This is a genomic window from Streptomyces sp. NBC_00620 (genome assembly GCF_026341825.1).
Classification (GTDB): Bacteria; Actinomycetota; Actinomycetes; order Streptomycetales; family Streptomycetaceae; genus Streptomyces.
In genome coordinates, this window is record NZ_JAPENY010000003.1 from 400433 (window position 1) to 455565 (window position 55133).

At 70.2% G+C, this 55133-nt stretch carries 55 protein-coding genes (1 of these 55 cut by a window edge); 29 read left to right on the forward strand and 26 right to left on the reverse strand.

Going from position 1 to position 55133, the window contains the following annotated elements; genetic code table 11:
- The 7 genes from OG246_RS33085 to OG246_RS33115 form a co-directional block, all read left to right on the forward strand.
- On the forward strand, window positions 1-602 hold the final stretch of the coding sequence (locus tag OG246_RS33085; protein ID WP_266471845.1) for a SpoIIE family protein phosphatase. It extends 1789 nt beyond the left edge of the window; the window shows 602 of its 2391 coding nt (coding positions 1790-2391); the start codon falls outside the window, past its left edge; the stop codon is at window positions 600-602.
- A gap of 80 nt (window positions 603-682) precedes the next feature.
- Window positions 683-1981 (forward strand): arsenic transporter, encoded by a 1299-nt coding sequence (locus OG246_RS33090; protein WP_266471848.1) that lies wholly within the window; start codon window positions 683-685, stop codon window positions 1979-1981.
- Window positions 1982-1986: 5 nt separating this feature from the next.
- On the forward strand, window positions 1987-2469 hold the full coding sequence (locus tag OG246_RS33095; protein ID WP_266471850.1) for a universal stress protein: 483 nt from the start codon (window positions 1987-1989) through the stop codon (window positions 2467-2469).
- Window positions 2470-2547: 78 nt separating this feature from the next.
- Window positions 2548-3354: a phytanoyl-CoA dioxygenase family protein gene (locus tag OG246_RS33100; protein ID WP_266471852.1), complete on the forward strand. Its 807-nt coding sequence runs from the start codon at window positions 2548-2550 to the stop codon at window positions 3352-3354.
- A gap of 199 nt (window positions 3355-3553) precedes the next feature.
- Window positions 3554-4474 carry an endo alpha-1,4 polygalactosaminidase gene (locus tag OG246_RS33105; protein ID WP_266471854.1) on the forward strand — a complete coding sequence of 307 codons (921 nt, stop codon included), beginning with the start codon at window positions 3554-3556 and terminating at the stop codon, window positions 4472-4474.
- Window positions 4475-4789: 315 nt separating this feature from the next.
- On the forward strand, window positions 4790-6337 hold the full coding sequence (locus OG246_RS33110; protein WP_266474913.1) for a glycosyltransferase family 39 protein: 1548 nt from the start codon (window positions 4790-4792) through the stop codon (window positions 6335-6337).
- 96 nt (window positions 6338-6433) lie between these two features.
- Window positions 6434-7381 carry a hypothetical protein gene (locus tag OG246_RS33115; protein ID WP_266471858.1) on the forward strand — a complete coding sequence of 316 codons (948 nt, stop codon included), beginning with the start codon at window positions 6434-6436 and terminating at the stop codon, window positions 7379-7381.
- Here the strand turns inward: OG246_RS33115 and OG246_RS33120 are convergent.
- Entirely contained in the window at window positions 7365-7898 is a 534-nt protein-coding gene (locus OG246_RS33120) for a flavoprotein (protein WP_266471861.1), read from the reverse strand. The two genes, OG246_RS33115 and OG246_RS33120, sit on opposite strands and share 17 nt — an antisense overlap.
- 10 nt (window positions 7899-7908) lie before the next feature.
- Window positions 7909-8367 (reverse strand): nuclear transport factor 2 family protein, encoded by a 459-nt coding sequence (locus tag OG246_RS33125; protein ID WP_266471864.1) that lies wholly within the window; start codon window positions 8365-8367, stop codon window positions 7909-7911.
- A gap of 92 nt (window positions 8368-8459) precedes the next feature.
- On the opposite strand from OG246_RS33125, the gene OG246_RS33130 reads away from it, so the two are divergent.
- Window positions 8460-9071: a TetR/AcrR family transcriptional regulator gene (locus OG246_RS33130; RefSeq protein ID WP_266471866.1), complete on the forward strand. Its 612-nt coding sequence runs from the start codon at window positions 8460-8462 to the stop codon at window positions 9069-9071.
- Between the two features lie 9 nt (window positions 9072-9080).
- Here OG246_RS33130 and OG246_RS33135 read toward each other — a convergent pair whose 3' ends face one another.
- The gene (locus OG246_RS33135) at window positions 9081-9281 is read right to left on the reverse strand and encodes a ferredoxin (RefSeq protein ID WP_266471869.1); all 201 of its coding nucleotides are present in this window, start codon (window positions 9279-9281) and stop codon (window positions 9081-9083) included.
- 29 nt (window positions 9282-9310) lie between these two features.
- Between OG246_RS33135 and OG246_RS33140 the strand changes: the two genes are divergently transcribed.
- Together OG246_RS33140 and OG246_RS33145 are read left to right on the forward strand one after the other, a co-directional pair.
- Window positions 9311-9625, forward strand: a complete 315-nt coding sequence (locus OG246_RS33140; protein WP_323178356.1) for a hypothetical protein — start codon at window positions 9311-9313, stop codon at window positions 9623-9625.
- Window positions 9626-9749: 124 nt separating this feature from the next.
- A complete protein-coding gene (locus tag OG246_RS33145; protein ID WP_266471872.1) occupies window positions 9750-10193 on the forward strand; it encodes a nitroreductase family deazaflavin-dependent oxidoreductase in 444 nt (147 codons plus the stop codon).
- Between the two features lie 165 nt (window positions 10194-10358).
- Here OG246_RS33145 and OG246_RS33150 read toward each other — a convergent pair whose 3' ends face one another.
- From OG246_RS33150 to OG246_RS33160, 3 genes are all read right to left on the reverse strand, one after another.
- On the reverse strand, window positions 10359-10751 hold the full coding sequence (locus tag OG246_RS33150; RefSeq protein WP_266471875.1) for a VOC family protein: 393 nt from the start codon (window positions 10749-10751) through the stop codon (window positions 10359-10361).
- Between the two features lie 83 nt (window positions 10752-10834).
- The gene (locus tag OG246_RS33155; protein ID WP_266471878.1) at window positions 10835-11299 is read right to left on the reverse strand and encodes a pyridoxamine 5'-phosphate oxidase family protein; all 465 of its coding nucleotides are present in this window, start codon (window positions 11297-11299) and stop codon (window positions 10835-10837) included.
- 49 nt (window positions 11300-11348) lie between these two features.
- Window positions 11349-12080 carry a TetR/AcrR family transcriptional regulator gene (locus tag OG246_RS33160; RefSeq protein ID WP_266471880.1) on the reverse strand — a complete coding sequence of 244 codons (732 nt, stop codon included), beginning with the start codon at window positions 12078-12080 and terminating at the stop codon, window positions 11349-11351.
- A 127-nt stretch (window positions 12081-12207) separates the two neighbouring features.
- On the opposite strand from OG246_RS33160, the gene OG246_RS33165 reads away from it, so the two are divergent.
- The 3 genes from OG246_RS33165 to OG246_RS33175 all read left to right on the forward strand — a co-directional run bounded on the left by OG246_RS33165 (window position 12208) and on the right by OG246_RS33175 (window position 16636).
- Complete coding sequence (locus OG246_RS33165; protein WP_266471888.1) at window positions 12208-13704, forward strand: APC family permease; 1497 nt, start codon at window positions 12208-12210, stop codon at window positions 13702-13704.
- Between the two features lie 39 nt (window positions 13705-13743).
- Window positions 13744-15375: an amidohydrolase gene (locus OG246_RS33170; protein ID WP_266471892.1), complete on the forward strand. Its 1632-nt coding sequence runs from the start codon at window positions 13744-13746 to the stop codon at window positions 15373-15375.
- Window positions 15376-15604: 229 nt separating this feature from the next.
- Window positions 15605-16636: a 7-epi-alpha-eudesmol synthase gene (locus OG246_RS33175; RefSeq protein ID WP_266471895.1), complete on the forward strand. Its 1032-nt coding sequence runs from the start codon at window positions 15605-15607 to the stop codon at window positions 16634-16636.
- Window positions 16637-16708: 72 nt separating this feature from the next.
- On the opposite strand, the gene OG246_RS33180 is transcribed toward OG246_RS33175, so the two are convergent.
- The 6 genes from OG246_RS33180 to OG246_RS33205 form a co-directional block, all read right to left on the reverse strand.
- Window positions 16709-18001 carry a cytochrome P450 gene (locus OG246_RS33180; protein WP_266471897.1) on the reverse strand — a complete coding sequence of 431 codons (1293 nt, stop codon included), beginning with the start codon at window positions 17999-18001 and terminating at the stop codon, window positions 16709-16711.
- Entirely contained in the window at window positions 17998-18603 is a 606-nt protein-coding gene (locus OG246_RS33185) for an ATP/GTP-binding protein (protein ID WP_266471900.1), read from the reverse strand. The genes OG246_RS33180 and OG246_RS33185 overlap by 4 nt, the downstream gene beginning before the upstream one ends.
- Window positions 18584-18955, reverse strand: a complete 372-nt coding sequence (locus OG246_RS33190; protein WP_266471902.1) for a DUF742 domain-containing protein — start codon at window positions 18953-18955, stop codon at window positions 18584-18586. The genes OG246_RS33185 and OG246_RS33190 overlap by 20 nt, the downstream gene beginning before the upstream one ends.
- The gene (locus OG246_RS33195) at window positions 18952-19362 is read right to left on the reverse strand and encodes a roadblock/LC7 domain-containing protein (protein ID WP_266471905.1); all 411 of its coding nucleotides are present in this window, start codon (window positions 19360-19362) and stop codon (window positions 18952-18954) included. The genes OG246_RS33190 and OG246_RS33195 overlap by 4 nt, the downstream gene beginning before the upstream one ends.
- Window positions 19363-19367: 5 nt before the next feature.
- Window positions 19368-21206 (reverse strand): ATP-binding protein, encoded by a 1839-nt coding sequence (locus OG246_RS33200; protein ID WP_266471914.1) that lies wholly within the window; start codon window positions 21204-21206, stop codon window positions 19368-19370.
- A 245-nt stretch (window positions 21207-21451) separates the two neighbouring features.
- Window positions 21452-23044 (reverse strand): oxidoreductase, encoded by a 1593-nt coding sequence (locus tag OG246_RS33205; RefSeq protein WP_266471916.1) that lies wholly within the window; start codon window positions 23042-23044, stop codon window positions 21452-21454.
- A gap of 177 nt (window positions 23045-23221) precedes the next feature.
- On the opposite strand from OG246_RS33205, the gene OG246_RS33210 reads away from it, so the two are divergent.
- The 3 genes from OG246_RS33210 (at window position 23222) to OG246_RS33220 (ending at window position 25560) form a co-directional block, all read left to right on the forward strand.
- Window positions 23222-24571, forward strand: a complete 1350-nt coding sequence (locus OG246_RS33210) for a cytochrome P450 (RefSeq protein WP_266471919.1) — start codon at window positions 23222-23224, stop codon at window positions 24569-24571.
- Window positions 24572-24646: 75 nt separating this feature from the next.
- Complete coding sequence (locus OG246_RS33215) at window positions 24647-25009, forward strand: DUF1304 domain-containing protein (RefSeq protein WP_266471921.1); 363 nt, start codon at window positions 24647-24649, stop codon at window positions 25007-25009.
- The gene (locus OG246_RS33220; RefSeq protein ID WP_266471923.1) at window positions 25006-25560 is read left to right on the forward strand and encodes a TetR/AcrR family transcriptional regulator; all 555 of its coding nucleotides are present in this window, start codon (window positions 25006-25008) and stop codon (window positions 25558-25560) included. Before OG246_RS33215 ends, OG246_RS33220 begins: the two co-directional genes overlap by 4 nt.
- Before the next feature lie 7 nt (window positions 25561-25567).
- Here the strand turns inward: OG246_RS33220 and OG246_RS33225 are convergent, their stop codons facing one another.
- Window positions 25568-26425 (reverse strand): hypothetical protein, encoded by an 858-nt coding sequence (locus OG246_RS33225; RefSeq protein WP_266471925.1) that lies wholly within the window; start codon window positions 26423-26425, stop codon window positions 25568-25570.
- Between the two features lie 76 nt (window positions 26426-26501).
- On the reverse strand, window positions 26502-27449 hold the full coding sequence (locus tag OG246_RS33230; RefSeq protein WP_266471927.1) for a GlxA family transcriptional regulator: 948 nt from the start codon (window positions 27447-27449) through the stop codon (window positions 26502-26504).
- A 70-nt stretch (window positions 27450-27519) separates the two neighbouring features.
- Between OG246_RS33230 and OG246_RS33235 the strand changes: the two genes are divergently transcribed.
- A complete protein-coding gene (locus OG246_RS33235) occupies window positions 27520-28470 on the forward strand; it encodes an NADP-dependent oxidoreductase (RefSeq protein WP_266471929.1) in 951 nt (316 codons plus the stop codon).
- 117 nt (window positions 28471-28587) lie between these two features.
- Here OG246_RS33235 and OG246_RS33240 read toward each other — a convergent pair whose 3' ends face one another.
- Both OG246_RS33240 and OG246_RS33245 read right to left on the reverse strand, forming a co-directional pair.
- Window positions 28588-29694, reverse strand: a complete 1107-nt coding sequence (locus tag OG246_RS33240; protein ID WP_266471931.1) for an NAD(P)-dependent alcohol dehydrogenase — start codon at window positions 29692-29694, stop codon at window positions 28588-28590.
- Between the two features lie 69 nt (window positions 29695-29763).
- On the reverse strand, window positions 29764-31221 hold the full coding sequence (locus OG246_RS33245; protein WP_266471934.1) for an aldehyde dehydrogenase: 1458 nt from the start codon (window positions 31219-31221) through the stop codon (window positions 29764-29766).
- A gap of 147 nt (window positions 31222-31368) precedes the next feature.
- On the opposite strand from OG246_RS33245, the gene OG246_RS33250 reads away from it, so the two are divergent.
- Both OG246_RS33250 and OG246_RS33255 read left to right on the forward strand, forming a co-directional pair.
- Window positions 31369-31806, forward strand: coding sequence for a MarR family winged helix-turn-helix transcriptional regulator (locus OG246_RS33250; RefSeq protein WP_266471936.1), 438 nt, complete (start codon window positions 31369-31371; stop codon window positions 31804-31806).
- 253 nt (window positions 31807-32059) lie between these two features.
- Window positions 32060-32440, forward strand: a complete 381-nt coding sequence (locus OG246_RS33255) for an anti-sigma factor antagonist (protein WP_266471938.1) — start codon at window positions 32060-32062, stop codon at window positions 32438-32440.
- Here the strand turns inward: OG246_RS33255 and tuf are convergent.
- Both tuf and OG246_RS33265 read right to left on the reverse strand, forming a co-directional pair.
- Window positions 32421-33614 (reverse strand): elongation factor Tu, encoded by a 1194-nt coding sequence (gene tuf, locus OG246_RS33260; protein WP_266471941.1) that lies wholly within the window; start codon window positions 33612-33614, stop codon window positions 32421-32423. The genes OG246_RS33255 and tuf overlap by 20 nt on opposite strands.
- Before the next feature lie 93 nt (window positions 33615-33707).
- Window positions 33708-34661, reverse strand: coding sequence for a ribose-phosphate pyrophosphokinase (locus OG246_RS33265; RefSeq protein ID WP_266471943.1), 954 nt, complete (start codon window positions 34659-34661; stop codon window positions 33708-33710).
- 260 nt (window positions 34662-34921) lie between these two features.
- Here OG246_RS33265 and otr(A) point away from each other — a divergent pair, with 260 nt between their 5' ends.
- From otr(A) to OG246_RS33285, 4 genes are all read left to right on the forward strand, one after another.
- Window positions 34922-36781 (forward strand): tetracycline resistance ribosomal protection protein Otr(A), encoded by a 1860-nt coding sequence (gene otr(A) / locus OG246_RS33270; protein ID WP_266471944.1) that lies wholly within the window; start codon window positions 34922-34924, stop codon window positions 36779-36781.
- A 315-nt stretch (window positions 36782-37096) separates the two neighbouring features.
- Complete coding sequence (locus OG246_RS33275) at window positions 37097-37747, forward strand: DUF4230 domain-containing protein (RefSeq protein WP_266471945.1); 651 nt, start codon at window positions 37097-37099, stop codon at window positions 37745-37747.
- Between the two features lie 108 nt (window positions 37748-37855).
- Window positions 37856-38428, forward strand: a complete 573-nt coding sequence (locus OG246_RS33280) for a VanZ family protein (protein ID WP_266471947.1) — start codon at window positions 37856-37858, stop codon at window positions 38426-38428.
- A gap of 139 nt (window positions 38429-38567) precedes the next feature.
- Complete coding sequence (locus OG246_RS33285; RefSeq protein WP_266471950.1) at window positions 38568-39818, forward strand: family 16 glycosylhydrolase; 1251 nt, start codon at window positions 38568-38570, stop codon at window positions 39816-39818.
- A 75-nt stretch (window positions 39819-39893) separates the two neighbouring features.
- Here the strand turns inward: OG246_RS33285 and OG246_RS33290 are convergent, their stop codons facing one another.
- From OG246_RS33290 to OG246_RS33305, 4 genes are all read right to left on the reverse strand, one after another.
- Window positions 39894-40271 carry a peptidase inhibitor family I36 protein gene (locus OG246_RS33290; RefSeq protein WP_266471951.1) on the reverse strand — a complete coding sequence of 126 codons (378 nt, stop codon included), beginning with the start codon at window positions 40269-40271 and terminating at the stop codon, window positions 39894-39896.
- Complete coding sequence (locus OG246_RS33295) at window positions 40268-40999, reverse strand: hypothetical protein (RefSeq protein WP_266471953.1); 732 nt, start codon at window positions 40997-40999, stop codon at window positions 40268-40270. The genes OG246_RS33290 and OG246_RS33295 overlap by 4 nt, the downstream gene beginning before the upstream one ends.
- Window positions 41000-41002: 3 nt before the next feature.
- Window positions 41003-41416, reverse strand: coding sequence for a hypothetical protein (locus tag OG246_RS33300; protein WP_266471954.1), 414 nt, complete (start codon window positions 41414-41416; stop codon window positions 41003-41005).
- A 201-nt stretch (window positions 41417-41617) separates the two neighbouring features.
- Complete coding sequence (locus tag OG246_RS33305; protein ID WP_266471956.1) at window positions 41618-41854, reverse strand: hypothetical protein; 237 nt, start codon at window positions 41852-41854, stop codon at window positions 41618-41620.
- 113 nt (window positions 41855-41967) lie between these two features.
- On the opposite strand from OG246_RS33305, the gene OG246_RS33310 reads away from it, so the two are divergent.
- Both OG246_RS33310 and OG246_RS33315 read left to right on the forward strand, forming a co-directional pair.
- Window positions 41968-43005, forward strand: coding sequence for a PHP domain-containing protein (locus OG246_RS33310; RefSeq protein WP_266471957.1), 1038 nt, complete (start codon window positions 41968-41970; stop codon window positions 43003-43005).
- A 342-nt stretch (window positions 43006-43347) separates the two neighbouring features.
- Window positions 43348-44307, forward strand: coding sequence for an SDR family NAD(P)-dependent oxidoreductase (locus OG246_RS33315; protein ID WP_266471959.1), 960 nt, complete (start codon window positions 43348-43350; stop codon window positions 44305-44307).
- Between the two features lie 37 nt (window positions 44308-44344).
- Here the strand turns inward: OG246_RS33315 and OG246_RS33320 are convergent, their stop codons facing one another.
- From OG246_RS33320 to OG246_RS33330, 3 genes are all read right to left on the reverse strand, one after another.
- Window positions 44345-45181, reverse strand: a complete 837-nt coding sequence (locus OG246_RS33320; RefSeq protein WP_266471961.1) for an alpha/beta fold hydrolase — start codon at window positions 45179-45181, stop codon at window positions 44345-44347.
- A gap of 123 nt (window positions 45182-45304) precedes the next feature.
- Entirely contained in the window at window positions 45305-45547 is a 243-nt protein-coding gene (locus OG246_RS33325; protein ID WP_266471963.1) for a hypothetical protein, read from the reverse strand.
- Window positions 45548-45692: 145 nt separating this feature from the next.
- Window positions 45693-47000, reverse strand: coding sequence for an ROK family transcriptional regulator (locus tag OG246_RS33330; protein ID WP_266471965.1), 1308 nt, complete (start codon window positions 46998-47000; stop codon window positions 45693-45695).
- Window positions 47001-47202: 202 nt separating this feature from the next.
- Between OG246_RS33330 and OG246_RS33335 the strand changes: the two genes are divergently transcribed.
- The 4 genes from OG246_RS33335 to OG246_RS33350 are packed head-to-tail and all read left to right on the forward strand — an operon-like array spanning window position 47203 to window position 51785.
- Window positions 47203-48519: a sugar ABC transporter substrate-binding protein gene (locus OG246_RS33335; protein ID WP_266471966.1), complete on the forward strand. Its 1317-nt coding sequence runs from the start codon at window positions 47203-47205 to the stop codon at window positions 48517-48519.
- Window positions 48520-48533: 14 nt separating this feature from the next.
- Window positions 48534-49532, forward strand: a complete 999-nt coding sequence (locus tag OG246_RS33340) for a carbohydrate ABC transporter permease (protein ID WP_266471968.1) — start codon at window positions 48534-48536, stop codon at window positions 49530-49532.
- Complete coding sequence (locus OG246_RS33345) at window positions 49525-50397, forward strand: carbohydrate ABC transporter permease (protein ID WP_266471969.1); 873 nt, start codon at window positions 49525-49527, stop codon at window positions 50395-50397. Before OG246_RS33340 ends, OG246_RS33345 begins: the two co-directional genes overlap by 8 nt.
- A gap of 29 nt (window positions 50398-50426) precedes the next feature.
- A complete protein-coding gene (locus tag OG246_RS33350) occupies window positions 50427-51785 on the forward strand; it encodes a GH1 family beta-glucosidase (protein ID WP_266471970.1) in 1359 nt (452 codons plus the stop codon).
- A 94-nt stretch (window positions 51786-51879) separates the two neighbouring features.
- Here the strand turns inward: OG246_RS33350 and OG246_RS33355 are convergent, their stop codons facing one another.
- A complete protein-coding gene (locus OG246_RS33355) occupies window positions 51880-55128 on the reverse strand; it encodes a bifunctional cytochrome P450/NADPH--P450 reductase (protein WP_266471972.1) in 3249 nt (1082 codons plus the stop codon).
- Window positions 55129-55133: the final 5 nt, after the last annotated feature.

Consider the following 55133-nt stretch of genomic DNA (forward strand, 5'->3'; position numbering starts at 1 on the left):
TCGCGCTCCCCGAGGGCACGGTGCTCGCGCTGTTCACCGACGGCCTGATCGAGAGCCGCGACCGGGACATCGGCGCCGGCCATCGGCTGCTGTGCGAAGCGCTGGAAGCCTCCTCGGACTCCCTGGAGGGGGCGTGCCACGCCATCCTCCGGTCGCTGCTCCCGGTGGGCGGCGCCCCGGACGACGTGGCCCTGCTGCTCGCCCGTACCCACGGGCTTCCCGCCTCTCAGGTGGCGACCTGGGACATTCCCGCCGACCCCGCCCTCGTCGCGGCGATCCGCAAGCAGGTGGTCGCTCAGCTGGACGACTGGAGCCTGAGCGAGGCGACGTTCACGACCGAGCTCGTGGTGAGCGAACTGGTCACCAACGCCATCCGGTACGGCGAACCACCCATCCGGCTGCGCCTCATCCACGACGCCACCACCCTGATCTGCGAGGTCTCCGACAGCAGCCACACCGCACCGCATCTGCGCCGGGCCAAGATCTTCGACGAGGGCGGGCGAGGACTGCTGCTCGTCGCCCAGTTGACGCAACGCTGGGGCAGCCGCCACACGGCCGACGGGAAGACCATCTGGGCGGAGCTGACGCTGGTCGAGGACTGACGAAGTCGGGGAATGTCCGCTGGCGGCCTCGTGCCTCGGAGGAAGTCCCCGGTCGTACGGTCGTCCACGGGCCTGATTTGATGAACGGGCACCACGACCGTGTCCCGGAGGACCGAACCCTGAACGCCCCGCTCGCCGAAACCCTCTCCGTCGCCCTGCTCGTCGTGGTGCTCGGCTGCGCCGTGATCCGGCCCTTCGGCTGGCCCGAGGCGGTCGTGGCGGTTCCCGCGGCCGCCCTGGTCATCGTCACCGGCGCGATCTCCTGGGACCACGTGGTCGCGGAGGCCTCGCATCTGGGACCGGTGATCGGCTTCCTGGCGGCAGTGCTGGTGCTGGCCCGGTTCTGCGACGACGAAGGGCTCTTCCGGGCCTGTGGAGCGTGGATGGCGCACTGGGCGGCGGACCGCCCCGGCCGTCTGCTGACCGCGGTCTTCGGGCTCGCCTCGGCGATCACCGCGGTGCTCAGCCTGGACGCCACCATCGTGCTGCTCACGCCCGTCGTGTTCGCCACCGCGGCACGGATGGGCGCCCGCCCCAAGCCCCACGTGTACGCCTGCACCCACCTCTCCAACACCGCCTCGCTGCTCCTGCCGGTCTCCAACCTCACCAATCTGCTGGCGTTCAGCGCCAGCGGTCTGAGCTTCACCCGCTTCGCCGCGCTGATGGTCCTCCCCTGGCTGGTCGCGATCGGCGCCGAGTACGTGGTCTTCCGGCGCTTCTTCGCCCGCGACCTGGGCGCGGCGGCCCTGCCGACGCCGGACGTCGACGAGCCGCCCGCCATGCCGCTCTTCGCGCTGGTCACCGTGGGCTGCACGCTTGCGGGGTTCGTCGTCGCCTCCGCGTTCGGCATCGATCCGGCGTGGTCGGCCGCGGCCGGGGCGCTCGTACTCGCCGCCCGCGCCCTCGTCCGCCGGCGGGCCACCCCGCTCACCGTGGTGCGCGCCGCCGCGCCGGCCTTCCTGGCGTTCGTGCTCGCGCTGGGCATCGTCGTACGGGCGGTGGTCGACAACGGTCTCGCCGACGCCCTCGGGCGGCTGCTCCCGGACGGCAGCGGCCTGCTCGCGCTGCTCGGCATCGCGGCGCTCGCGGCCGTGCTGGCCAACCTGATCAACAACCTGCCCGCGGTCCTCGTACTGATCCCGCTGGCAGCCGGATCCGGCTCCGGCGCGGTCCTTGCCGTCCTGCTCGGGGTCAACATCGGCCCCAATCTGACCTACGCGGGCTCCCTGGCGACCCTGCTGTGGCGGCGTATCGTGCACCAACACGAACACGGGGTCGACCTCAAGGAGTTCACCCGGCTGGGCCTGATCGCCGTGCCGGCCGCACTGATCCCGGCCGTACTGGCCCTGTGGCTCTCACTCCAAGTCATCGGAGGCTGAAACACATGCGGGTGATCGTCTGGCTCGTCGAGGGGACCTGGCCCGCGTGCGTGGACGCCGTACACCGTCACGCACCCCACGCGACGGATGTGGTCCTGCTGTACGTCGACGAGCCCGGCGTCCCCGGCCTTGCACACGGCGCCTTCGCCGGACTGCTCGGCCGCGCCCACTCCGAGCACGACCCCGGCGACCGTCTCGAGGACCTCGGCGCCTCCTCGGCGGAGCGGCTCCTCGACGCGGCGGCCGAGCGGCTGGCCCGCCCCTGCACACGGCTCGAGCGCACCGGGCGCGCCGAGCGGGAGGTGGTCGCCGCCGCCGAGGGTGCCGACCTGCTCGTGCTGGCCCGGGACGGCGACCGCTCCCGCCTCGGCCCGCACAGCCTGGGACCGGCGGGCCGTTTCGTCGTCGACCACGTCCCCTGCCCTGTGCTGCTGGTCTGGCCGGAAACGGCACCGGACGTCACGACCCTGCCTGGCGTCGCGCCCTAAGGCTTCCGGCAGACCTCGTCGCAAGGCAGGGCGACCCGGCGTAGGGCATCTTTGACACAGGCGAGAAGGGACGGCCGGATGACAGTCACGGGCATGAGCGCGCTGCACGACCGGTTCGAGAGCGACGGCTTCGCGGTGGTGCCCGGGTTGTTCACCGGCGCCGAAATCGAGGCGCTGTGCGCGGAATTCACGGCGCTGCACGCCGCAGGCCCGGTGCCGGGACACTTCGAACCCCGTGCCACCGAGGCCGACGGTCCGGCCGATCCGCTGCACGCCTATCCCCGGGTCCTGCACCCGCACCGCATCAACGCGCTCTCCCTGCGCCGCCTGCTCGACCCGCGCCTGCGGGACATCATGGAAACGCTGCTGGGCGAGGAAGTCCTCGCCGCGCAGAGCATGTTCTACTTCAAGCCGCCCGGTTCCCGCGGTCAGGCGCTGCACCAGGACAACTTCTATCTGCGGGTCGAGCCGGGCACCTGTGTGGCCGCCTGGATCGCCTGCGATGTGATCGACCGCGAGAACGGCGGCCTGGAGGTCGTACCGGGCACGCACCGCATGGACCTGTTCTGCCCGGAGGAGGCGGACGCGGAGCTTTCCTTCGTACGCGACTACGTGCCCCCGCCGCCCGGTCTTGCCTCCGTCCCCGTCGACATGGCGCCGGGCGACGTGCTGTTCTTCAACGGCAGCCTGGTGCACGGCTCCGGGCCCAACCGCAGCACCGACCGCTTCCGCCGTTCCTTCATCGGCCACTATGTCGGCCGCTCCACCGAGCGGATCGGCGGTTTCTACCGGACGCTGACGATGAGCGGGGCACCCGTCGCCCTGCCCGAGAGCGAGGGCGCGGGACCCTGCGGTACGGAGTTCGCGGCGCCGGCTCCGCACTGACGCGACCGGCGCCCCCGCTCGACAGCGGTCCACCTTGACGTGGGCGGTGCCTGCACGCTTGGATCTTTTCGTGCCGTGCTGAGACCCGGCACGCAGAGGTACGCCCAGCCGGTAGCGGACATGGTTCAAGTCCGGCCCAAGTCGCCAGGATCGCGGGAGCGTCCGAGGCGGGGCCGTACTCGCGATTGCTGGAGCGGACATGTCCGTCAAGCGTGTTGCCCGCGTCGGTGGTCTGGGGACGGTCGCTGTCCTGGCGGCCCTGTCGATGCTCGTGGGCTGCGGTTCCGACGAGGACGAAGGCGAGGGCGCGGATGCCGCGCCGCGACCGTCGGGGACGACTTCGACCCCGAGGCCGACAACTCCCACCCCGACCCCGACCGTCTCCTCGACCGGGTCGGCCACCTCGACAGCCATCGAACTCCCGCCGCTGCACGCGGGGTTCGACTACCAGATCGGCGGCGCCTATCCCCCGCCGTCCGGTGTGCGGATCGTCAGCCGCGACCGCTCCGAGTCCCCGGCGCCCGGCCTCTACAACATCTGCTACGTCAACGCTTTCCAGGTCCAGCCGGGCGAGGAGAAGCAGTGGCCCGCCGACCTGCTGCTGCGCGACGCGCAGGGCGAGCTCGTCGTCGACGGCGACTGGGACGAGGTGCTGCTCGACATCCGCACACCGGCCAAGCGCAAGCGCGTTGCCGCGCGGGTCGACCAGTGGATCGACGGCTGCGCCGACAAGGGCTTCGACGCGGTCGAGCCGGACAACTACGACAGCTACACCCGCTCCCAAGACCTGCTGACCGCCGACGACGCCACCGCGTTCATCACCCTGCTCTCGGCCCACGCGCATACGCGCGATCTCGCCATCGCACAGAAGAACACCGTGGAGTTGGCGGGACTCAGGGCCAGGACCGGGCTCGACTTCGCGGTGGCGGAAGAGTGTGGCGAGTACGACGAGTGCGGGGCGTACGCGAAAGCCTTCGACGACCGGGTGGTCGTGATCGAGTACACCGACAGCGGTCTGCGCAAGGCCCGTTCGGGGTTCGGTGACCGGCTGAGCATCGTGCGCCGGGATGTGATGGTGTCGACGCCCGGAGACGAGGAGTACGTCCGCAAGACCCGCTGACGCCTGGTACCGCCTCGCTCCGCTCCAACGGCACGCCATGCGCGACCCCGAATGTCATGTGACGGTGCATACTCGGCTTCCCGGTCGTGGTTCCTGCTGGATGACGACGACCAGCCGGCGGGCCGACTGACGCGCAAAGAAAGCCGCCCTCGATGAGTGGGCGCGTACGGAGCGGACGTACCAACAGGCATGCTGACATTCCCCATGGGCAGGCAGGAGGAACACCTGTCGGAGAACAGCGGGAGGCCGCCGAGACGTTTCCACGTGCCCCGGCGGTGGCTGTTCGTGCTCGCTGCGGTCGCACTGCTGGCCCAGATGGCGTTCGCGATGGTCACGACGGCCGTGCGGCAGACGCCGACCATCGACGAACCCGTGTACGTGGGCACGGCGGTGGTCTACGTCCAGCAGCACAACCTGCGTTACAACCCGGAACATCCGCCGCTGGGCAAACTGATCATCGGTAGCGGGCTGGTGTTCGCCCACCCGCACCTGGACGCCGACTTCAAGGGTGATCAGACGGCCCTGGGAAAGCGTCTGCTGTACGAGTCGGGCAACGACCCCTGGCGGCTGATGCTGTGGGCACGGTTGCCGGTGATCGTGCTGACGCTGCTGTTCGGTCTGGTCGTCCTGTCGTTCGCCCGTGAACTCGTGGGCCGTGCGGGCGGGTTGGTGGCACTCGCCCTGTACGCCCTCTCGCCCGACATCATCACGCACGGTTCGCTCGCCACCCTCGACGTGCCGGCCTGCGGATTTCTCCTGACGTCGGTGTGGCTGCTGTGGCGGGCGCGTCGGCGTCCACTGCTGTATCTCCCGCTCGCCGGGGCGGCGCTCGGCGCGGCGATCGCCACGAAGATGAGCGTGCTGGCCGCCGTTCCGTTGCTGCTGATCCTGGCTGTCGTGTCCGTCTGGCGGGTGCCTGGCCTCGGCACGGCCGCGAAGGTGCGTCGAGGCGTGGCTGCGGCGTCCGGTGTGGCGCTTGTGGCCCTGGCCGTGGTGTGGGCCACGTACCTCGTCGTCGATCCGCAGCTGCGCTGGACGGCTCCCGGGGACCTGCCGGTCATCCGTGGAACGCGCGGGCTCCTCGTCGACTGGCTGCCCTTCCCGCAGCCGTTCCGGGACGGCATGCGCATCCAGTTCAACTACGAGTACCAGGAGTGGGGCGGCTTCCTGTTCGGCCGTCACTATCACGGTGCGCTCTGGTACTACTTGCCGACCGCGCTGCTGGTGAAGACACCGCTCGGCATGCTGGCGCTCTGGTCGGCCGGTGCGGTGGCGATGCTCGCCGTTCGCCGGCTGCGGCCCGCGGCCCCGTACGTGCTGATCCCGCCGGCGCTGCTGCTGGCCGTGGCGATGGGCGGCTCCCGCGACCTCGGCGTCCGCTACGCCCTCTTCGTTCCGATGTTCCTCGCGGTGGCGGTGGCGGCGGTCGTCGCGGTCCGGCAGCGATGGGCGTACGTCGTCACGGCGGCCCTGGTGCTTTTCGTGGCCGTCAGCTCGCTGCGCACCTACCCGTACTACCTGCCTTACTCGAACGAGGCGTTCGGCGGACCGTCGAAGACCCATCTGCGGCTGCACGACTCGAACGTGGACTGGGGCCAGGATCTGGGCCGCCTGGCCGACCGTCTGGACGAGCGTTACCCGCACGAGCGGGTCTGGCTCGTCTACAAGGGCGCGGGGGTGCCCTCGTACTACGGCATCGAGGCGGCCGACCCGCGCGAGGTGCCGCCGGACGACGTGCACGGTCTGCTCGTCGTGTCGGACTCCTCGATCGCCACGGCCGAGGGACGGCTGGCCGCGCTGATCGAGGGCAGCACACCGGTCGACGAGGTCGGTCACTCCATCACGATCTTCCGCAGGCCGTAGGCCAGGGACCGAAGCCCCGAGAGGTTCGTGCCCTCAGGTGACGGTCCGGCGTGGGAGCCTCACGGCGGTCGGCCCGTCGCGCATCGTCAACAGCGCATGACCGGCACCGGGCCGGTCGCGGCCGTGCAGGAGGAACCGGTGCTCACACGCTCCATGCCTCGTAGGACGTCCAGGACACTCGGCGTGGTGGCGGTGCTGGCCGCCGCCTTCGGGTGGGCCGCCTGGGGGCCGCCGCCCGCGGAAGCCGTGCTCAGGTCCGAGGCTCCCTCGGCGACCGCCCCGGCACCTGTCCCGGCGCCCACTCCGGCAACGCTCTGCGCGCACGCGGGGACCCTCAAGGGCGAGGGCGGGCAGCGCGCGTCGGTCAGTCTGTGCGTGGGCACCGGCGGTCCGAACATGTCCGTGTCGGCTCCGGCCCATTGCGGGCGGCGCGGGTCCGTGCGGTACGCCTGCCTCACCTCGGGCACCTGGACCGTACGGCGGGACGGGCAGACCGTGGGGACGGGCCCGCTCCCCAGCGGCAAGGAGTACCCCGGCCCCGGCACCTACGAGGTCAGCGGCAGCGTGCACGTGACCTCGTCGCCCGCCGGTGTCGATCTGCGCGGAGAGGTCCACGCCACGCTGATCCTGACCGACCCGAAGGCACCGCCCACGCACCGCATCGAGGTCGACCGGAGCGTGGTGCGCCCGAACACCGTGACCACCCTGACGTACACGGTCGCGCGCGACAGCGACCGCGGGGACGGCAGCGCACGACTCGGAATCATCGGCGAGGAATCGTCCGGCGTGGAGCTGACCACGTCCGACGCCCGTTGCGTGAATCCGCTGACCGGCAGCTACCCGTCGACGACGAGAAGCGGCCACGCGCTGGACTGCGCGCTCACCGATCTCCAGCCGGGCCGGCCCTCCACCGTCGTCGTCCGCGTGTCGGTGAAGGACACCTGCTCCACCGTCGTCTCCAAAGCGGGTTACTGGATGCCGCAGGGCCAGGCCGTGTTCACCGGGGGCATGCTCGTCGGCCCCACCGTCACCTGCCAGGAGTGAGCAGGTCAAGGACCCGCTCCCAGCGGAACTCCGGCCGCCCGCCGTCCTGTTGAGGTTCTCCGGAGTACGGCTCCCCGAACCGGACCCCCATCCCGCCCAGCCGGTCGACACTCGCCCGGTAGGCGGGGTGGGCCGCCAATGCCTCGCTCACACAGGGCAGTACGGCGATCGGGACACCAAGTCCGTACGCTTCGCAGAGAGTTCCGAGTGCGAGGGTGTCGGAGATTCCGGCAGCCCACTTGTTGACGGTGTTGAAGGTGGCGGGTGCCACGGCCACCGCGTCGGGGGCCGGGAAGGGGCGCGGGTCGCCGGGAGACCGCCAGGCGGACCGGATCGGGCGGCCGGTCTGCTCTTCGAGGGCCGTCGCGTCGATGAAGCCGAGGCCCTGCGGGGTCGCGATGACGCCGACCTCCCAGTCCCGCTCCTGTGCCGCGGTGATCAGTAGGGGGACCTCCACCGCGATGCCCGCCGCGCAGACGACGACGTAGAGGAAGGGTTTTCCGGCGTGTTCGCTCACCCGGAAGACCCTAGTGAACCGGGAAGGTGTCCCCACGTTCGGCCTCGGGGCGCGGGCCTAGGATCCGGCGTTCCTTCTCCTCGATCCGTACGTCGTTGATGCTCGCCTCGCGCCGGGTCATCAGGCCGTGCTCGTCGAACTCCCACAGCTCATTGCCGTAGCTGCGCCACCACTGGCCTTCGGCGTCGCGGCACTCGTACTGGAACCGGACGGCGATGCGGTTGCCGTCGAAGGCCCAGAGGTCCTTGCGCAGGGCGTACTCCAGCTCGCCCGCCCACTTGGCCGTCAGGAGTTCGACGATCTCGGCGCGGCCTGTCACGAAGGTGTCGCGGTTGCGCCAGACGGAGTCCTCGGAGTAGGCGAGCGAGACCTTGTGCGGATCGCGGGTGTTCCAGGCGTCCTCGGCGGCCTGGACCTTCTGGGCGGCGGTCTCACGGGTGAACGGCGGGAGGGGCGGGCGGTCGGCCATGGAGTCTCCTCGGACAGCGGGAGAACCATCGTTCTCCTCGATGGCTGCTAACGTAGAGAACGATCGTTCTCCCGTCAAGGAATGGCCCGTACATGGACAGCACAGCCGCCCGCGGCCAGGCACCGGATCCCGCCCGTGAACAGGCGCTGAACCTCGCCCGCGAGCAGGCGCTGGACGCCGCGGAGGAGTTGTTCTACGGCCGCGGCATCCAGACCGTCGGCATGGATGACATCCGCGGCGCTTCGGGGGTCTCCCTCAAGCGCCTCTACCAACTGTTCCCCGCCAAGGAGCAGCTGGTGGAGGCGTACTTGGAGCGGCGTGACATCCGCTGGCGGCAGCGGCTGGCAGAGCACGTCGACCGGCAGCGGGAGCCCGAGCGGCGCGTCCTCGCGGTGTTCGACTGGCTGGGGGTGTGGTTCGTGGAGCCCGGCTTCCGCGGGTGCGCCTGGATCAACTCCTACGGTGAACTCGGTGCCACCTCGCCGCGCGTCACCGCCCAAGTCCACGCCCACAAACAGGCGTTCAAGAGCTACCTGGGCGGTCTGGTGACCGACGCGGGACTCCCCGCCGCACTCACCGACCAGCTGTACCTGCTCGCCGAGGGCGCCATGGTCACCGCGGGCATCACGGGGAGCACGGACCCGGCCGGGCAGGCGGGTGCGGCGGCGCGGCTGCTGGTGGAGGCGCAGCACCGGGAGAACTAGGGCCCGTGGTCAGGCGCCGGAAACCGTGATGGCGCCGACCGGGCAGGCCCGGGCCGCCTCTCGCAGCATCGGGTCGCCCGCGCCGGCCTCGCGGCCCGGCAGGAGCTCACTGAAACCGTCGTCGTCCTGCGTGAAGACGCTCGGGGCGGCGAGTGCGCACTGCCCGGCGCCGATGCAGGCGTCCTTGTCGATGGAGATGTCATTGCTCATGACCGCAGCTTCTTACCAGGTGGCGGGGTGTGCCAGCCGGGAGAGCCGGTGGGCGGGGCGGCCGGAAGGCGGGCCTGAGCGATGAGCGCCTGTGGGCGGTGGCCGCCTGGCGTGAGGCGCCGTACTACTCGGACGCGGAGCGGGCGGCGCCGGCGCTCGCCGAGGAGATGACCCGGCTCGGCGACCGTTCGGGCGATGCGGTGTCCGACGAGCTGTGGGACGAGGTCGCCGACCACTACGACGCGCAGCAGCTCGCCGCGCTCATCCTGTGGATCGCGACGACGAACCTCTTCAACCGGCCCAACGCGACGATCAAGGAGCCGGCGGGTGCCACCTGGGGATGACCGGCCCGGCGTCGGCCCCGGGCGGCGATTACCCGCCATGCAGCGGTGGGGATGACTTGCGCCGGTGCGGTTGTTGAACTGTGCTGAGACAGAACCCGCACGACGCGACGATGGGACGGAAGTCATGCCTCTTGAGGGCGAGTACGAACCCAGCCCGACGAAATGGGTACGCGACCAGGTGGAGCTGTACGAGAGTTCCGGTGGCACCAAGGGGACGACACTGATGGAAACGGGGCTGCCCGTCATCATTCTCACCACCCTCGGCGCCAAGAGCGGCAAGATCCGCAAGACCCCGCTGATGCGCGTCGAGCACGAGGGACGCTACGCGGCGGTCGCCTCGCTGGGCGGTGCTCCCAAGCACCCGGTCTGGTACCACAACGTCAAGTCCGATCCCCGCCTGGAGCTGCAGGACGGCGCCGAGCGCCGGGAGTTCACGGCCCGTGAGGTCACCGGCGAGGAGAAGGCCCTGTGGTGGGAGCGCGCGGTCGCGGCGTATCCCCCGTACGCCGACTACCAGAAGAAGACCGAGCGGGAGATCCCGGTCTTCGTGCTGGAGCCGACCGACTGACCGTAGGGGTCGGGCGATAATTCGCGGGATTCAGTACGCATGACCCCGCGTCCACCGGGCACCCGACGCTCAGGCCCCGCCGCGTCCCCCCGTCGCGGCGGGGTTTTCCCTGCCAGGGCCCCCGCGCTCCGGCGCCGCGGGGGGGGGCGCCCCTGACCCTTGCTGTCAGTCCTGCTTCGGCGCGGTCGCCGCCGCGTAGCGCAACGTGAAGGAGTGGCCGGCCGGGTCCGAGTAACCCCGTTCCTCGAAAGGCCCGGACGGGTCCTTCGTTTCGAGGGCGCGTCCGCCGAGGCCGATGATCCTGCGCTCCGCCTCGTCGAGGTCCTCCACGTGGAAGTCCAGGTGCACCTGGAAGGAGTTCTCGGGGCGCGGCCAGCTCGGCGGCGTCGCCGACACGTCCCGGCGGAACGCCATCCGGATGCCGTCGGTGCCCCTGATCTCCACACGGTTCGCGTTCGTGTCGGTCTCCTCGGCTTCCAGCAGCTCCTTGTAGAAGGCGGCGAGCTTCTCGGGCTCGGCGCAGTCCAGCACCACAACGCCTGCCGTGACCAGTGTCATGCTTCCTCCGTACGGATTACCGGGCGCCGACGGCTCCTCGGCCACCTGCTGCCACGCCTCCCCGGGTACCCCGTCCCGCGAATTCAGTCGGCCACGAGCCATTCGCCGTCCCGCATGAGATCGCGTCCGGCGATCTCGTTGGCCTCGCGCCAGGCCTGTACGCGCTGCGGCGTGACGCTGAAGTAGAGGTAGGCGGTGGTGAGTTGGCGAGGGTCGAACCCGGTCTTGAAGGCGAAGGCGTCGCCGACCCCGTCCGGCAGCTCGACGGGTTCCAGCGTCCGCACCGTGCCCTCGATCATGACCACGTCGCGGGTCGGGCCGATGCCCAGACGCGCCTTGCCGGTCGCCCGCAGGTTGCGTCCCGTCGGACTGGCGGCGGGCGTGGCAAGCAGCAGGGTCTCGCCGTCCCAGAGGAAGGACAGGGGGACCAAGTACGGCGTTCCCCCGTCGCCGTCGGCCGTGGCCACCCAGGTGTCCTCGTCGTGCTCCAGCCGGTTGAGCGTGTCCTGCTTGCGTTGCTTCGGGGTGCGGGCGGGCGGGTTCGTCATCGAGCAGCCTCCTGGTGGACGTCGTACATGATTGACGGCTGAGCGGCCCTCATTGTGACGGGCGGGCGTTCCCCGCCGCGGTGATCTCTCCCAGTCGGGCCGCCGCCGCGGTCAGCAGCATGTCGAGCGCCACCGGGTAGGCGCTGCGCCGCATGTCGGCGACCAGATGGCGGGCCGTGGCGGCGATGTGCGGGTGTGTGTCGGCGGGCAGCCGTGCGTACGTCGCCCGCCACACGCCGGCCTCCGCCTCGCGCGCGGCCCGCGGGAGGGCCACGCTCGCCGCGTCGAGGGCCGCGAAGGCCAGGGCCTGGTCGACGAATGCGTGGTAGATCCGGACGGCCTCGGGGTCGGGGAAGCCCGCGCCGCGCAGGACGCCGATGATCGTCTCGACGGCCTGGATCTCGTGGATCCGGCCCGTGACGCGGTAGGAGCTCAGCACGGCGGCCTGGGGATGCGCCAGGGACCCCGAGTGCACCCGCATGCCGAGGTCGCGCAGGTCGGCGCGCCAGTCGCCGGTGGGGTGCCAGCTGCGCAGCGTACGGCCGATGAGCTCGTCGGCGATGGCGAGAAGCAGGTCGTCGGTGTCGTGGAAGTACCGGTACAGGGCGCTGGGGTCGGCGCCCAGGGCGAGGCCGAGCCGGCGGACCGTGAGGGCGTCGGCGCCATGCTCCTTGAGCAGCCGCAGCGCCGTCTCGACGATCAGCTCCTCGGAGAGCACGACACCCGTCTTGGTGGGGCGCCGGCGCCTCCGGGCGGCGGACGGGACGACTCGGTCGTTCATGGTCTCTCCCTGGGTGCTTGCGGGGCACCTTATGTCAACAGCGTTGACCTGTTAAGGCCCCGGGCAGTTTCATTTCCGGTCACCGGGCCGGTATCGGGCCCGCCTCCTGGTGCGATCGGAGCAGGTCATGACGGAGAAGCCGTACGGTGTGGACCCCCCGACCCTGCGCAAGTCCCTCGGCGTCGTGGACGGCGTCGCCATCGCCGCGTCCAGCACGGCGGCGACCACCAGCATCGGCATCGGTCTCGGGGTGACCGCCGGGGTCGTCGGGCTGCATCTGCCCGCCATCATGCTGCTGGCGTTCCTGCCGATCCTCGGGATCGCGGGCGCATACACCCGGCTGAACCGGGTCGAGCCGAACGCGGGCAACGGCTATGTGTGGGTGGGCCGTTCACTCAATCCCTGGCTCGGTTTCCTGGTCGGGTGGGTGAGCATCGTGGCCACGGTGGCGTTCCTCGCGTACACCACGGCCGTGACCGGCTCGGCGATGCTCCAACTGGCCGGGCAGGCAGGCGTGCACGAGGTGGCGGGGCTCGCGCTCGACCCGGGCTCCACGGCCCAGACCACCGCGGTGGGCATCGGGGTCCTCGTCGCGGTCACGTTCACCGCGGTCACCGGGATCAGGACCGCCGCGCGGCTGCAGAGCGGGCTGCTCGTCTTCGAGTACGTCGTCCTCCTCGGCTTCTGCGGATACGGCATCGTCACCGGCCCGCACCCCTTTAGCCTGAGCTGGTTCGACCCGTTCGCGATCCCCTCGGCGACGGCCCTCGCGCAGGGACTGCTGCTGTCGGTGTTCTGTTACTGGGGCTTCGAGGCGGCGTTCACGGTGAACGAGGAGGTCCGCGATCCCCGGGACGCGTCACGCGCCGGGATCATCACGCTGGTGACCATGCTGGGGCTGTTCATGCTCGGCTCGCTCGCCTTCCAACGCGTGCTGTCGGAAGAGGAGTTGGCGGGGCACGGCGCCGAGGGGCTGGCGTTCTTCGGCGAGCGGCTCGCCTCGCAGCCGCTGGCCGCGCTGCCGCTGGTGGCCCTGATGTTCTCAGCCGTCGCCTCGCTCCAGGCCGGGGTGATCCCCACGGCCCGCGGGATGTTCGCGATGAGCCGGGACCGTACGCTCGGGCCCGTGTGGTCCAAGGTGAGCTCCCGGTACGGGACTCCGGCGGCCGGGACGCTGCTGATCGGTGCGCTGGCGACGGGCGTGGCCGCGCTCGCGCTGGTGATACCCCGGCTCGCCGACATGATCATGGCGACGGTCAACGCGGTCGGGATCGTCGTCGCCCTCTCGTACGCGCTCACCGCTCTCGCGGCCGCCGTGCGCTTCCGCGGGCTGCTGCGCGAGGACTGGCGGCAAGGGATCCGGGCGGTGGTGCTGCCCTCTCTGAGTGCCGCGGCGCTGCTCGGGCTCGGCGGCTACCTCGCCCACTCCTTCTACACCTCCACCGACCACTTCGAAGTCAGCGCGGACAACGGCTGGTTCCTGCTGCTCACCCCGACACTGATGATCGCCTCCGGTTTCGTGGCCGCCGCGTGGGCGAAGTGGGTGCGCAAGTCCCCGTACTTCCGCACCGGCCGAGGCACCGACGCCGACGCACCCCAACTGCTGGCGACCACCTCACGCTGACCAGGACACACCGCACCCGCTCACCCAAGGAAACGGAACATGCACGCTGACCTCCTCTTCACCGGTGGCCCCGTCCTCACCCCCGACGGGCCGGCCACGACCTCCGTCGCCGTCACCGGCGACCGGATCACCGCCGTCGGACACGCCGAGGCGCACGAGCTGATCGGCCCGAGGACCGAAGTGGTCGACCTCGCCGGACGGTTGCTCCTGCCCGGGTTCCAGGACGCGCACATCCACCCGGTCCCGGCGGGTCTGGAGCTCTCCCAGTGCGACCTGACCGGGGCGAAGACGGCCGCGGACACCCTCGCCGCCGTCCGCGCGTACGCCGACGCGCATCCCGGCCGGGAGTGGATCACGGGCGGCGGCTGGTCCATGGAGGCCTTCGAGGGCGGTACGCCGACGAAGGAGCTGCTGGACACGGTCGTACCGGACCGGCCGGTGTATCTGCCCAACCGCGACCACCACGGCGCCTGGGTGAACAGCCGCGCGCTGGAACTCGCCGATGTCACCCGGGACACGCCCGATCCGGCCGACGGCCGGTTCGAGCGGGACGCGTCGGGCGAGCCCACCGGGATGCTTCAGGAAGGGGCCATGCAGTACGTCGGCCGGCTCACGCCCCCGGCCACCGCGGCGGACCGGCTGGCCGCCCTGCTGTACGCCCAGCGGCATCTGCACGCGCTCGGCATCACGGCCTGGCAGGACGCGCTGGTCGGCGACTTCCTCGGGATGGACGATCCGTCCGAGGCCTATCTGACGGCGGCCCGCGAGGGTTCGCTGACCGCGCGGGTCGTCGGCGCGCTGTGGTGGGACCGTGAGCGCGGGGCGGAGCAGATCCCCGAACTCGTCGAGAAACGAGCGGCGTTGAGCCACGGGCGGTTCCGCGCCACCAGCGTGAAACTCATGCTGGATGGGGTCGCCGAGACCGGCACGGCCGCGCTGCTCGACCCCTATCTCGACAAGTGCGGCTGCGCCACGGCCAATCGGGGCACCAGCTTCATCGACCGGGGACAACTTCCCGCGTACGTGAGCGAGTTGGACGCGCTCGGCTTCCAGTGCCATTTCCACGCGCTGGGCGACCGGGCCGTACGCGACGCCCTGGACGCCGTGGAGGCGGCGCGGAAGGCGAACGGGTCGAGCGACACGCGTCCGCACCTGGCCCATCTCCAGGTCGTGCACCCCGACGACGTACCCCGTTTCGCCCGACTCGGCGCCACGGCCAACATCCAGCCGCTGTGGGCCGCGCACGAGCCGCAGATGGACGAGCTGACCATCCCCTTCCTCGGGCCCGAACGAGCAGCCTGGCAGTACCCGTTCGGGGCGCTCCTGCGGTCCGGGGCGAGGCTCGCGGCGGGCAGCGACTGGCCGGTCAGCAGCCCCGACCCGCTCCAGGGCATCCATGTCGCCGTGAACCGCGTAGCCCCGGAGGAGCGGGGCCCGGTGTTCCTGCCCGCCGAGCGCATCGGTCTCACGGCCGCGCTGACGGCGTACACCGCGGGATCGGCGTACGCGAACCACCTCGACGATTCCGGGAGCGTACGGGTGGGAGCGCTGGCGGATCTGGCCGTCCTCGACCGCGATCCGTTCGCCGGGCCGCCGGAGGCGATCGCGGAGACGAAGGTCGCGCTGACCTACGTGGGAGGCGAGCGCGTGTACGCGGCACCCGACGCGTGACACCCGACTCCACCGACTCCACCTGTGAGGGGGCGAGTTGATCGCAACCACACCTGCATCACGCGTTACAGAGGTCACACCATAGATCGTTTAGGCTCTGGGCAGTCTCGAAGCGGACTTGAGTCGTCAACTTTCGGCTCATAGAAGGCAGTTCGAGTCAGCGGGCCGACAACTCCGATCGCCCGCACGCAGGGGCGGGGGCCTGTGAATGTCTCAAGAGAGGACGCGAATGTCGCAGGACGTCAGGTTTGACCTCCCGTTCAAGACCCCCGTCAGTGAGCATCTTGAATACGCCCGGGAGCGCCACCTGCGCTGGGTGTGGGACATGGGCCTGGTGCGCAGCCAGGCCGGTTTCGAGGAGTATCAGTCCTGGGACCTCCCCCAAGCGGCCGCGCGCACCTACCCCCACGCCTCGGCCGACGACATGGTCGTCCTGATGAACTGGTTCTCCCTGGCCTTCCTTTTCGACGACCAGTTCGACACCGGCAAACCCGACCGCGCGGACCGGATAGCCGAGGTCGCACGGGAGTTGATAACCACTCCGCTCCGTCCCGCCGGGACCCCGCCTCGGGTGGAGTGCCCGATCACCGTCGCCTGGGCGGAGGTCTGGGCCCACCTCTCGGACGGCATGTCACTGACCTGGCGCACGCGGTTCGCGGCCTCCTGGGGGAGGTTCCTGGTGGCGCACACCGAGGAGGTCGACCTGGCGGCCCGGGGCCTGGCGGGCACGCTCGGCATCGAGGAGTACGCCGAGTTCCGGCGCCGCACGGTGGGCATCCACCACAGCATCGACGCGGGTGAACGCAGTCGGGGCTTCGAGGTGCCGGCACAGGTGCAGGCGCATCCCCTCATGGTCCGGATGCGGGATCTGGCCGCCGACACCATCGGGTTCATGAACGACATCCACTCCTTCGAGCGGGAGAAACGCCGAGGGGACGGCCACAACCTGATCGCCGTACTGCACCGGGAGCGCGGCTGCACCTGGGAGGAGGCCGCCGCGGAGGCGTACCGGATGACCACGGAGTGCCTCGACGAGTACCTCGAACTCGAGGGCCAGGTACCGCGCATGTGCGAGGAACTCGGTCTCACGGCCGAACAGCGGGTCCAGGTGCGGATGGGCGTGGAGGCGATCCAGCACTGGATCAACGGCAACTACGAATGGGCGCTGACCTCGGGGCGTTACGCCGCGGCCAAGGAAGGCCCGGCCGCCACGGCCGAGTTGGCGGGCAAGGGATCACTGGACGATCTGCTGGCGGTGTGACGCTGCGGTTCACGCCGTGAACGGCTGCTGCCCGGCCGGACGTACCGGCCGGGCAGCAGCGGTCACGAACGGTCAGACCCCGGCGGTCTGCGCCGTGAACTCGACCGGGAGCGAGTCGAGACGCGCTTCCCACGTAGAGGCGGTCGAGGTGAGTTCGTCGGCCGCCACGGCCAGGCGCAGGCCCGGCAGCCGGTGGAGCAGGACGTCGACGGCCGTTTCGATGATGGCCTGGCCGATGTTCTGGCCCGGGCACTCGTGCGGGCCGCCGCTGAACGCGAGGTGCGACTGATTGCCGTACAGGGACACGCCCGCGTCGGGCCGGATCTCCGGGTCGAGGTTGCCCGCGGTGAGCCCGAGCACCAGCAGGTCGCCCTCCTTGATGTGGAGTCCGCCGAGTTCGAGATCGGCGGTGGCGAAGCGCCCCGGAAGGACGGCCAGTGGCGGGGTGTTCCACATGACGTCCTCGACGACCGAGGAGACGTTGAGCTGGCCGCTGACCAGACCCGCGAGCCGGGAGGTGTCGGTGAGGATCAGTTGCAGCACCCGGGCCAGCAGGTTGCTGGTGGTGGTGTGCGCGGTGATCAGCACCAGGCGCAGATGGTTGAGGATCTCGTCGTCGTCGAGGTCGGCGTGGTGTTCGAGGAGCCCGCTGGTGAAGTCGGAGCCGGGCTCGACGCGCTTGCGCTCGGTGAGTTCCGCGAGGATGCGCATGATGCGGTCGTTGTGGACGAGGGCGTCCTCACCGCCCTTGATCACATGGGCACAGGACACGGCCAGACTGCGTCCCTCTCCCTCGGCGAGTCCGAAGACCCTGGTCAGGACGAGCATCGGCAGGTACTCGGCGTACGCGACCACCAGGTCGGCGCTCCCCGCGTCCGCGAACGCGTCGATCTGCTTGTTCGCGAAGTGCGTGACATGGCGGCGGATGCCGCGCCCGGCCATGGCCTGCAGATTGTCGGTGACCGCGCCGCGCAGTCTGCGGTGCGGTTCACCGTCCTGGGACACGCAGTCGGGGCGCCAGCCCACCATCTGCATCAGCGGGGACGCGTTGTCCACGCGTCCTTCCTTCCAGTCCCGCCAGATACGCGAATCCCGGCTGAACTGGCGGGGGTTGTCGAGCACCCGCCGGTTCTCCCGGTAGCCGAGGACCAGCCACGCCGGGACGTCGCCCTCGAGCAGTATCGGAGCGACCGCGCCGTGCTCCTTGCGCAGCCGCGCGTAGATTCCGTGCGGGTCCAGCGCCGCGTCCGGCCCGTACAGCCGGGTGAGGTCGTCCGCACCACCGGACGCGCCACCGTCCACTCCGCCGTGCGCGACGGGGCAGCCGCGGGGAGCGTCGGGACCGTTTAAGGGCTGGTCGTTCATCGGGACTCCAGTGCGACTGCCGAGCGTTCCTTGAGGTGACGTATCAGCGCGATGAGCACGTCACGGCTGGATGCCCGGTCACGGGCGTCGCAGGCGACGACCGGGATGTGCGGTGAGATGTCCAGCGCGTCGCGGATCTCCTCGACCGGGTGGTCCTTGGAATCGGGGAAGACGTTCAGGGCGATGACGAAGGGGACGTCCTGCCGCTCCATCTCCTCGATCGCCCGGAAGCTGGAGGCCAGCCGTCGGGTGTCGACCAGGACCACCGCCCCGAGGGCGCCCTTGAACAGACCGTTCCACAGGAACCAGAACCGCTCCTGGCCCGGCGTCCCGAACAGGTACAGCACCAGCTCGTCGTTGATGCCGATCTTGCCGAAGTCCAGGCTGACGGTGGTCTCCGTCTTGTCCGCGACCCCGATCAGGTTGTCGACGTCCGCGCTGGCCTGGGTCAGTGTCTCCTCGGTCGTCAGCGGCTTGATGTCGCTGACGGAGCGCACCATGGTGGTTTTTCCGGTGCCGAAGCCTCCGGCGATCATCACCTTCACCGAGCGGGTGCCGCCGTCCGACCCCCGGTCGGGATGGTCAAAGCCTTTGAAGTCCACTGAGTACCTCCTCAAGGAGCGCGAGGTCGGGCCCGCTGCCGGCGCCTGACGCCGGGATCGGATTACGGGCTTCGACGCCGCCTGCGTCCAGCAGATCGGTCAGGAGCACCGCGAGAATGTTGAAGGGCAGTCCGAGATGGGCGCCGAGTTCGGCGACCGACAGCGGCTCGCGGCAGCGCCGGACGATCTCCTCGTGCTCGTGCTGCATCCCCGGGGACGGGGCGGCGCGGGAGACGATCAGGGTCGCCACGTCAAGACTCGACGCCGAACCGCCCGGTCCGCTGCGACCACCGGTGAGGACGTAGTAGCGCTCGAGACCGGACGGGTCCGTGGGCCGGCGGGGAGCACTCATCCAGAGTGCTCCTCCAGGCGCGGAGTGGTGCCGAGGAGCTCACCCATCCTGCGGGCCAGATCCCTCATCTGATGGCCGAGAAGACCCTGGTCGAGGCCTTCCTTGGCGAGCACTCCGAGGTACGTCTCCACGCCGGCCCGCACCACGAACAGGTGGCCGCCGTCCACCTCGATCATCGCGAGCCGCAGCTGCCCGGCGTACTTGGGGAACTGCTCGGCCACCGGCTGGGCGAGCGCCTGGAGGCCCGCCACGACGGCCGCGAAGCGGTCCACGTCGTCGGGGTCCTCGGCGCCGTAGGAGGTGATGGCCTTGCCGTCGCTCGATGCCACGAGGGCGAAGCGGATCTCCTGGATGCTCTCCGTCAGGTCGCGGAGCGCCCAGCTCACGTCGGTTCCCTGTTGCGTCATGTGGACTAGTCGCTCTCTTCAGTGCGGTGCTCGTTGAACTCGCGCCCGGCAGTCGTCTCGCCGGAGCCGGTCCGTTCGCGGTCCGCGGTGGTGTCGCCGAGTGCTGCCGGTTCGCGGTCCGCGGTGTTCTCGCCGACGGCTGCCGGTTCGCGGTCCGTGGTCGTCGCGTGCGGCGGTCCGCTCTCGCGGCCGGCCGTGGCGAAGGCGGCGAGGCCGGTGAAGGACGCGTCCGGCGGTACGGCGGCCACGGTCTCCTCCGTTCGCTCGGCGGAGGCAGGGCGCGCCGACGGTGTCGCCGGATCGTTCCGCCGGCTCCTGCGCCGGGGCAGTCCGCCGGGCGTGGTGTCCACGGCTTCCTCGGCGGACGCCTCGGGCTCGGCCTCGACCGGCTCGGGTGTCACCACGGCGGCCGGGGCCGGTTCGGTGACGGCGGCGGGCAGCTGGCTGAAGTACTTGTGCGGGACCACGACGACCACCGAGGTGCCGAGCCAGGGCGAGTCGGCGAAGGTGACCCGGATTCCGTATCGGCGGGCGAGTGAACCCACCACGCGCAGACCGAGGTTGGCGTCCTCCGACACACCGCCGAGGCCGGGGCCCGCCGCGGTTCCTTCGAGCGCCTGGGCGGCCTCCTGCTTCTTCTCCTCGCTGAGGCCCTTGCCCGCGTCCTGGATCTCGATGCCGACGCCGTTGGGGACCTCCTTGCCGGAGACGACCACGGGTTCGGTGGGCGGTGAATAGCGCGCCGCGTTGTCCAGGAGGTGGGCGAAGATCAGCGTGAGGTGGTCCACCAGACCGCCGTCGACGCCGAGTTCGGGGAGGTGGCGCACCTGGACGCGGTCGAAGTCCTTGATACGGCCGATACCACCGCGGACCACACTGAGCAGCCGCTGCGGCTCCTGCCACTGACGTCCGGGGCGGTCGGAGCCGCCGAGCACGCCGATGCTGGCGGCGAGCCGGTCGGCGGGGCCGATCTCCTGGTCGAGCTCCATGAGGCCCTGGGCGACCGCGGGCAGCCGCCCGTGTTCGCCCTGCATCTCGTGCAGGCGCCCGCGCAGCTTGCTGGTCAGCACATGGATACGGCTGCCGATGCTGATCACGGCCTGTTCGGCCGAGGTGGAACGGTCGAACTCCCGCTCCACGCCGATCAGCGCGGTCCTGAGCACCTTGCGCAGCTCGGCCTGCAGATCGGGACCGACCTCCGCGCACTGTGTGACGGACGGCAGGAGGTCGTCGATCGCGTCTCCGGCCCGCAGCCGCTTCAGTGCTTCGGGCAGCTGTTCGTCGGCGAGAAGGGCGACCGCCGCCCGCTGCCCGGCCAGTTGTTCCTGCCAGACCTCGGTCTGCGCGGCGAGCGTGGACTCGGAGGCCGCGGTCTGCTCGGCGATCCGGGCCGCGTAGGCCTCCATCTGCTGGGCGAGCCGGGCCTCGTAGGTGTGCGTCTCCTCCGCGAGCCGAGCCTCGTAGGCGTGCGTCTCCTCGGTGAGCCGCGCCTCATAGGTCTGGGCCTGCTCGGTCAGCTGGGCTTCCCAAGCGGAGTGCTCGGCCGCGAACTTCCGCTCCAGGCCTGACGCGTGCTGTTGCCACTGCTGGGTGAGCTCGGACTGCGAGGCACGGAAGTCGCCCGAGTTCCGGCGCAGTTGGAGCTGGGCGCGGACGAGGAGCCGTACGCAGACGGCACTTGCCGCGGTGGCCGCGGCGCCGGCGAAGGTCGCGGGTATCTGGGTCTGGTCGGGTCCCACGACCACGGCTGTGACGGTTCCGGCACCTAAGGCCAGCGGCATCAGCCACCAGCTGTACCAGGCGACCGGTGCCCGCGCCGCCGGGGGCGGAGTGGCGAGTTCCATCTGCATCCTTCGAAAGCAACACGATCGAACAGGGGGGTATGCAGGCGCGATACGTGCCGAGCACGCAGCGCTGGGCGACCGAGTGTGTTCGCTTCAACTCGCAACGCCGCAGGGGAGCTTATCTGGTCCGAGATCAAAACGATCAACCCCCCTTCTCACATCGGTGAGTATTCGGTCACTCTCCGACAGGAATGCGCAGAGTCTCCCCATCTGATCGGCGGCCGTGCTGCCAGGTCCCGGTGAGGTCAAGATCTGCGGAGCATGCGGTTGGCGCCGGCGGCGGCCGTCGTCGCGAGCAGCCAGCCCAGGCAGACGAGCACGACGGTCGCCCATTGCAGCCCGCCACGGGGGCTGAACGCCTCCTCCTGCCCGAAGTCGACGAGCGGGATCACCAGGTCGAAGGTGTAGATGGCGGCCTGGAAGTGGGGAGGTTTGCCCGGGTCGAGCGCCTGCGGAGGCCATCGGGTGAACAGCAGGATTCCGCTGAGCATGATCGCGCACAGCCACCACACGGCACGCATCGGCCGATAGCCGTATCCGACGGTGACGTCCTGGAGCCCGCTCCACACCCGCCCCGGCCACGGCAGTGTGCCGCGCAACCGCCGCTGCTTGGCGAGCAGCACCGTGCGCGCGTCGGCGTCGTGGCCGTGCAGGCCGTACGCTGCCGCGAGCTGCTCGTACGGCTGCGGGGTGAAGCCCTCCGGATCACGGGTGAGCAGGGGAAGCCGCTGCACCGCCGGGAGTTGGGGCAACAGGCTGTCGTACAGGACACCTTCGAGGCGGACCGTGCTCGGCCAGCTGTCCGGTGCGCCGCGCAATATCGTCACCCGGGTGTGACTGAGGTCGACGGTGCCGCGCACGGGTTCCCGGGGGCGCAGGGCGAGTTCGGAGGCCGTGGAGCGGCGGCAGGTCAGGGCGGGGGTCCCCGCCGGTACGTCGATGACCGCGTCGTGGAAGCAGACCCGGCTGCGCACGGTGATGCTGCTGAGCGTGACCCTGCCGCGCGCGGTGAACCCGTCACAGCAGTTGAACACCGCGCCCACGTCGATGCCGTGGGCGCGCAGGGCCGGTCCGTGATCCGCGGCGAGCGAGGCCCCTTCGAAGAGGGCGCCGCCGCCCACCCGGGCGTCGCACAGGTCGACGGTGCCTTCGGCGACGAGCCCGCCGCGGCAGTTCAAGTCCCCGCCTATGTGCAGCCTGTTGGCCTTGAGCGCGTTCCCCTCCGGGTTGATCAGCTCGGCGCGCTTGAGTACGACGCTGCCGCGCACCGAGGTGTCCCGCAGGTCCGTGCAGCCGTCGACGCGCAGCCCCCAGCCTGCCTGGATGTCCCCTCCCACCGTGGCGCACACCAGTTGCAGGGCCCCCTCACCGCGGCGTTCACCGCGCCCGGTCAGATGGCTGTTCTCCACCTGCAGGGTGCCACCGATCGAGGCGCCGTAGAGATCCATGGGCCCCTCCACCCGGCACCCGGCGATCTCGCACTTCCCGCCGATCGTCACTCCCACCGCGGACAGCGCGGGCAGTACGCAGTCACGCATCTCCAGGGCACCCAGCGAGGCGCCGTCGAGGCAAGGGGCGTGCTCGAAGCGGCAGTTGCGCAGCCGCAGGGTGCCCGCCACGACGGCCTCGGCCAGGTCGAGCCGCTCGGTGATCCGCACATCCCTGAGCCTCAGCCGGGGCAGATGTCCCGGCTCGGGTGGCGGCGGGGCGAGCAGCAGCCTCCGTACGACGGACGCCCTGACCTCACCCCCGTCCGTGTACCACTCCCCCCTACGGAAAGCGGCCCACATCCCCCGCTCACTCCCGCTCCACCCAGCCGGCGCGAGGCTGCCCGACACGTCAACTCCCTCTCCAGTTACAGAAGACGGCTGCATCGCTACCCGGCAGGCGCGCGCGGCAACCCGGGCCGCGGCAAGCCCGGCGGCCGAGTGGCGAACGACACGTATGGCGCCGGGGGCAAGGAGGGAAGCCATTTCAGCGCCATGATCACTGCGAAGAGGAGTCACTGAGCCGTCGTGACAATCACCGCGCCTCCCCCCATACCCAAGGCAGCGGGTTCGCTCCCGCTGCTGGGTCACGCGACCCCCCTCATGCGCGACAACCTCGCTTTCATCGCCTCGCTGCGAAGCTATGGCCGCCTGGTCGAGATCCGTATCCCCAAGCCGATGATCGTCGTCAACGACCCCGTGCTCATCCGCACCATGCTGGTGGACCTCGGACCGACCCTCGACAAGGGCCGGTTCTTCGAGAAGATGGGCCAGTTGCTGGGTGACAGTGTGGTCACCGCAGCGGGCTCCGAACACGTCCGCAAGCGCCGCCAGTTGCAGCCCGCCTTCCGGCACGCCGAGATCACCCGGTACGTCGACCTGATGCGTGAGCAGGTGACCGCCACGACGGCCGGCTGGAAGCCTGGCGAGGTGCTCGACGTGCGCGAGGTGATGGTCAAGCTGTCCCTGGACATGCTTGCCGCGACCGTCTTCTCCTCCAGCATCGACAAGGAGGCGTTCGATCAGCTGCGCCGCGACCTGTCCGTCGTCATGAACGGTGTCGGCACCAGGATCATGCTGCCGGACTGGGCGGAGCGTCTGCCGCTGCCCGCCAACCGGCGCTTCACCGCCGCCCGCGACGCCGTCCGGGCCACCATCGGCGACGCGGTGGACAAGCTGCGCGACTCCGGCCGCGACACCGGCGACATGCTGTCCCTGCTGCTGAACGCCGAGGACGAGGAGACCGGTGAAACGCTGACCGGCCATCAGATCTGTTCGGAGATCCTGACGTTGGCGGTGGCCGGCACGGAGACCACGGCCTCCGTCCTGTCCTGGGTGCTGTACGAACTCGCCCGCAATCCCGGGGTCGGGGAGAAGGTCCACGCCGAACTGGACGAGGTCCTCGGGGACCGTGCGGTGACCTTCGAGGACCTCACCCGGCTCCCCTACCTGGGCCGGGTGATCATGGAGGCCCTCCGCCTGCACCACACCGGCTGGCTCGTGACCCGCCGGACCCTGGACGTGACCCGCATCGGCGAGTGGGAGATCCCGGCCGGAACGGAGCTGGCGTACTGCCAGCACGCCCTGCACCGGGACCCCGAGCTCTTCCCCGATCCGCTCAGGTTCGACCCCGACCGGTGGCTGGACGAGAACCAGGCACGACTCGCCGAGGGGGCGTTCCTGCCCTTCGGCGCGGGCAAGCACAAGTGCATCGGCGACCGCTTCGCCCAGTCCGAACTGACCACGGCGATCGCGACGATCGTCCGGGACTGGCGTCTGGAGCTCGCCCCGGGCCAGACCGTCCGTCCCGTGGCCCGGGCCACCGTACGACCGAGCACCCTGCTGATGACGGCAAGTCCTCGGGTGGCAGCCGCGTGATTTCTTGGACAGGTGTCCAGCTATAGTGGACACCTGTCCAAGATTTGCCTGACTGAGCAGTGGGGATTGCCGACGATGGAAACGGTCGCGAACGTACTGGTGGGCCTGGTGGCCGCGCTGCACGCGTACATCCTGGTCCTGGAGATGTTCCTGTGGGAGCGCAAGCCGGGGCGCGGTCTGCACGGCTTCGACGCCGAGATGGCGCGGGCCACGGCGCCGCTGGCCGCCAACCAGGGCCTCTACAACGGATTTCTCGCGGCGGGCCTGGTGTGGGGGCTGATCGCCGCGGATCCGACCGGCTTCCGCGTGCAGGTCTTCTTCCTGGTGTGCGTGGTCGTCGCCGGTGTGTACGGATCGGTGACCGCGAACCGGCGCATCCTCTTCGCGCAGGCGCTGCCGGGCGCGCTCGCCCTGGCCGCCGTCCTCGTCGCGCGGTGACCCCGCAGGACCCGCGGGCCGCCCGCACCCGGGCGAAACTGCGGCAAGCGCTCCTGGAGGAGTGTGCCGAGCACCCGCTGGAGGAGGTCGGCGTCGCCGCCCTGGTGCGGCGGGCCGGGGTCGGCCGGGCCACCTTCTACGTGCACTACGCCGACCTGGAGGCGCTGGCCGTCGACGCCTGCGCCGATGTCGTACGGGAGGCCGTGGACGCGCTGCACGCGTGGCGCGGCCGGCCCGATCCGGTGTCCGCGCCGCCCGCCCTGCTCGCGTTCTTCGCCGGGCTCCCCCCGCACGCCACCCTCTACCGCGCCCTGTTGAGCCCGGGCGGCGGCGGCCCGCTCGGCCGCGTACTGCACCGGGATCTGCGCGCCCGCAGCCTCGCCGAGCGCACCCTCGTGGGTGCGCCCGACGCCCCGCTCGTCGCCTCCGCCGTCGCCGCCACCTTCGCCGGGGTCCTGGCGGACTGGCTGCACGGGTTGCTCGACGCCACTCCGGACGAAGTCGCCCACCAGGTATGGCAGTTGCTCGTCGCACTGCACCGGAGCCGATGACGCCGGCCTACTTGCAGGCCACGAAGTCCTTCGCCTCGGGCCACGCCTCCACCCCGTCCGATGTACGCATGTACGCCGTCGCCTTGTCGTCCGTCAGCCAGAGCTGCCAGTCGTTGTAGCGGTATCCGGTGTCGTGCGCGCCGGCGGGCATGCGGACGTCACCGTCGTACGGGGCGGTGAGCATCTCGCCCTCCATCACCCCCTGCGGATCCCGCACGTACTGCCTGCTGTCCTTGTCCCGGCCCATCCCCAGGAAGTGCGCGCTCTCCCAGCCGCAGTGCTCGGCACCCTCGTAACTGGACAGCACGGTGGTGGCCACCCGGTGGCCGCCGCGGTCGGTCCAGATCTCCTCCGACGTCGAGTCGGTGAAGCTCGCGGGCAGTTCGGCGGGGTCGCAGGAAGCGTTCGTCTCAGGTCCCCAACCGGGGCGGTCCGGCTGGTCCTTGGCCACGACGACGGCCACCTTGGTCCTGCCTCCGACGTCGTACGAGAACAGGACACGGTCTCCCTGCTCGCTCTCGATCCGGTAGCCGTGGTCCGGCAGTTCGGGCTGCACCATGTCGAAGTACGCGTTGAGACCCTCCTCCGGCGTCGAGCCGCCCTCCCCCTTGCCCCAGCCATCGCCGCCACTCCCCCAGTAGATCTCACCGTCGCACTCCAGAGCCCGGCCGGCCGCGCCCGAACCCTCCTCGGCCTCCCGCTCGCTGCCGTCGGCGCTCTCCCTGAACGGCAGGTCCAAGCGCCCGGCGTACGGCGTGGCCGGCGGCGTTCCGGTGACCACGAGGTCGTCACGTATCCCCTCGTCGCCGCACCCCACGACTGTCAGCCCCAGCAGCATCACCGTCGCCGCGATTCGTTTACGCATCCCCACCCCTGTCTGCCCCGACTGCCGTTCCCTCGTTCCCTCCTCCGACGCAGGAGTGGCGGTGATCGTTCAGTGCCTAGCGGGCCGCTTGGAACGTACGCCGGTACGCCTGCGGGGAGACGCCTATCGAGGCGTGCAGGTGCTGGCGCAGGGAGGCACCCGTCGCGAAGCCGACCCGGCCGGCGATCTGGTCCACGGACAGGTCGCTCGACTCCAGCAGGTGCCGGGCCCGGACGACACGCTGCTGGATCAGCCAGCGGCCGGGGCTCAGGCCCACCTCGTCGTTGAAGCGGCGGGCGAAGGTGCGCGGGCTCATCCGGGCGTGCCCTGCGAGGTCGGCCAGGGCGAGGGGCTCGCCGAGCCGGGTCAGCGCCCAGTCGCGGGTGGCGGCCGTGCTCGTGGCCCCGGCCTCGGGTACCGGCTGCTCGATGTACTGGGCCTGGCCGCCGTCCCGGAACGGCGGGACGACGCAGCGGCGGGCGACCGTGTTGGCGAGTTCGCTGCCGTGGTCGGTGCGCACGATGTGCAGGCAGACGTCGACTCCGGAGGCCGCGCCGGCGGAGGTGAGGATCCGGCCGTCGTGGACGAAGAGCACGTCCGGGTCGAGGTCGACCTGCGGATACTCGGACCTGAACCGGTCGACGACCTGCCAGTGGGTGGTGGCGCGGCGGCCGTCGAGGAGACCGGCGGCGGCGAGGACGAAGGCGGCGGTGCAGATCGAGACGATGCGCGCGTCGGGGCGGATCCGGGCGAGGGCGTCGGCGATCTCGGAGGGAAGCCCGGTCGGGATGTCCGGGGTCGACATGGAGGCGACCACGACCGTGTCCGCCGTTTCGAGAATCTCAGGTCCATGGTCCACGGCGACCGAGAAGTCGGCGTTGGTGCGCACAGGACGGCCGTCGACGGTGCAGGTCAGCACCTCGTAGCGACCGTCGGCCGCGCCGAAGATCCGGCTGGGGATGCCCAGCTCGAAGGGATAGACGCCGTCCAGCGCCAGGACCACCACTCGTTCCACATGCCGCATGGCACGATCTTATCGAAGATTGGCAATCTTGCCATTTTCCTGTCGGGCGGCACCGGGCAGGCTGAACGCCATGAGCACTGTGAACACCATGCGAGTCATCAGCCAGCACGTCCTCGGCGAGCCCGAGGTCCTCGAAGTGATCGAGGTGGAACGGCCCGAGCCGAGGGCCAACGAGATCCTGATCAAGGTGCATGCCGCCGGGGTCAACCCGACCGACTGGAAGCACCGCGCCACCGGTGGCTTCCTCGGCGAGCCGCCGTTCGTCCTCGGGTGGGACGTCTCCGGCGTGGTCGAGGCCGTCGGCGTCGGCGTCGCCCGCTTCAAGGCCGGCGACGAGGTCTTCGGGATGCTGTCCTACCCGTGGGGCCACGGCTCGCACGCCGAGTACGTCGCCGCCCCGGCCCGCGCCTTCGTCCTCAAGCCGGCCGGAGTCGACCACATCCAGGCGGGCGCGCTGCCGCTGGTCTCGCTGACGGCGTGGCAGTCGCTGGTCGAGACGGCGGACGTCCAGCCGGGGCAGCGCGTGCTGATCCACGCGGCGGCCGGCGGCGTCGGGCATGTGGCCGTCCAGATCGCGAAGGCGCGGGGCGCGTACGTGATCGGTACGGCGAGCGCGGGCAAGCACGACTTCCTGCGCGAGATCGGCGTGGACGAGGCGATCGACTACCGGGACACCGACTTCACCGAGGCCGTGAAGGACGTGGACGTCGTCCTGGACACGCTCGGCGGCGACAACTCGGTCAACTCCCTGCGCGTCCTGCGGCCGGGCGGGATCGTGGTCTCGATCCTGCCGGTCGGCTCGGACGACTTCTACGAGGAGGCCGAGCGGCTCGGCGTTCGGGCCGTCCGCCTGCTCGTCGACGCCGACCGCGCGGGTATGCAGGCGATCGCGGAACTCGTCGAGGCGGGGAAGCTGCGCGCGGCGATCGCCGGGACGTTCCCGCTGGCCGATGCCGCCAAGGCGCACGCGCTCGGCGACACCGGCCGGACCGCGGGGAAGCTGGTGCTCGTCGTCAGCTGAGGGCATTCGCCGGAAGTCGACGGCTGACGGCGTGCGCCGGAAGTCGACGGCTGAGAGCGTTCGCCGGAAGCCGTCCGCTGAGAGCATTCGTCAGAAGTCGTCGGCTGAGGGCGTTCGCTAGAAGGTCAGCACGGGCTTGATGGTCTTGCCCGCGCTCATGTCCCGCACCGCCTGATCGATATCCGCGAACGGATAGGTGCTGATCAGGCGGTGCAGCGGCAGCCGGCCTTCCTTGACCAGCTGGACCAGGGCCGGGATGACCGTCTGCGTCTCGCTGTCGCCGAGGGTGAGGCCGACGATCCGCTTGCCCGAGAGCAACCCGTTGACGTCCAGGGCGACTTCGGTGCCGAAGGGCGGGGCTCCTACGACGACGATGGTGCCGCGTACGGCGAGCGCGTCGACGCCCTTGCGCAGAACGGCGACGCTGCCGGTGGTCTCGATGACGCCGTCCGCCCCCTGGCCGTCCGTCAGCTGCGCGATCGCGTCGTCGACATCGGCCTCGCCCGCGTTGACGGTGTGGGTTGCGCCCAACTCCTTGGCCAGCGAGAGGCGTTCACCGACCCTGTCGACGGCGATGACCCTGGCCGCCGGGGTCAGCGCCGCGGCCATCACCGCCGAAAGGCCGACGGCTCCGGCACCGAGGACGACGAGCGTGCTGCCCGCTCGCGGCTTCAGTACGTTCCAGACGGCACCCACACCGGTCTGCACCCCGCAGCCCAGCGGGGCGATCGACTCCAGCGGCACATCCGGGTCGACCTTGACGAGGCTGCGCTCGTCCACCAACGCCCGTTCCGCGAAGGACGACTGCCCGAAGAAGTGACCGCCGAGCGGCGCCCCGTCGCGGCTGATCGTGCTGGCGCCGTCGGCGCGCCGGCCGCCGATGAGGTTCAGCGGCAGCCAGGTCGCGCAGTAAGCGGGGTGCCCGTCACGGCAGTTGTGACAGCCGCCGCAGGAGGTGAAGGACAGGACGACATGGTCGCCGGGTGCGACACCGGTGACGTTCGGGCCGACGGCTTCGGCGACTCCCGCCCCCTCGTGGCCGAGGACGCCGGGAAGCGGGAAGGGCAGACCGCCGCTCGCCACGCCGAGATCGGTGTGGCACAGGCCGGTTGCGACCATGCGGACAAGGGCTTCGCCGGGACCGGGCTCGTCCAGCTCGACGTCGGCGAGCGTGAACGGCGCTCCCCCGGACTCGACCACGGCCGCGCGAGTGGTGGTGGACATCGCGTGAACTCCTCTTCTTGCCTGTGTTCTTGCCTGCGTTCTTGCCTGCGTTCTTGCCTGCGCGCGCGCTCAGTCGAGCGAGACGACGACGGACTTGACCTTGGTGTAGGCGGCGAGCGCCTCGGGCCCGTACTCCCGGCCGAAGCCGGAGTCCTTGACCCCGCCGAACGGGACCGCGGGGTCGAGCATCGCCCAGTCGTTGATCCACACGATGCCCGCCTGGAGCCGGTCCGCGACGCGGTGGGCGCGGGCGAGATCGGTGGTCTGGATGCCCGAGGCCAGGCCGTACGGAGTGGAGTTGGCCAGCTCGACGGCCTCGTCCTCGGAGTCGAAGGGCTGCACCGTGAGGACCGGGCCGAAGATCTCTTCCTGGATGACTCGGGAGTCGTTCGCGAGGCCCGCGACGACGGTGGGCCTGTAGTAGTAGCCGCCGTCCAGGTCGAGACGCTCGCCTCCGCAGACGATGCGGGCGCCCTCCTTGCGTGCCAGCGCGACGTACTCCTCGACCTTCTGGAGGTGCTTCTCCCCCGCCATGGGTCCGACGACGGTCTCCGGGTTCCGCGGGTCGCCGACCGGTACGCCGGGTACCGCGTCGGCGAGGATGCCGAGGACCGTGTCGTACAGCGGGCGCGCGACCAGCAGCCGCGGGCCGCCCATGCAGAACTGCCCCGTGTTGAAGACGAAGCCCTTGATGACCGCGCCGATCGCCTTGTCCAGGTCGGCGTCCTCGAAGACGAGGTGTGCCGCGTTGCCGCCCAGCTCCATCGTGACGGGCTTGAGCGCCTCACCGGCGACACTCGCGGCGTACCGGCCGACGGCGGTGGACCCGGTGAAGGCGACCTTGTCGATCCCGGGGTTGCGCAGCAGCGCCTCGCCGGCGACCGGTCCGCTGCCGGTGACGACGTTCAGGACGCCGTCCGGGACACCGGCCCGCTGGAGCAGGCGGGCCATGTACAGAGCACTCAGCGGGGTCTCGTCGGCGGGTTTGTGCACCACGACGTTGCCGGCCGCGAGGGCCGGGGCGATCTTGGAGCTGGACAGGATCAGCGGGAAGTTGAAGGGCGTGATCGCGGCGACCACGCCGAGCGGGCCGCGGCGCGTGTAGGCGAAGGCGTTGAGCGGGGTGTCGCGGGTGGCGCCGTCCAGGGTCTGGGCGAGGGCGGCGCAGTACTCGTACTCGTCGGCGGCGGTGAGGACGTCGACGGGGCGGCACAGGGCGAGGGGCTTGCCGACGTCCAGGCTCTCCAGGGCCGCGAGCTCGTCGGCGTTCTCACGGATCAGCTCGGAGACGCGGTGCAGCACCCGGCCGCGCTCTCGACCGCTCAGGGCGGCCCAGGGCCCGTTGTCGAAGGCGTCCCGCGCCGCCCGTACGGCCGCGTCGACGTCGGCCGCGCCCGCCTCCGCGACGGTCGTGAACACCCCTCCCGTGGACGGATCGATCACGTCCGTACGCGCCCCGTCGGCCGCCTCGCGCCACTGGCCGCCGATGAACAGCAGCCCAGGGCTGCTCTCGAAGGTGGTCGTCATTGCCCACTCCTCAGCCTTGATCGCCTCGGCGCCAGTCGCCCCAGCGTTGATCGCCAAGATTTCAACCAACAGGATTCCTGTTGGTCAACCGTCTGGTTCGCAGTCTCTTTACAGACAGGTTTCCTGTCAATGCCTTAGGCTGAACCCATGGTCGTCACCCAGGCAACGAAGGCACCCCCGTCGCTGCTCTACATGGTCAAGCAGGTGGAGCTCGTCGTCCGCTCACACCTCGACGAGCTCGTGAAACCGGCGGGGATCACTGCGCTGCAGTACACCTCGCTCACCGTCCTGGAGCGGCACGACGGGCTGTCGGCGGCGCAGCTCGCGCGGGACTCGTTCGTGACGGCCCAGTCCGTGGCCGATGTGGTGCGGTCACTGGAGAACCGCGGACTCGTGCGCCGCGAGCGGAACCCAGGCAACCGGCGCGAGCTACTGATCCTGCTGACCGACCAGGGGCGCGAACTGCTCGCGCGGTACGCGGAGCCCGTCCGGGAACTGGAGGAACGCATGGTCCGGGACCTCACGACACACCAGACCGACCAGTTCCGCCAAGCGCTGTCCAAGGCCTGGCACGCGCTGTCGTAACTCAGGTACCGCAACTTGGAGGACCCCGGCACTCAACCGGTAGGGCGACGCGCCGCGCAAATCGAAGACATATGTCAATCGAACATGCTGAACTTCACTCCATCGAGGGTAACTTGCAGGGCAAGGAACGGTTTTGCAACCACCAGTACCCCGGTGTCGCGTCTAGGATCACGGGCGCCGTCACCCCGGCCCCTGGTGACTTTGGACCCTGCGACGAGGAGTGGTTCTGCAGCCGGTTGGAGGTGATGCCGTCGTGGTGTACGACTCCGCCACACCCACCCGGCATCTGCGTGTCCACCGGCACCGAGGCCACACCGTGCTGGAACTGCACGGGGAGATCGACATCCTCGCGGCGGTGGAGATCACCCCGCTCCTGGACTCCGCGACGAGCGGCCCGGCACCGCAGATCGTGATCGATCTGCGGCCGGTCGAGTTCTTCGACTGCTCCGGGCTGCGCCTGCTCTACCGGGCCAGGCGACGCGTGCTCGCCCGGGACGGCCGCCTGCACCTCGTCTGCACCCAGCCGCTGATCCTGCGGATCCTCAAGGTGACCGGCCTCGTACACCTGCTGCCCCCGTCCGCGTCCCTCGACGAGGCACTCGGCCAGCCGGAGGCTACTTCCGGATCTTGGTGACCTGCCCGGCACCCACGGTCCTGCCGCCCTCGCGGATGGCGAACTTCAGCCCTTCCTCCATGGCGATGGGCTGGATCAGCTGGACATGCATGGTGGTGTTGTCGCCCGGCATGACCATCTCGTTGCCCTTGGGGAGCGTCACGACACCGGTCACGTCCGTCGTGCGGAAGTAGAACTGCGGGCGGTAGTTGTCGAAGAACGGTGTGTGGCGGCCGCCCTCGTCCTTCGACAGGATGTACGCCCGCGCCTCGAACTCCAGATGCGGGGTCACCGACCCGGGCTTGATGACGACCTGCCCGCGCTCGACGTCCTCGCGCTTCACCCCTCGCAGCAGCAGCCCGACGTTCTCGCCCGCCCGGCCCTCGTCGAGCAGCTTGCGGAACATCTCGATGCCCGTGACGGTGGTCTTCGTCTTCTGCTCGTGGATGCCGATGATCTCGACCTCGTTGTTGACCTTGAGGATCCCGCGCTCGATGCGGCCGGTGACGACCGTGCCGCGGCCGGTGATGGTGAAGACGTCCTCGATGGGCATCAGGAACGGCCGGTCCACATCCCGTACGGGCTCGGGCACGAACTCGTCGACAGCCGCGAGGAGTTCGAGGACCGACGCGCCCCACTGGGTGTCGCCCTCAAGGGCCTTGAGCGCGGAGACCCGTACGACCGGGACGTCGTCGCCGGGGAACTCGTACTCGGTGAGCAGCTCGCGCACTTCGAGCTCGACGAGTTCCAGGATCTCCTCGTCGTCCACCATGTCCGTCTTGTTGAGGGCCACGACGATGTACGGGACACCGACCTGCCGGGCCAGCAGCACATGTTCCTTGGTCTGCGGCATCGGGCCGTCGGTCGCCGCGACGACCAGGATCGCGCCGTCCATCTGGGCGGCGCCGGTGATCATGTTCTTGATGTAGTCCGCGTGGCCGGGGCAGTCGACGTGGGCGTAGTGCCGGTGCTCGGTCTGGTACTCGACATGGGCGATCGAGATCGTGATCCCGCGCTGGCGTTCCTCGGGGGCCTTGTCAATCTGGTCGAAGGGTGTGTACGGGTTCAGGTCGGGGAACTGGTCGTGCAACACCTTGGTCATGGCCGCCGTGAGCGTCGTCTTGCCATGGTCGATGTGACCGATGGTGCCGATGTTGACGTGCGGCTTGGTCCGCTCGAATTTCGCCTTCGCCACTGCAAGCCCTCCTGATCACCTGGGTGACGCCGAGCGTTGCTGCGCGTTGCTCCCTGGCTGAGCGACAGCAGGAAGTCTCGCTACTACTCCTATCTATTCGTTCTCAGGCGTGTCGAACAGGGCGCTGACGGACTCACCGTTGTGAATGCGCCGCACGGCCTCGGCGAGCGCCGGGGCGATGGACAGGATCCGCAGCTTCTCGGTGTGCTCCTCGGCCGGGATCGGCACGGTGTTCGTGCAGACGATCTCGAGGACGTCGGGCTGGTCGCTGAGCCGCTTGAGCGCGCCCGCCGCGAACAGACCGTGGGTGCAGGCGACCCGGATGGAGCGCGGACCCAGCTCCCGGAGCCGCTCGAGGAGTTCGAGAACGGTGCTGCCCTTGGCGATCTCGTCGTCCAGCACGATGACATCCCGGTCGGTGACCTCACCGATGACGGAGCTGATGCTGACCCGGTCGTCGGCGAACCGCTGCTTGGCACCGGCGGCCACCTGGGCACCGATCAGCCGCGCGAAGTGGGCGGCCTCCTTGGCGTTGCCCAGGTCCGGCGAGACGACCGTCGTACGCGACAGGTCGTAGTGGCGGAAGTGCGCGGCCAGCTCCCGCAGCGCGTGCAGATGGTCGACCGGGACGGAGAAGAACCCGTGCACCTGCGGGGAGTGCAGCGTCATGGCCAGTACCCGGCTCGCCCCCGCGGCCACCAGCAGATCCGCGACCAGCCGCCCGCCGAGCGAGATCCTCGGCATGTCCTTCTTGTCCGAGCGGGCGTAGGAGTAGTGAGGCATCACCACGGTGATCCGCCCGGCGGAGGCACCGCGCGCGGCGTCGCACATCATCAGCAGCTCGACGAGGTTCTCCTGCACCGGCTTGACCAGCGGCTGCACCAGGAAGACATCGCGCTCCCGGCAATTGGACTGGAGCTGCACTTCCAGGCAGTCGTTGGCGAACCGGCTGGTCCGGCTCGGGCTGAGGGGCACACCGAGATGGGCGCAGACCTCAGCGGCCAGTTCGGGATGGGCACTACCGCTGAACACGGCGATGTCACGCACGGACGCTCCTCGCATGATCGAACAGGATGCGCCGCCGGTCGGCATGATCGATCCGGGATGCGTGCCTCATGCTACTGGCCCGCGCCGGGTGTCCCCACCGGGAGAAAACCGGTTGCGGAGGGTCACCGGGGACCCGCCATGATGATGGCGGCACGAGCACCCCTGCGAGCCCCTCGAACACAGGAGAGACGGAATGCGCCGATTCCTCGGAACTTCTCAGCGCCCCTACCGGACGACTGTTCTCGAGGACTCGACCACGCATGCACACCTTGAACATCGGAATTCTGGCCCACGTCGACGCGGGTAAGACCAGCCTCACCGAGCGGCTGCTCTTCGACGGCGGCGCGATCGACCGGCTCGGCAGTGTGGACGCCGGTGACACCCGGACGGACGACGGGGAGATCGAGCGGCAGCGCGGGATCACCATCCGCTCGGCCGTCGCCGCGTTCACCGTCGGGGACGTACAGGTCAATCTGATCGACACCCCCGGGCACTCCGACTTCATCGCCGAGGTCGAGCGCGCCCTGGAGGTCCTGGACGGTGCGGTGCTGCTGCTCTCCGCCGTCGAGGGAGTCCAGGCGCAGACGCGTGTCCTGATGAGGACCCTGCGAAGGCTGCGGCTGCCCACGCTCGTCTTCGTCAACAAGATCGACCGGGCGGGGGCGCGCGAGGAGGAGCTGCTCGCCGACATCCGGCGCCGCCTCACGCCGTACGTCGTGCCCCTCACGGGCGTGCGGGACATCGGCACCCCCCGCGCCCGGGTCGTGCCGCGCCCGCTGGACGACACGGCGTCCGGCACCCTCGCCGAGGTCGACACGGGCGTGCTGGCCGCGGTCGTGGACGGGCCCGCGCCGACCGAGGACGAACTGCGCGCCGCGCTCGCCGCCCGAACCGCCGACGGTTCCCTGCACCCCGTCTTTTTCGGGTCCGCGGTGGGCGGGCAGGGAGTCGCCGAACTGGTCGGGGGTCTTGTCCGGCTGATTCCGCGCCCGGTGTACCCCGGCGCCGGTGAACCGCGCGGCACGGTCTTCGCCGTACGGCCGGGACCCGGCGGCGAGCGCACGGCTTATCTCCGGTTGTACGGGGGTGAGGTGACGCGTCGTCAGCGGTTGACGTTCCTGCGCCGTGAGGCCGACGGGCGGACGGCGCAGGTGTCCGGACGGGCACTGGGCCTGGAGGTGGTCGGCCGGCCCGGCGCGGTGCCGCTCACGCCGGGCAACATCGCCGCGCTCCGGGGCGTCGGAGGCATCCGCGTCGGCGACCGGCTCGGCGAAGTCACCGACAGGGCCCCGCAGTTCGCGGCCCCGACGCTGGAGACGACGGTACGGGCGAGACACCCCGAGCAGGCGGCAGCCTTGCGTGCAGCCCTCCTTGCCCTCGCCGATCAGGACCCGCTGACACACGCGCGGCCTGCCGAGTCCGGCAGTACCGCCCTGCTGCTCTACGGCGAGGTGCAGAAGGAGGTGCTCTCGGCCACGCTGGCCCAGGACTTCGGCATCGAGGCCGAGTTCAAGCCGAGCCGGGTGCGGTTCCTGGAACGGCCGGAAGGCACCGGCGAGGCGTACGAGGAGATCCAGCGGCACGGGCACACCGGGTTCTGGGCGACGGTCGGGCTGCGTGTCGAGCCCGGGCCGCACGGCTCCGGCGGCGTCTTCACGTACGAGACCGAACTCGGCGCCCTCCCCCGGGCCTTCCACCAGGCGATCGAGGACACCGTTCACGCGACCCTGCTCACCGGTCGGCAGGGCCGGCCGGTGACGGACTACCGGGTCACGCTGGTCCGTTCGGGATTCGCCGCGCCGATCAGCACGGCCGCCGACTTCCGCGGACTGACCCCGGTCGTACTGCGCCGCGCTCTGGAGCGGGCGGGAACCCGGGTGTACGAGCCGTACCACTCCTTCGAGGCGGAACTCCCGCTGGACGCGCTGGCCCCGGTGACGGCTCGACTGGCCGCGTACGGAGCGGAGTTCAAGGAGACCACCGGAGGACGTACCGCCTGGCTGGTCACCGGTGAGCTGCCGGCCCGGCATGTGCGGGACGTCGAGCTGCGGCTGCCCGGGCTGACGCGGGGCGAGGGCGTGTGGTGGTCCCGTGCTTCGGGGGACCGGGTGGTCCGCTGAGGCGAGGGCCGGTGGCGCACGAGGGGCGTCCAGCTGATCCGGTCCGCGAGTAGACGCGGTGCGTCCTCTGTGTACGGCGAACCGCTGGGTGACCGGGTGCGCGCCGGGGTGCGGCCGGCCGGGGCCGGTCGCCTCGCGCAGGGGCGAAAGAGGCCGGTAAGTGCCTTCCCGGGGCATGCGGTTCCCGACGCGCCGGTGCGTACACCCGCGCCGGACGCACCCCGCACCCCGGTCATCATCACCGGTTCTCCAACAGGTCGGCCTACCAAGGGATTTGGGGGGCATTCGGTTACCAGGGAAAGGAGGACCGTCGACATGACGACGTCCATCAAGCGCTTGCCCGGGTGGGCGAAAGTGCTCAGTGCGTTCGTGCTGGTGCTCGTGGTGCTGTTCGCCGGCCTGCGGCTCGCCGTACTTCCGGGGCTGCGCGATGTGTTCGGCACGGAGACCAACGACCGGACGGGCCCCGCGCTCCTCAAATCGATCCAGGACATGAGCCGTTACGACGCCGCGTCAGGCAACTTCCAGGTGGTCGTGGACCTGGAGAAGGACGCCAAGTACCTGCCCGACGCGCTCCGCGGCACCCGCACGCTGTACGTGGGGGCCGGCACCGTCGACGCATATGTCGACCTCGGCAAACTCGCCGACAAGGACGTGACGGTCAACGAGGACCGCACATCGGCCACGCTCCGGCTGCCGCACGCCGCGCTGGGCAAGCCCGCGCTCGACCCCGACCGTTCGTACGCCGTCTCAAAGCAACGTGGTCTCCTCGACCGGATCGGCGACATCTTCTCGGACAACCCGAACGGCGAGCAGGCCGTGCAGAAGCTCGCGGTGAAGCACATCAGTGATGCCGCGAAGGACAGCCGCCTCACCGCGCGCGCCGAGGAGAACACCACCGGCATGCTCGAAGGCCTGCTGAGCTCGCTCGGCTTCAAGGAGGTGAACGTCACGTACGGCACGTGAGCCGCGCCCTGGCGCAAAGCTCACCCGGCCGCCGTGCCGTTCGACATCGATTCCCCCAACACGGGTAGTCACCTTTATCCATCGGGCAGTTGAAACTTGGAGGATCGCATGCTCCGTACGGCGTTGCGCGCTCGTACCGCGAAGTCGGGTCGCAAGGCGCCGGCACCGGCACCGGCACCGGAGAAGGGGCGGAAGCGGGGGCGGAGGTCGCTCCCCCTTCCCGTGCGGCTGTTCTTCATGCTGCTGGCCCTCGGGGGGATGGTGGCGTTCGCGGTCGTGCTGGCCCGGCTGACGCTGGAACCGTCCCCGGCGTCGGAGGCGCTGATCCACACCAATCTGCACCCCGGCCGTTCCCTGAACGCGTATCTCAACCAGCCGGAAATGCGCGACGCCTTCAGGCAGATCGGCGGGAACATTCTGCTCGGGGTGCCCTTCGGACTGCTGCTCCCCGTGCTGTGGCCGAAAGCCCGGGGAGTCCTGCGGGTCCTCCTGCTGACCGCGGTGGTCATGCTGCTGGTCGAGCTGATCCAGGGAGCGGTCATCACCGGGCGGGCCTTCGACATCGACGACGTCATCCTCAACACGAGCGGGGCACTGCTGGGTTACCTGCTCCTCGGGCGCCGGCTCGGCAGGGCTGTGCACGGCGGTCGGCGCAAGCGAAACACTTCCACGAGCGACTGACGCGGCACTGTGAATAATTGGTCCGGACCAGAACCTTGACACCCCCTTACCTCACTTCTTAAATCAAGAGGCAAAGCATGTACCCCCCACCTCAGTCGGCCCGCCCCTCTCCCCGGGTCGCAATACGGAAGGGAGAGTCGTGGCTTCCCCACGCCTGCTCCGAAGATGCCTCTTTGCCGCTCTCTCCGCCTTACTCGTCGCGTCTGCCGCCATCGCTCCCGCTCAGGCGGGTCCCGCGGCCGCCGATGACGTGACCGCCGCGGCCGTGGTGTTCCAGGACACCTTCGACGGCTCCGGCGGATGGGCCGTGGATCCCAACAAGTGGCAGATCGAGACCGGCGACAACGTCAACAACCACGAGCGGCAGATGTACACGGCCGGCGCCAACAACGCGGCGCTGGACGGCCAGGGCCACCTGGTCATCACCGCTCGTAAGGACAATCCGGCCAACTACCAGTGCTGGTACGGACGGTGCGAGTACACCTCGGCCCGGCTGAACACCGCCGGCAAGTTCACCGCCCAGTACGGCCGTGTCGAGGCCACCCTGAAGGTTCCGCGCGGGCAGGGCATGTGGCCCGCGTTCTGGATGCTCGGCAACGACATCGGTTCGGTCGGCTGGCCCGCGTCGGGTGAGATCGACGTCATGGAGAACGTCGGCTACGAGCCGTCGACCATCCACGGCACGATCCACGGACCGGGGTATTCCGGCGCGACCGGTATCGGCGCCGGGTACACCCTGCCGAACGGCCAGCAGTTCGCGGACGGTTTCCACACCTTCGCGGTCGACTGGGCGCCGAACTCGATCAAGTGGTCGGTCGACGGCATCGTCTACCAGACGCGCACGCCCGCCGATGTGGGCGGCAACGCATGGGTGTTCAACAAGCCGTTCTACCTGATCCTCAACCTCGCGGTCGGCGGCTACTGGCCCGGCGACCCGAACAGCTCCACCGTCTTCCCGCAGTACCTCGTCGTCGACGAGGTGAAGGTGACGACGGGCACCACCTCGGGCACCGGGGTCCCGATCAGGGGCCTGGCGGGCAAGTGCGTGGACGTGGCCGGGGCCAGCTCGACCAACGGCGCCGCCGTACAGCTTTACGACTGCAACTCGAGCGCCGCCCAGCAGTGGACGGTCGGCTCGGACGGCACGATCCGCGCGCTGGGCAAGTGCCTCGATGTCACGAGCGGCGGCACCGCGGACGGCTCGACCGTGCAGCTCTACGACTGCAACGGGAGTGCCGCCCAGCAATGGGTCGTCAGTTCGGCCAATGACATCGTGAACCCCCAGGCCAACAAGTGCCTGGACGTCACGGGCAGCAACTCGGCCAATGCCACACGTCTGCAGATCTGGACGTGCACCGGTGCGGCCAACCAGAAGTGGACGGTTGGCTGACAGACCGCCCCGGGCGGGCAGGCGGAGGGTCCGGCAGGGTTGCCCCTGCCGGACCCTCCGTGTTTCACCCCTCCCTCAGCAGCTCATGGCCCATGTGTGCGAGTCGCCGCGGTCGTTGGCGACGCCGTTGTAGCCGACCTCCTCGCCCGGGGTGAGGCAGATGGTCATGGCACCGCCCTGGTAGGCGTCTTCGTAGACCTTGACGTGGTCCTTGACGCCCGGTCCCGAGATGCCGTGGTTGGCCCACGAGGAGTCCGTGTCGGCGATCCAGCTCTCCCACCAGCCGTCGTCCCCAGACCAGTTGGCTCGCTGACCGTCGAAGTTGGCGTTCTCCCAGACGCAGAAGTTGCCGCTGGGACAGTCCGCCGCGCCGGAGGGTGTGGCAAGGGCCAGTCCGCCCCCGAGGGCAAGGAGGGCGGCTGCTGCTGCGGTGGCGAGGCGCTTGGCGATCATGAAGAGGTGCTGCCTTTCTTTTCGGATACCCGGACGGTCCGCTCGGCGTACAGGGCCGCCGCGCGGTGCAGCGCGTGGGTGCGCAACTGCGTGTAGGTGGTCAACTGCTCGCGCCGTTCGGCGCGTACCTGGGCCAGCAGGGCCGGTTCCAGGCGGGCACGGAGCCGGGCGAGGCCGCTCTCGCGGGCGCAGCGCGCGGAGACGGCGGTGTCGGGGCGCTTGGGCCGGGGCCCGTTCGCCGGGGTGACGCAGCGGGTCCAACGGGCCGACGCGGCACCGTAGTCGGGGTCGCGTTTCATACGCTGCTGGGCCTCGGCGCGCAGGTTGTTCACCACGACCCTGGTGCGGAACCAGCGGCGCTGGTCCCCGTACAGCTCACGTTGCGCGGCGGCGAGGCAGCCGTCGGTGTGGGCGGTGACGGTGTAGCCGGTGGCGAGGGTGACGGAGAGTTCGGGGCGGCCGCGGCCGAAGAGGGCGTCCTGGAGTCGGCGGTCCTCCTGGCCGGACGGGCGCTCGTGGGCCGAGGCGTGCCGTACGGACAGCCCCTGGCGGGCCAGACACTCGTCCACGAGCACCCGTTGGGCCGTGTCGATGAGGTCGTCCTGGGCGCGTTCGGTGGTGGGCAGCGCGGGGGTGCCTCGCTCGGCGGACGGCGTGGCGCACCCGGCGAGCGCCAGCGTCGCCAGCACCGCGAGCGCGGTGGCGCGCAGCGTGCTGTGCGGTCGCACGGGTCAGCCGACCTCGCAGTTCATCGTGGTGTCGGCGACACCGTCGAGCCGGGCACCCCAGGGCCAGTTGTCGGCCAGGTCGTGGGCGCGGATCAGCCGGTAGTAACAGGTGCCGCGGCCCCAGTCGATGGCGTACACGGCGGAATCCGCGCTGGAGCGGAAGGAGGCGGCCTTGTCGTGGAGGAACTCCGGGACGTCCGTATAGCCGGGCGGTGTGTAGCACCAGGACGATCCGTGTTGCCCCGCGCCGGTCCAGAAGCAGACGTCCCCGGCCTGCGGAGCGCCGAGGGCGGTCACGGGTGCGGCTCCGGCGGCTGCCGCGGGGACGGCGTCGGCGGCGGTCGCGGGGGCGGCGCCGCCCAGCAGAGCGGTGGCGGCGAGGGCGGCGGCTGCGGGCATGGCGAGGCCACGGAACATGGAGACTCCTGGTGGGAGGAAGCGACGCCGGGGCGGGTCCTGATCACCGGCAAGATCAACGTGCCCTCGTGAGAACGGGCCCATGCGCGGTTCCCACCGAATGATGATCATTGGTGGAGTGCGGGGTCATTCGTCCCACTCGCAGCTCACACCGGCGCGAAACCCGCAGGTCCGCGCGCTCCCCGGACGCCCCGACCGGTCCTAGTGCGGCATCCAAGTCAGCTTGTCGCCACCCACCCAGCGCACCACGTCCGGGTCGTCGAGATCGTGCACCGTGATGCCGTAGGCCGCGGCCGTTGTCAGTACGTCGGTGAGCGCCCTCGCCTGGCCCACCACTTCGCCGTCGATCTCCATGATCCGGAACGGCGGCGTCCCCGGCTGTACCCCGAGCACCATGATCCGCGGGTAGGACAGGTGTGGGCTCGCGATTTCGGTCATGAGTCGAGCGTAGAACGGTTCCTTCCGGTCAGCGCTCCCGCTTCCCGGCGGCGGTGACCGTCCGCCGTGCGGGGCGGCGGCTGCTGGGCAAGGCTTGGAGGAGGGAGGTGCCCATGGATCCCGTCGAGGCGCTGGACCGGATCGCGTTCCTGCTGGAGCGGGACCAGGCCCCCACCTATCGCGTACGTGCCTTCCGCACCGCCGAGGCCGTGCTGGCCGCGCTGCCCGAGGGCGAGGTGGAAGAGCGCGTGGCCGCCGGGTCACTGGAGTCGCTCAAGGGCGTCGGACCCAAGACGGCGCAGGTCGTGCGGGAGGCGCTGGCCGGTCAGGTGCCCGGCTATCTGGAGAAGCTCGAGCAGGCGGCCGGGGCGCCGCTCGCCCAGGGGGGTGAGGGGCTGCGGGCGCTGCTGCGTGGCGACTGCCATCTGCACTCCGACTGGTCGGACGGCGGCAGCCCGATCGAGGAGATGGGCAGGACCGCGGCGCGGCTCGGGCACGACTGGGCGGTGCTCACGGACCACTCGCCGCGGCTGACCGTGGCGCGCGGGCTGTCTCCGGACCGTCTGCGCGAGCAGTTGGCGGTGGTCGCGGAACTCAACCGGCGGTGGGCGCCGTTCCGGCTGCTCACCGGCATCGAGTGCGACATCCTCGACGACGGGTCGCTCGATCAGGAGCCGGAGTTGCTGGAGCGGCTCGATGTCGTGGTGGTGTCCGTGCACTCCAAGCTGCGCATGGACGCGAGGCCGATGACCCGCCGTATGGTCGCCGCCGTACGCAATCCGCTGGCGGACGTGCTCGGGCACTGCACGGGCCGCCTGATCACCGGACGCGGACGGCCCGAGTCGGAGTTCGACGCGGACGCGGTCTTCGGGGCCTGCGCGGAGTCCGGCACCGCCGTGGAGATCAACAGCCGCCCCGAACGGCTCGACCCGCCGCGCCGGCTGCTGCGCCGGGCGGTCGACGCGGGCGTGCTGTTCTCCGTGGACACCGACGCGCACGCTCCGGGCCAGCTCGACTGGCAGATCCACGGCTGCGCGCGGGCCGAGGAGTGCGGGGTGCCGGCGGAGCGAGTGATCACCACCTGGACGGCGGACGAGCTGCTGTCCTGGACCAGGGACCGGACGACCCCGGCTCGCGTGAGCGGTGCCTGACGTCCGCCACCGCACGCCCACTCCCCGCATGACCACGGTGTACCCGCCGTGACACACGTCACCGGGTCCGCCCCCCTCCCCGGGAACACCTACCGGTAGTTCCCCGTTGAACAAACTGTGGGTGCGGATGGAACAGTGTCCCCGGGCCTAACCCTTCGCCCACAGGGAAGATCGTTCGGCTGAAGCCCTGTGGAGCCCCCGCCGAGAGGCGACCGCCGTCCGTGCCCACCACTGACGACCCCGACCGTGATTCCCCCGTCCGGTCGGGGTCTTTCGCATGCCCTCACCCGGGGCGAGTGTCCCCTTGACTTCGAGTGCTCTCCAATTCGTAGCGTTCCGGGCATGACCACTGCACAGCACAAGATCGGTTCCGGTTTCGGCGCCCGGAGCACCGCCGACGAAGTCCTTCAGGGCATCGACCTCTCCGGAAAGCTCGCGATCGTCACGGGCGGGTACTCGGGCCTGGGCCTGGAGACGGCGCACGCACTCACCAAAGCGGGCGCCCGTGTCGTCGTTCCCGCGCGACGCCCCGACGCCGCCCGTGCGGCGGTGGACGGCATCGAGGGTGTCGAGGTGGACGAGCTCGACCTCGGCGACCTCGACAGCGTCCGCGCCTTCGCCGAGCGGTTCCTCGCCTCGGCCCGCACGGTCGACATCGTCATCAACAACGCCGGGATCATGGCGTGCCCCGAGACCCGTGTCGGACCCGGCTGGGAAGCCCAGTTCGCCACCAACCACCTCGGCCACTACGCGCTCGTCAACCGGCTCTGGCCGGCGATCGCACCCGGCGGGGCGCGCGTCGTCTCCGTGTCCTCGGGCGGCCACCACAACTCGGCGATCCGCTGGGACGACCCGCACTGGAAGACCGGCTACGACAAGTGGCAGGCGTACGGGCAGGCGAAGACGGCGAACGTGCTGTTCGCCGTCCAGCTCGACCGCCTCGGTCAGGAGTCCGGCGTACGGGCCTTCTCCCTTCATCCCGGCGGAATCCTCACGCCGCTCCAGCGTCACCTTGCCAAGGAGGAGATGGTGGAGCGCGGCTGGATCGACGAGGACGGCAAGCTGGTGAACCCCGACGCCTTCAAAACGCCGGAGCAGGGCGCGGCCACTCAGGTGTGGGCCGCGACCTCGCCTCAACTGGCCGGTATGGGCGGGGTGTACTGCGAGGACTGCGACATCGCCGAGCCCGCTCCGGCGGACGGCGAGCGGACCGGCGTACAGGCCTATGCGATCGACCCCGAGCAGGCCGCACGACTGTGGGCGCTGTCGGCGGAGCTGACCGGGGTGAACGCGTTCGCGTGACGTTCGTACGGCGTCAGCCGAACGCCGGTGTACGGCGTCAGGCGCGGGCGGCCATGAACTCCCGCAGGTCCGCGGTCAGTTGCCCGGCGTGCGTGGCGAACAGGCCGTGGCCCGCGTTCTCGTAGACCTTGAGCGTGCTGTCGGGCAGCAGCTCCGCCGCCCGGCGGCCGGTCAGTTCCAGGGGCGCCGAGGTGTCGTGCGTGCCGTGCACGACGAGGACGGGCAGGCCGAGTTTGGGCAGTTCGGGGGCCACGTCCAGGGTGGCCACCAGGTCGCCCAGGGCCGCACAGGCGCGCGCGGTCGCTCCGAGGCAACGGTCGACCATCGACCGCACGTACGCGGCGGAGAGTTCGTTGCCGGGGAGGTCCAGGGCGAAGAAGGCGCGGGCGCCGTCCGTGAAGAAGGCGGCCCGGTCGCGCCGGAAGGTCTCGTTGCCCGCCCTGATGAGGTCCGGGTCGACACCGCCCGGGTGGTCCGCCGACCGGACGATCCCCGGCACCATGCCGGCGACCAGCATCACCCCGGCCACCCGCTCGACGCCGTGCCGGGTCAGGCAGCGCACGACTTCGGCGGTGCCCAGGGAATGGCCGACCAGCGTCACGTCGCGGAGGTCGAGGTGCCGCAGCAGCCCGTCGAGGTCGTCGGCCAGGCTGTCGAGGCCGAAGCCGCCCCAGACGTCGTCGGACCGCCCGTGCCCCCGCCGGTCGAGCCCGACGCACCGGTACCCCTCCTCGGCGAGCGGCAGCATCTGGTACTCCCACATCTCCGTGCCGAAGTACGAGCTGTTGACGAACACGACCACCGGTCCCCCGGCCGGACCGTAGTCGACGAAGTGCAGCCGGGCGGCATCGACGGGGCTCTCGAAGTACGGCATGGGAAACCTCCCGGAATCCGGTGACGGGCGAGTCGAGTGGGTACGCCCTTCATGGTTCCGGGAGCTCCCGGCCGGGTCGATTACCTCTCGGGTCATGCCGCCCGTGAGAGCTCCCCGTCGAGGTCAGCCCGAGGACTCGCCGGGCTCGGGATCCTCGGGATGGACGGTGTCCGAGCGCGGAGCGCCACTTCTGCCCGTGCCCGCCTCGTCCGTGTCGGGGACGTCCGTGCCGGGCTCGCCCTCGCCGGGATCCGCCGCGGGAGCCGGGTCCCAGGGGTCCTCGCCATCCTGGACCTGCTGGTCCGGCATGTCCCGCGGGACCGGGTCGGTGTTCTCGCCGGGGCCCTCCGGCCGGTATGCAGTCATGTCGCACCCAATCATCAGCAGGTCGGCGCGGCCGGCACGCCCGGGCCGGGCCGTTGCCGACTCGGCCCGCACACACCGCCGCCGGGCCGTTTCCGGCCCGGCGCGAGTACCTCGGCAGTGGGTGGCGAAACAGTTCTGCAGAGGATCAGTGCGGTGCGCGGTCCTCCAGCGCCGTGCGCCAGGCCGGAGAGGGGCCCTCGCCGACCGGTTCGGCCCGTCGGCCGCCGCGGGCGAAGAAGTCGGCGAGGGGCAGGATCGCGGCACCGACGGTGACCGCGTCCGGGCCCAGCTTGCCCAGGTCGATGGAGACACGCTCGGCCGGATAGCGCAGGGCGTACGAGGACGCGTACCGGCGCACGGCGGGCAGGAAGCGGGAGCCGAGCTGGAGGCCCGCCCAGCCGCCGATGAGGATGCGCTCGGGCTGGAAGAGGTTGATCAGGTCGGACAGGCCTGCGCCCAGGTACTCGGCGGTCTCCTCAAGAACGGCGAGCGCCACGGCGTCGGGCTCGGTGTGCGGGGCACCCTGGGCGTCCTCGGGCGGGTAGGCGGCCGCGAGCATCGCGGTCAGTGCCGTCTCCTCGTCGACACCCTCCGGCGGGCGCCCGCCCTCCTCGCGCCAGCGTTCCAGGAGCGCCTCCGCCCCCGCGTACGCCTCGAGGCAGCCCAGGGCGCCGCAGCGGCAGCGGCGCCCCCTGACCCGTACGGTCAGATGTCCCCATTCGACGGCCCTGCCGTACTCCACGTCCTCCGTGACGAGGCACGCGCCGACGCCGGAGCCGAAGAGGACCACGACCGCGTTGGTGGCGCCGCGTCCGGCGCCGAACCACATCTCGGCCTGGCCGAGGGTGCGGGCGCCGTTGTCGGCGAAGAACGGGACGGTGGCGGGGAGTTCGCAGGTCTGGCGGAGCAGGGACTCGAGCGGGACGGCGTCCCAGCCGATCGTCTGGCCGTGCACCACCGCGCCGAGTCCGGGGGTACGGGCCACTATGCCGGGGACTCCGATGCCGACGCCGAGGAGCTGCTCCGGGGCGATGTCCGTCTCCGCCAGGACCTCGGCGATGCCGTCGCGGATGTGGCCGACGATGACCTCGACGTCGTAGCCCTGCTGCTCCAACGGGCGTTCGGTGCGGGCGAGTTCGGTGAGTGTGAGGTCGAAGAGCTCGACGCGCACGCGGGTTTCACCGACGTCCACGCCGATCATGTGGCCGCTGGCGGGCGCCACCCGCAGCAGGGTGCGCGGGCGGCCGCCGTCGGAGTCGACGCTGCCGGCCTCCTCGACCAGACCGTCGGCGACCAGTTCCGCGACCACGTTGCTGATGGAACCGGAACTCAGTCCGGTGGCCGGACCCAGTTCGTAGCGGCTCATCGGCCCGTCGAAATACAACCGTTGCAGTACAGCGGTTCGATTGCCCCGCCGCAGGTCACGGACTGTCCGCCCGTTCCGCCCCGTCATGTGGCTCCCCTCCGGTTCGCCCGACTTGAAAGATACAGCTGTGCGATCCCTTGACGCGACTTTCTTCCGAGTCTTAACTCACATCCTAAATTAAGTCGTGAGGGGCGTTCGAGAAGTGAACACTCGCAAGGGACGTACGCGGGGTGCCTGTACATGCCGCGGACGCCGTCATGACTCTCCTTCGGAAAGGGACGCCTGAGCCATGCGCAGAATCCGAGCCGCGGCCGCCGGTGCGGTCACTGTCTCCATGCTGACCGCCGTGACCGCCTGTGGTGGCGGCTCGTCGACGGACGGTGGATCCAATGACTCGCCCAAGACGCTGACCTACTGGGCCTCCAACCAGGGCGCCAGCGTCGAGATCGACAAGAAGGTCCTCCAGCCCGAACTCGACAAGTTCGAGAAGGACACCGGCATCAAGGTGGAACTGGAGGTCGTGCCCTGGTCGGATCTGCTCAACCGGATCCTCACCGCGACCACCTCGGGCCAGGGCCCCGACGTCCTGAACATAGGCAACACCTGGAGCGCTTCCCTGCAGGCCACCGGGGCGCTGCTGCCCTGGGACACGAAGAACTTCGACAAGATCGGCGGCAAGGACCGCTTCGTCGACTCGGCGCTCGGCTCCACGGGCGCGCAGGGCCAGGACCCGGCCGCGGTGCCGCTGTACTCGATGTCGTACGCGCTCTACTACAACAAGAAGATGTTCGCCGACGCCGGCATCGCCAAGCCGCCGACCACCTGGGACGAGTTCGTCGCCGACGGCAAGAAGCTTTCCAAGGGCGGCAAGTGGGGAACGGCCTTCGAAGGCTCGAACCCCGCGGAGAACATCCACCATGCCGTCGTCTTCGCCAAGCAGCACGGGGGCGACTTCTTCACCGCCGACGGCAAGCCGGACTTCACCAACGACGGCGCGGTCGAGGGGGTCAAGCAGTTCGTCGACCTGATGGCCACGGACAAGATCGTCGCGCCGGGCAACGCCGAGTACGCGCAGAACCAGTCCGTGAGCGACTTCGCCACGGGCAAGACGGGGATGCTGCTCTGGCAGTCCGCGTCCGCCAACCTGGAGTCGCAGGGCATGAGCGCGGACGACTTCGGCATCGCTCCGGTGCCCGTGCAGTCCGGCGCCCCGGGGACCGGCGACAACGTCAACTCGATGGTCATGGGCATCAACCTGTCCGTCTTCAAGAACACCGACAACCTTGACGGCGCCACCGAGTTCGTGAAGTTCATGACCAGCGACGCCGAGCAGAAGATCCTCAACACGGCGTACAGCTCCATCCCGCCGGTCAAGACCGCCCAGACGGACGCCGCCTTCAACACCCCGGCGACCGCCGTGCTCAAGGACACGCTCGCCAAGAGCGCCGTCGCGGCTCCGCAGGTCGCTGACGAGTCCCAGTTCGAGACGGCCGTCGGTACGGCCATCAAGAACCTGTTCGCCGACGCCGCCGCCGGAAAGCCGGTGACCACGGAGTCGGTGAAGGCCCAGCTCGAGAAGGCCCAGACGCAGATGCCGACGAAGTGAGCGCGAGCACAAACATGACCACCACGACCGCCTCCCAAGAGGCCGGCGATCGCACGGTGCGCAAGAACTCCCCCGGTGCGGCGCGCGGCCCGCGCCGCCCCGGGCGGATCAAACGCATCGGACTGCCCTACCTGTTCCTTCTGCCCGCCCTGCTTCTCGAACTCCTAGTCCATCTGGTGCCGATGGTGATCGGCATCGTGATGAGCTTCAAGGAGCTCACGCAGTTCTACATCCGCGACTGGGGCACCGCGCCCTGGTCCGGCCTTGACAACTACAAGGTGACGGTGGACTTCGACGCGCCCGTCGGCAAGGCGCTGCTCGACTCGTTCTTCGCCACCGTCGGCTTCACCCTGCTCTCGGTCGGCCTGTGCTGGCTGATCGGCACGGCGGCCGCGCTCTGCATGCAGGACGCCTTCCGGGGCCGCGGTCTGCTGCGCGCCCTGTTCCTGGTGCCGTACGCGCTGCCCGTCTACGCGGCCGTCATCACCTGGGTGTTCATGTTCCAGCACGACAACGGCCTGGTGAACCACGTCCTGCACGACCAGCTCGGCATCACCGACAAGCCGTCCTTCTGGCTCCTCGGCGACAACGCCTTCTACGCGCTGCTCACCGTGTCCGTGTGGAAGGGCTGGCCGTTCGCCTTCCTCATCGTCATGGCGGGCCTGCAGAACATCCCCAAGGACCTGTACGAGGCGGCCGCCCTCGACGGCGCCGGTGTGTGGCAGCAGATCCGCCGCATCACCCTGCCCTCGCTGCGGCCCGTCAACCAGGTACTGATCCTGGTCCTGTTCCTGTGGACGTTCAACGACTTCAACACGCCGTACGTCCTGTTCGGCAAGACAGCTCCGCCGGCCGCGGACCTCATCTCGGTGCACATCTACCAGGCGTCGTTCGTGAACTGGAACTTCGGCTATGGCTCCGCCATGTCCGTCCTGCTGCTGCTCTTCCTGCTCGTCGTGACGGGCGTCTACCTCCTGCTGACCTCCCGAGGAAGGAAGACGTCCGATGTCTAGTACCTCCACGAAGTTCCGCTCCCCGATGGCCCAGCCGCAGTCCTTCCTCTGGACCCGGCGGATCTTCCTCACCCTGCTCACCGGCTTCGTCCTGGTGCCCGTCTACGTCATGGTCTCCAGCTCGCTGAAGCCCTTGCAGGACGTCCAGACGAAGTTCCAATGGGTGCCGAGCAGCCTGACCATCCGCCCGTATATCGACATCTGGACGACGATCCCGCTCGCCAGGTACTTCGTGAACTCGCTGATCGTGGCGGGCGCCGCGACGGCCTGCTCGGTGGTGATCGCGGTCTTCTCGGCCTACGCCGTCAGCCGCTACAACTTCCGCGGCAAGCGCGTCTTCACGGTCACCGTGCTGTCCACCCAGATGTTCCCCGGCATCCTCTTCCTGCTGCCGCTGTTCCTTCTCTACGTCAACATCGGCAACGCCACCGGCATCGCCCTGTTCGGATCCCGTGGCGGTCTGATCCTGACGTATCTCACCTTCTCCCTCCCGTTCTCGATCTGGATGCTGATCGGGTACTTCGACTCCGTGCCGCGCGACCTGGACGAGGCGGCACTGGTGGACGGCTGCGGGCCGCTCGGCGCGCTGTTCCGGGTCGTCGTGCCGGCCGCGATCCCCGGCATCATCGCGGTCGCCGTCTACGCCTTCATGACCGCCTGGGGCGAGGTGCTGTTCGCCTCGGTGATGACCAACGAAGAGACCCGCACCCTCGCCGTCGGGCTCCAGGGCTACTCCACGCTCTACAACGTGTACTGGAACCAGATCATGGCCGCGTCGCTCGTCGTCAGCGTCCCCGTGGTCGCCGGCTTCCTGCTCCTCCAGCGCTTTCTGGTCACCGGGCTCACCGCGGGAGCCGTCAAGTGACCAACTCTCCTCTCCCCGAAGGGACTTCCGTGACCATCGACCTTGCCGCCCTCCCCGAGGACTTCCTGTGGGGCACGGCCACGTCGGCCTACCAGATCGAGGGCGCCGTCGCCGAGGACGGCCGCTCCCCCTCCATCTGGGACACCTTCTCGCACACCCCCGGCAAGATCGACAACGGCGACGACGGGGACCTCGCCTGCGATCACTACCACCGCTGGCGCGAGGACATCGGGGTCATGCGCCAACTGGGCACCAACGCCTACCGGTTGTCCATCGCATGGCCACGCGTGATGCCGGGCGGCGACGGCCCGGTCAACGCCAAGGGTCTCGACTTCTACGACGGGCTGATCGACGCCCTCCTGGAGGCGGGCATCACCCCGTCCGTCACCCTCTACCACTGGGACCTGCCGCAGGTACTGCAGGACCGGGGCGGCTGGCCCGTCCGCGACACGGCCCACCACTTCGCGTCGTACGCGGCGGTCGTCGCGGACCGCCTCGGTGACCGCGTCAAGCACTGGACCACGCTCAACGAGCCGCTGTGCTCGGCCTGGATCGGCCACCTGGAGGGCCTGATGGCCCCGGGCTGGACGGACCTCACGGCCGCGGTGCGGACCTCGTACCACCTCCTCCTCGGCCACGGCCTCGCCACCCAGGCGATCCGCGCGGCCGTCCCCGGCGCCCAGGTCGGCATCGTCAACAACCTCTCCTACATCGAGGCCGCCACCGACCGCCCCGAGGATGTGGCCGCGGCCCGTCGGCTCGACGGCCACACCAACCGCTGGTGGCTCGACCCGGTGCACGGCCGCGGCTTCCCGGCGGACATGCAGGAGGTCTACGGAGTCGAACTCCCCGAGCAGCAGGGCGACTTGGAGACCATCGCGGCGCCCCTGGACTGGCTGGGCCTCAACTACTACTTCCCGTCCACGGTCGCCGACGACCCCACCGGCCAGGCGCCCCGAGTCCGCACGGTCCGCCGTCTCGGCGTACCCCGCACCGCCATGGACTGGGAGGTCGACGCCGCCGGCATCGAGAACCTGCTGCTCCGCCTGACGAACGACTACGGCGCGCGCAAGATCTACGTCACCGAGAACGGCTCCGCCTATCCCGACATCGTGCGTCCCGACGGGACCGTCGACGACCCCGAGCGCACCGAGTACCTGGAGCAGCACCTCGCGGCCTGCGCCTCGGCGGCCCGCCAGGGCGTTCCGCTCGCCGGCTACTTCGCGTGGTCGCTGCTCGACAACTTCGAGTGGGCGTACGGCTACGACAAGCGCTTCGGGCTCGTGCACGTGGACTACAAGACGCAGCGGCGCACGATCAAGGGGAGCGGGCACCGGTACGCGGACATCATCCGGGCACATGGGAGGAAGCGGCGGAACGCGGCCTGATTTCCGGCCGGTTCGGCTGATTTGAAAGACCTACGCTCGCGTGGGCGTTCCGGTGGGCCCCCTGTCTCAGGTGGGCCCACCGGTCCGTTCGGACTCATCCGGCCGCGTAGACGTCCTCGACGTAACGCCCGGACGCGATCAGGTCGTTCAGCCACTGCTCGGAGTCGCCGCCCGGAGTTCGGTCGGCGTGGAGCGTACGGAAGGCCGCACGGACGCCGGGTGCCATCCGGGAGCCGTCGCCGCAGACGTAGACACGGGCTCCGGCGTTCAGCAGGTCCCAGACCTCGTCCGCCTCGGCGGCGATCCGGTGCTGTACGAAGGTGACTCCCCCGACAGGGGCCGCGCTGAAGGCCGGGCGCAGGGAGACCGCCCCGGCGGCCTCGGCGGCGCGGAGTTCATCGGCGTGGAGGAAGTCCGCGTCCGGGGCGTCACAGCCGAAATAGCAGACGGCCGGGGTGAGTTGGCCTCCCGTTTCGACTCCGCCCGCGATACGCGCGCGGCGGTCTGCGATGGCTCCGCGGAAGGGCGCGAGTCCCGTGCCCGCCGCGACCATGACGACCGGAGAGGAGTCGTCGACCCGGAACGCCTCGCGGCAGGGCTGGATACGGGCAAGCACGGTCTCGCCGGGCTTGACCGCGTTCAAGTAGGAGGAGCCCACTCCCCTGTACGTCCCGTTGCCGGAGCGGGCCGGGGCCTCCAGGAGCGAGACCATCAGGTCGACGCGGGCCGGGTCGGTCGCCGGGGACGAGGAGACCGAGTAGTGGCGCGGGCGCAGCGGCGTGAGCAGGTCTTGGAGGAGGGTCGGCCAGTCGAGCGCGCCGCACAGGGCGGGGTGTGCCTCGATGACCTCGACCAGTGTCCGCGGGTCGTCCGCGAGCGCCGCGAGTTCCCGGCGCTCCGGTGGGCACGGATTGGCCGCGGCGAGGACGGACAGCTGGTCGGCTGTGGGACGCTCCTGCAACTCGACGTGGTGTGACAGGAGTTGACGTACCGTCAGTGGCCGGTCGACCGTGATTCCGTCGCGGCGAGGGCGGACAGCCCGGATGTCCAGAACCGTGTCCAGGTCGAGGCCGAGCGCGGTGGCGGTCCGCTCGACGAGGTCCGGGTCGTTGACGGGAAGCACCGTGAGGTGGTCGCCGGTGCGGTAGGTCGCGCCGTCCGGCAGCGCCAGGCGGAGGAAGCGCTTGGCCCTCGGGTGGCCCGGCGCGGTGAGGTCGTACGCCTCGGTGACGGTCATGGGGACGAGGCCGTGCCGCTCTGCGAGCGCGTCGAGAGGGCCGCCGGTCACCGTGCGCACCTCGTACGCGGGCATCGGCTCCTCGGTGCCGTCCGTGGCGTCGGGGTCGCCGTGCCGCTCGAGGAGGGCGGCGCACAGTCGGGCCGTGAAGGCGCGGACCGCGCCGCCGAGGTCGCCCGAGGCGTCGGCAGCCGTGCGCTCCAGGAACCGCGTGCCGCCCAGTTCCGCGAGGCGCTCGTCGATTCGGGTCGGGAAGTGCTGGTAGGTGGCGGCCCAGTTGCGGTCGCCGACACCCAGCACGGCGTAGGTGAGGTCGTCGGCCCGCTCGGTCCCGTCGAGCCGGGCGGCGAAGGCGGTGGCGTCGTCCGTGGGCTGTCCGTTGTAGGAGGCGGCGGTGATGACGACGAGGCGGTCGGTGGGCAGACCGGCGGCGTAGGCGTCGAGGGGTGCCACTTCCGTCTCGCAGCCGATCGCCATGGCCTCGTCAGCGAGGGAGGCGGCGAACTCGCGGCAGGTGCCGTAGTTGCTGCCGTGCAGGAAGAGGGCGCGGGTGCCGGGGCGTACGCGGGAGGGCAGGGCGGACCGCGGGTCGGACGATGCCTCCGACGGGATCTGGACCGCGCCCGGCATCGGGGCGTGGACGCGGTCGGCGGCCGTGCGCGGTGAGAGCGTGAGCGTGAACCCGTCGGGCTTGAGGGTGAGGGTCTCCTTGACCGTCAGCCGGTAGTCGGCGTGGTCGTGCAGGCGGTAGCGGTGGACGATCATCGCCAGGAGCATGGTCGCCTCGTGGAGCGCGAACTGCCGCCCGATGCAGGCGCGTTCACCGGTTCCGAAAGGCTTGAAGGCGTGCGGTGAGCGTGCGGCCTCCGCCTCCGGTGTGAAACGGGACGGGTCGAACAGCTCGGGGTTGTCGCCCCAGACCGGCTGCCTGTGCAGCATCGGCCCGAGCACGGTGACCGTCTCCCCGGCACGCAGCGGGATCCGGCCGCCGAGCACGGTGTCCTCGCGGGCGAGCCGGCTGAACGCGGCGGCGGTCGGGTAAAGCCGCAGCGCTTCGTTGAGCACCTGCCGGGTGTAGGTGAGCCGCCCGACCTCGTCGAACGTCGGCTCGGGGTCGGCCGTACCGCCCCACAGCGCGTCGACCTCGCGCTGCACGAGCTGGAGTACGACGGGGTGCTTGGCCAGGTAGTACAGCGCGAACGACATCGCTCCGGACGTCGTCTCATGGCCTGCGATGAGAAAGGTGATCACCTGGTTGCGGATGTTGGCGGTGTCGAGCGTGCTGCCGTCGGCGGGGTGCTCGGCGGTGAGCATGAGCCCGAGGAGGTCGTCGGCCTGGTCCTGCGCCTCTCCCACGCGGGCGGCGATCACGTCGTCGACGACCCGCGCGAGATAGTCCGCGTCCGCCCGGAAGGCCGCGTCCGCCGCCGCGTGGTCGCTGCCCGGCGTGCGGGCCAGCCGCGTCATGCTCCACTCCAGGCAGCGGACCATGGACTCGACGAAGGGATGCGGTTCGTCCCGCTCGAAGGAGCCGAAGTCGTAGCCGAATCCGGCGAGTCCGATGGTGTCGAGCGTCATCCGCGTCATGTCGTCGGGGACGTTCACGGGCTCACCGTCGCGAGCGCCGCGGTCCCACGACTCGATCAGGCGGTTCGCCACGCGCAGCATCACGGGGTGGTACGTGCGCATGGAGCCCAGCGCGAACGCCGGCATCAGGATGTCGTGCGCCTTGGCCCAGTTGGGCTCGTTGTTGTACGCGGTGAACAGTCCGTCGGCGGCGAACTCGCGCACGTTCTCCAGGGCGGGCCCGATCGCCTTCGCGAAGCGGCTCTCGTCGGCCAGATCGGTGACCAGGTCGAGGTCGCTCACGAAGAGCGCGTCCCTGCCGTGCAGCCGTCGTACGAGCGCGGGTCCGTGCTCGCGCATCAGTCCCATCACCTGCTGGAGCGGGGTGCGGCCGGGGCCGGTGGCGGAGATGTCGATCAGGGGGAGGCCGTGGGGGGACGGGCCCTGGCCGGGCAGGTCGTGGGGGGTGCCTGCTGTTTGGGAAGTGTCTCCGGCTTGGGGGGTATCTGCGGCTTGGGGGTGCGGTGCGGTGGGGGGCATGGCGC

Coding starts and splice junctions, on each gene's coding strand:
- OG246_RS33280 (WP_266471947.1), top strand. CDS start 37,856: ATGCTCCGTACGGCGTTGCGCGCTCGTACCGCGAAGTCGGGTCGCAAG.
- OG246_RS33335 (WP_266471966.1), top strand. CDS start 47,203: ATGCGCAGAATCCGAGCCGCGGCCGCCGGTGCGGTCACTGTCTCCATG.
- OG246_RS33355 (WP_266471972.1), bottom strand. CDS start 55,128: ATGCCCCCCACCGCACCGCACCCCCAAGCCGCAGATACCCCCCAAGCC.
- OG246_RS33325 (WP_266471963.1), bottom strand. CDS start 45,547: ATGACTGCATACCGGCCGGAGGGCCCCGGCGAGAACACCGACCCGGTC.
- OG246_RS33160 (WP_266471880.1), bottom strand. CDS start 12,080: ATGAACGACCGAGTCGTCCCGTCCGCCGCCCGGAGGCGCCGGCGCCCC.
- OG246_RS33300 (WP_266471954.1), bottom strand. CDS start 41,416: ATGTTCCGTGGCCTCGCCATGCCCGCAGCCGCCGCCCTCGCCGCCACC.
- OG246_RS33250 (WP_266471936.1), top strand. CDS start 31,369: ATGGTCGTCACCCAGGCAACGAAGGCACCCCCGTCGCTGCTCTACATG.
- OG246_RS33215 (WP_266471921.1), top strand. CDS start 24,647: ATGGAAACGGTCGCGAACGTACTGGTGGGCCTGGTGGCCGCGCTGCAC.
- OG246_RS33115 (WP_266471858.1), top strand. CDS start 6,434: ATGACCGGCACCGGGCCGGTCGCGGCCGTGCAGGAGGAACCGGTGCTC.
- OG246_RS33100 (WP_266471852.1), top strand. CDS start 2,548: ATGACAGTCACGGGCATGAGCGCGCTGCACGACCGGTTCGAGAGCGAC.
- OG246_RS33090 (WP_266471848.1), top strand. CDS start 683: ATGAACGGGCACCACGACCGTGTCCCGGAGGACCGAACCCTGAACGCC.
- OG246_RS33340 (WP_266471968.1), top strand. CDS start 48,534: ATGACCACCACGACCGCCTCCCAAGAGGCCGGCGATCGCACGGTGCGC.
- OG246_RS33230 (WP_266471927.1), bottom strand. CDS start 27,449: ATGCGGCATGTGGAACGAGTGGTGGTCCTGGCGCTGGACGGCGTCTAT.
- OG246_RS33330 (WP_266471965.1), bottom strand. CDS start 47,000: ATGACGGGGCGGAACGGGCGGACAGTCCGTGACCTGCGGCGGGGCAAT.
- OG246_RS33125 (WP_266471864.1), bottom strand. CDS start 8,367: ATGGCCGACCGCCCGCCCCTCCCGCCGTTCACCCGTGAGACCGCCGCC.
- OG246_RS33095 (WP_266471850.1), top strand. CDS start 1,987: ATGCGGGTGATCGTCTGGCTCGTCGAGGGGACCTGGCCCGCGTGCGTG.
- OG246_RS33175 (WP_266471895.1), top strand. CDS start 15,605: ATGTCGCAGGACGTCAGGTTTGACCTCCCGTTCAAGACCCCCGTCAGT.
- OG246_RS33320 (WP_266471961.1), bottom strand. CDS start 45,181: ATGCCGTACTTCGAGAGCCCCGTCGATGCCGCCCGGCTGCACTTCGTC.
- OG246_RS33245 (WP_266471934.1), bottom strand. CDS start 31,221: ATGACGACCACCTTCGAGAGCAGCCCTGGGCTGCTGTTCATCGGCGGC.
- OG246_RS33235 (WP_266471929.1), top strand. CDS start 27,520: ATGAGCACTGTGAACACCATGCGAGTCATCAGCCAGCACGTCCTCGGC.
- OG246_RS33315 (WP_266471959.1), top strand. CDS start 43,348: ATGACCACTGCACAGCACAAGATCGGTTCCGGTTTCGGCGCCCGGAGC.
- OG246_RS33310 (WP_266471957.1), top strand. CDS start 41,968: ATGGATCCCGTCGAGGCGCTGGACCGGATCGCGTTCCTGCTGGAGCGG.
- OG246_RS33180 (WP_266471897.1), bottom strand. CDS start 18,001: ATGAACGACCAGCCCTTAAACGGTCCCGACGCTCCCCGCGGCTGCCCC.
- OG246_RS33110 (WP_266474913.1), top strand. CDS start 4,790: ATGGCGTTCGCGATGGTCACGACGGCCGTGCGGCAGACGCCGACCATC.
- OG246_RS33130 (WP_266471866.1), top strand. CDS start 8,460: ATGGACAGCACAGCCGCCCGCGGCCAGGCACCGGATCCCGCCCGTGAA.
- OG246_RS33170 (WP_266471892.1), top strand. CDS start 13,744: ATGCACGCTGACCTCCTCTTCACCGGTGGCCCCGTCCTCACCCCCGAC.
- OG246_RS33240 (WP_266471931.1), bottom strand. CDS start 29,694: ATGTCCACCACCACTCGCGCGGCCGTGGTCGAGTCCGGGGGAGCGCCG.
- OG246_RS33190 (WP_266471902.1), bottom strand. CDS start 18,955: ATGAGTGCTCCCCGCCGGCCCACGGACCCGTCCGGTCTCGAGCGCTAC.
- OG246_RS33195 (WP_266471905.1), bottom strand. CDS start 19,362: ATGACGCAACAGGGAACCGACGTGAGCTGGGCGCTCCGCGACCTGACG.
- OG246_RS33165 (WP_266471888.1), top strand. CDS start 12,208: ATGACGGAGAAGCCGTACGGTGTGGACCCCCCGACCCTGCGCAAGTCC.
- OG246_RS33225 (WP_266471925.1), bottom strand. CDS start 26,425: ATGCGTAAACGAATCGCGGCGACGGTGATGCTGCTGGGGCTGACAGTC.
- OG246_RS33135 (WP_266471869.1), bottom strand. CDS start 9,281: ATGAGCAATGACATCTCCATCGACAAGGACGCCTGCATCGGCGCCGGG.
- OG246_RS33345 (WP_266471969.1), top strand. CDS start 49,525: ATGTCTAGTACCTCCACGAAGTTCCGCTCCCCGATGGCCCAGCCGCAG.
- OG246_RS33145 (WP_266471872.1), top strand. CDS start 9,750: ATGCCTCTTGAGGGCGAGTACGAACCCAGCCCGACGAAATGGGTACGC.
- OG246_RS33275 (WP_266471945.1), top strand. CDS start 37,097: ATGACGACGTCCATCAAGCGCTTGCCCGGGTGGGCGAAAGTGCTCAGT.
- OG246_RS33150 (WP_266471875.1), bottom strand. CDS start 10,751: ATGACACTGGTCACGGCAGGCGTTGTGGTGCTGGACTGCGCCGAGCCC.
- OG246_RS33105 (WP_266471854.1), top strand. CDS start 3,554: ATGTCCGTCAAGCGTGTTGCCCGCGTCGGTGGTCTGGGGACGGTCGCT.
- OG246_RS33290 (WP_266471951.1), bottom strand. CDS start 40,271: ATGATCGCCAAGCGCCTCGCCACCGCAGCAGCAGCCGCCCTCCTTGCC.
- OG246_RS33305 (WP_266471956.1), bottom strand. CDS start 41,854: ATGACCGAAATCGCGAGCCCACACCTGTCCTACCCGCGGATCATGGTG.
- OG246_RS33200 (WP_266471914.1), bottom strand. CDS start 21,206: ATGGAACTCGCCACTCCGCCCCCGGCGGCGCGGGCACCGGTCGCCTGG.
- OG246_RS33155 (WP_266471878.1), bottom strand. CDS start 11,299: ATGACGAACCCGCCCGCCCGCACCCCGAAGCAACGCAAGCAGGACACG.